Source organism: Planktothrix paucivesiculata PCC 9631, from assembly GCF_900009265.2.
GTDB classification, from domain to species: Bacteria; Cyanobacteriota; Cyanobacteriia; order Cyanobacteriales; family Microcoleaceae; genus Planktothrix; species Planktothrix paucivesiculata.
In genome coordinates this window covers 508,439-552,518 of the sequence record NZ_LR735018.1, presented here as the reverse complement: position 1 = coordinate 552,518, position 44,080 = coordinate 508,439, and the positions used below count along the sequence as shown (strand labels likewise).

Below are 44,080 nucleotides of genomic sequence, written 5' to 3'. Positions count from 1 at the left end.
TGTTCTCCCCGTTGAACAATCCCCGACTCTAATTTCGCTTGAGGTTCATCATCTTCTTCTGAGCGTTGAACAATACCCGACTCTAATTTAGCTTGAGGTTCTTCTTCTTCTTCTGAACGTTGAACAATACCCGACTCTAATTTAGCTTGAGGCTCATCTTCCTGTTCTTCCCGTTGGACAATACTTGATTCTAATTTAGCTTGAGGTTCTTCTTCTTCTTCTGAACGTTGAACAATACCCGACTCTAATTTAGCTTGAGGCTCATCTTCCTGTTCTTCCCGTTGGACAATACCCGATTCTAATTTAGCTTGAGGTTCATCATCTTCTTCTGAACGTTGGACAACACCTGATTCTAATTTAGCTTGAGGTTCTTCTTCCTGTTCTTCCCGTTGGACAATACCTGATTCTAATTTAGCTTGAGCGAAGGTAAATTTAGGTTGAACGGGTGCAGTAACTTGAGGTTGTGTTGGATAAAGGGGAATTTCGGCAAAGTTAAACCCTGGTTTAGAGTTTCCCGACTGTAAAGAGGAAGTATTTTCACTAACTGACTTCGTTTCTGCTTGCGGTTCTGCAAAGGGACGGGACTGAAATTGTGCCTGGACAGGCTGAATATCATGATGGGTGTTTTGAATATTCCGTTTTCGTTGAAATGCTTTCATAACCATGCCCCTGAATTAGACTGACCCTGAGAAACTTACCGTTGATGTTGCCGTTAGTATTACATGATTTCTGTACAAATCCTATTCTACTTTAGTCTAAATCAACCCAGATAAGTCCAGTTTTGGAAAGTAAGGAAACTCTATTTTTTCTTCGGATCAGCCCGAACAGAAATTTCAACGGTTGCAGGATCAATTCGCTTAACTTTAGTATTAACGTCAAGCGGGTTTTTGCCTAGCTTATTGCCTTGCTTAGATTGAGATTTAGCAGCTTCTTTTTCGTCTGCCAATTCTTCCTGAGCTTGATTAGATTTAGCGTCATCTTCTGCTTCTTTTTGGGTTTTTTCAGGATTAGTTTTTTGCTTTTCTTCTTGAGCTTTGGGAGTTTTTTCTGGTTGATCTTCTTTGGTTTTGCCGTCTTTGGTTTTGCTGTCTTTTTTAGACTTAGATACTTGACTTAACAACCCTCCCAATAAACTACCGCTTCTGGGTCTAGTTTCAGGTTCTTTAGGTGTGAGATTATCTAAATTTTTAGCGATCGCTGCGTTATTTTCATCCGTCGGTTCTTGGGGACAGCCTTTGACCTGAATATCGTAGCTGATGCTATTACCAATAGTGGCAGAACCCACGACTTTCAGCAAATCTAAGTCAAAATCAACACAGAGTTTATCCAGTTTTTTCTGAACAATATCGGGGTCTGGATATTGATTAACAATTTGTTGAATTAAGGTGACGATATCATCAACAATATCATCGGGTAAAGCCAAATTATTAGCAACGGATGAACCTTTTTTCTTGCGTTGATCTTTTTGCTCATCCTGACCTTGCTGTTTTGTAATCATCACCCGCATCGTCAGTTTATTACCCCGAATGCTTTGAGTGATATTAGCCTGTTCTTTTTGTTTACCGCCGCCACCTCCAAAACCCATGCTAAGACCTGATACTAACATACTGCCCCCAATCAGAAGTCCCGCACCGACAAGCGCTGACGTTTGGCTGTTTTTATCGGATTTTGGGGGATTTTCACTCTTGTCTAAAGCTTCTGAATCCCCTGAACTGTTTTCTGCTTCTCTCTGAACAAAGTAAGGCACTTCCTCACTGACTCGCTGCACCGTGCGAGACAACAGGGGGGATTCACCGGACTGTTGGACAACGTGGGTAAGTTCGTGAGCGAGGAGCCTTTTACCACTAGGACTTTCAGGTTCATAATTACCTTGGCGGAAGAAAACATCAGATCCGGTGGTAAAGGCGCGGGCGTCGAGGGAGCGACTAAGGCGATCGCCTTCGGTATCATGATGAACCCGTACCTGGGCAAAGTCAAAACCAAAGGCATTTTCCATCGGTTCCCGCACGGGGGTAGGTAGGGGTTGACCTTGACCAAGGGAACGCTGAATCGCTGTTTCTACGCCGGAATCAGCATCAAGCATTTGATCAGTTCCGGCAGCTTGGCGCTGGGCTTTTGTTGATTTATCGTCATCGGGAGCAACCCCAGTAATCACATATTTACTGCCATCGGGTTTCAGGATATTTAGACTTAAGGTTTTGAGTTTATATTGAGATTTCAAAGCCGGAAGTTGACTTTTTACTAATTTTGCTTTAGGTTTTTTCTTGATAATTGATTTAAGTTTTTTAGCAACTTTAGGCAAAATCTTTTTCTTATCCATTAATTTGGCCGTTAGTGTCAAACTAGCTTTCTTCTTATCCCCTTTAATTTTCTGTTTGACAACGAGTTCATTTTTCTTATCTTTCCAAGCAGATTCAGCCGACCGTTGAACTTTAGTAGCTTCCGCTTGACCGACAATTTGATATTTATTTTTACCTTTTTTAGTCAACTTCAACTGTTTCAGTTTATGTTTAGACTGAATTCCTGAGAGTTTTTGACCTACGGCATCAGGATCTCGGAGATTTCTCGCTATATTTTGAGTGTGATGACCCGCGCCTTTAATTTGTTTCTGGGCATCATTCTGAGGTTGTTTTTTATCTTTATTTTTCTTGTCTTTATTTTTCTTGTCTTTAGCCTTTGTGTTTTTAGCCTTTGTAGCTTGAGAATTTGTGCCTTTGCCTTTGCGGGCTGTTTTTCCTTTCTTGCTTTTCCCGCCACCAAAGAAAGCGGCTGCTCCTCCAAATATTCCCCCGATAGTTTTATCCACAGGTGCTTTTAATGTAGTCACAATTTTCTTAATTTTACTAGGAATTCCCCCAACACCAATTAGAGACGCTAAGAATCCTAATAAAACAGGAATCATTTTAGCCAAAGCCTGTTCAATCATCATCGCCATCACCGCCGGAGTCCCGTCACAAATGGCTTTTAAAGTATCTAAAATTGCTTGGACAAAGAGTTTAATATCTTCCCGTTTTTCCACAAAAAAGCAAATCACATCAAAAATCACTTTAGCAATTTTAGCAATTCCTGACGCTGGATTCATCATCCCAATCAGCCAACTAATCCCCCCCTTGACAATTTCCACAATTGCCATTTCCATCAAACCTTTGAGGAAGATTTTTTTCATATCATCCAAAGAGGATTTGATGAACTCCCAAACCCCTGATATACCATCTTTAATTAAGGTACTAAAGAAGGTGAAAATAAATTTTACGCCCGGTTGCAGGCCTGAAATAAAGTCAAGGGCGTCTTCTCCTAAAGACCCGATTAAATCCTTAGCAAATCCCAGAATACCGCCCAGGCCACCAGTAACACTTCCTAAGATGTTCTGTACAGCATCCGGGAAAGTTTCTACGGCTTCTACCCCTTCATTGATTAAGGTCATAATCACATCGGGGCCAGCTTCTACGACCAATTTAACTAAGTCCCAAAGATAGTTGAGACTATCCAGGCCTTTTTTGAGAACAACATCGAGAATAAACTGAATTAATTTCGTAGCTGGCCCACCTAATATATTTTCAACAATGCCAAAAATATATTCTTTTGTTAAACCTAAAACCTGTAAAATAATATCTAAAAATCCTTTCAAATCAAATTTTTCAGGAAGTTTTAAGTCTCCTAAATTACCAAATAACCAAGTAATTAAACCATTGAGTAAATGTTTCGCAATATTATTAGCAAAATTCTTAATTCCATCTCCAATCCCTTTAAAGAGATTCTTCATAAATAGCACCGGATCATCGATCAGGGCATCAATCACATCCTCGGCCAGAGATCCAATAAAAATACTTAACATTTTCTTAATCGGCCAGAGGAGAATTTTAATAATATTCTTAGCTAAATCCGCAATAAATTTTAAAGCTTTACTAATTAAGCTGGCATTTTCGGCTTTTAACTGTTCAATGCGTTTATCGAGTTCTTTTAAACTAGATTGATATTTTTTAGTTAAATCTTCCAGGAGTTGATTTTGTTTATCGCTAATACTCTGCTCAAGTTGATCAAATTTAGTTTGCACATCCGCCGCCGATTGAGCCCCAATTTCTTGCAGGTCTTTTGGTAAAGATTGTACATAAGCATTGACTTTTTCTCGCCCTTGGTTAACTTCTGTTTGGGCTGCGGTTAATCCTTTTTCAACAATTCCACCAATATTAGAGATACTTTTTTTAACTTCTTCAATATATAGTTTTTTTCCTTCTTCATAAAAAACATTAACTTCATCGGGTAAGCCAGCAAACTTATCTCTAATCCAGGTAATAAAGTCAAAAATGCGAAGTTCCCCGACTTTCACCATTCTGATCCCAAACCAGTAAGGCTTAGGTAATTTAATCGGAAATACCAAAGTATAGCGTCTATCCTTATACTCAGCCATTCTCCTTTTAACATGACCTTCAAAAGCATTTTTAGCCGCACTAATCCCGCGATTAAACTCAGTATTAACATCACTATCCATTTTCCCCAAAATACCCTTAACACTCCCCTGAGTTTTGTCAAAAATACTTTGGATATTGGTATTAATTTCAGTCCGTTTAATTTCGTCCTGAGTCTTGGTTGCCTCTTGGGAATCTCCGGTCTGCTCCATTGACTCTGTACGAGTTGCATACATATCCTGATTGGACTGTTTAGCCGATGCCTGGGCGTCAGTTTTGGCCGTCGTCAGGGTTTCCTGTTCTTCTTGACGGAATTTTTTGGGGCCTTCTGTGGTAGCATGGGTCTTGGCTTCTTTTAAGGCATCTAAGGCTTGCCCCCCGCCCTCATCTTTCCAGGTTTCTAAACGGTCTACATTCAGGGGAACTTCTGAATCCGGTTGGGCAACGGACTGGGGTTTAACTTCTTCTTTGCGTTGAATCAAGACTTCGGGAAGCAGTTGAATCGTTTCCGAGAGAGAGAGTTGAATTGATGATTCCTCTGGTTCTAGTTGTAGAGATTGGGGTTCGGGCGTCGCCATCACTTGTTCCGCCACTTGATCGGCTTGAACTTCATCAGGATCACTGCTAGAGCCAACTATTGACTTCGCCTGAATCTCACCAAACGCACCCTCTAAATTCTCGGTTGTTTTTGCTAAAGGTTCTTCAATTTCCTTGTCTGTTTTTGGCTTGGGAACGGCTTTTTCCGCTTCAATTTCCGGGGGTACAGCCCCCACAACTTCCTGAGTCGGTTCCAACTCATCAACATTTTTAGGTTGTTCGGCAGCCGGTTCTGGGGGTGCTTTACTTTCCTCTGGTAAACCCCCGCCCGATTCTTTTTTGGCTCCTTTAACTTCGGTATTTAAAGCATTTTTAATATCATCGGTTTTGCCACTACTAGCAAAATTATCAGCTTGATCCGCGTTTTTGGGTTTAACTAACTGTAATTTTTCTAATAAACTGTCTTCAAAAACTTTGCGGTCAAAGGGTTTCGGTTTTTTATCCTTTAGATCATCCATTTTTGTCGCTTGGGCTTCCCGCATTTGTTGGTCGGGATCTTGGGCGGCGGTTTGGGCTTCCTCGGCGGCGGATTTGGGTGACTGGTGACTGGACTGCTGATCGGCTTGTTGTTTGGACTGTTTAATCACTGCCTGAAAAGCGGGGTCTGCTTCGGGTGTCGTTGGCGCTTGATCACCTCTGACTTCGGGGACGGCGATCGGTGAAGTGTCGGCGATTTTCGCTTCCCCTTCCGGGATGGGTGGGACGGCTTCGGGCTGATCCGTTTGCTCAAGAGGGCCTTGAGGATTTTCTACAGCCCCGGGTTCGACTTTAAGCGGAAGCGGCACACTCTCTTTCGGGGGATTTTGACCGCTTGCATCTTGTTTGCCTTTTTCGTCGGCTTTATCTTTAACTTTTGTTTCAGCTTCTTGACTTTCTTGTTTAGTCTGAGATTCTATTTTTTCCCCACTTTCTTTCTCTAATTTTCCTAAATTCTCCCCAGTTTCACCGGATTTAACTTTATTTTTAACGGTATCTGTATCTTCCTTAACTTTAGCGGTTTGAGTTTCAACTTTTTTCAAAGATTCCGCCGCTAAATATTTTTTTAGTTCAGCGCCTTTATCATCATCACTGTACTTTTCCTCTGAGAGTTCTTTCTTCGCGTCTTCTTTTTCTTTGTCAACGGTCTTTTTCCGTTCCTCTGACTTAGTTTCGGCTGTTTCTTTCGTATCCCCTTTAGTAACTGATGCTTCCTCAGTCTTGGTTTCGGTGGTGGCTTCAGCTTTAGTATCGGTTGTCGTCGCTTTTTTCTCTTCGGTTTTTGAGGTAGCGGGTTGAGACTTATTTTTATCTTCTTTTTGTAGAGATTGTTCCGGTAATGTTTTTAAGCCGGAGAGATTCAAGGGCGGATTTTTTTTAACTCCATTTTTAACCGGAGAAGGTTGGATTTGACGCTGAATTTGGGATTTTTTTTGATTTTTCCGACTCAGAGATTTGGGTTTAATTTTAGGGCCGGTTTGTTGAATTGTGTGGGTGAGTTCATGGGCGAGAAGTTTCTTCCCTTCGTCGGTATGGGGTGAATATTTACCCGAATTAAAATAGACATCTTGCTCATGGGTAAACGCTTGAGCACCGAGATCTTTACTTAATTGAACCGCATCGGAACCCGTATGAACTTTGACCCCACTAAAGTCATTCCCAAATCTGTCTTCCATGAAACCACGGGTTTCGTCCGGTAGGGGGTTCCCGCCGCCTTTGCTACTTTTAACGCGAGTTTCAATATTCTCGCTGGCTGCAAATCCGCCGTTTCCTTGGCGGGAGATCAAGGTAGACTGTTTCAGGGTTTGGCTAATCCCTGATGGAATATGGTTATCTATGGCTTTGAGGTGAACGACCCCTTCTATTTCCTTTTGTTGAAGAATTCCGCTTAACCGTTTCAGGTGAAGGGTTGCTTCTTGTTCATATCGCTGAATTGTTTGGGCTAGGGGTTTGAGGTGAACGGTTCCATCTTCTTCGTGGCGCTGTTGAATACTTTCTGTTAAGGGTTTGAGGTGAATGGTTCCCTCTTCTTCCGGTGGAGGTTGAATGGTGTCCGTTGTCGGTTTGAGGCTGACCTCCCCCTGCTCCCCCTGCTCCTCTTCTCCCCCTGCTTCTCTTCTCCCCCTGCTCCCCTGCTCCTCCTGCTTCTGCACTGGAACCGTCATCGCCACGACTTTATCCGCCATTGCATCGGCTTCTTTCTCGTATTTATCCCCAGGCGCACCCACAACTAACTTGGCTTGCGGTGTGGCGGGAATATATTCACTAATCGAAATTTGACCAAAATTATAGCCGGAATTAATATTCTGATTCCGTTGTATTTCGGGTGGTGGAGGAGCCGCCCCTGCTAATTTTTGTTCGCTGGTACTGTCATCTTCTTTTAAAGCTAGTTGTTCATCCGCAAAGGGCCGCACACTGGTTAATCCCACCGTTGGTGATAGTTGGGGAATGGGAGTCGGCGTACTTTTTTTGACGGGTGTAACAACAGCTTTGGTATTCATGGTTGTTCCTCTTCTTTTTGTTCTGTATTTACATCGTTTTGTATTTTCTGATTCATGCTCTCATCCTCAATTTCTGAACTAGCCGAGTTGTTAGCATTTTCCGTGGATGGGGGTTGTTCTTCTGGTCTTTTTGATGGGCGATCGCCAAACAGCTTTTGTTCAACTTCTTTACTGGCTTTACCCACTAATTCTTTGGATGTTATTAGACCAGCTTGCACATTTTGTTCGGCTTGCTGTAACTGTTGTAACCAATTGGGGTCTGCGACTTCTTTACCCTTCCCATCTTTAGTATAGTCAACTATCCGACCTCCGATTTCAGCACCAATTCTTCCTTCTTTGCTAGTACCTGTAGAGGAAAATTCAGCACTGGTTCCCGTTGCATCATGATATTGACCATAAATATCGGCATGAGCCATTCTGGAGGTTTCTGCCCCGATGAGCAAGCCACCGGGTTTGTCCAGGGTTGGCGGTTCATAGAAAATGTACATATGACCATGACTACCATCGGGTAGAATCACTCCACCTGCTAGATCTTCTTGACCAAGCCCGCCCAGGGGTATATCCATACCATAATGTTCTTCGGATTGACCTTTGCTAAAATTATTTCCTTTTAACTCTTTAAATGTTCCTTTGTTATCTATGTTAATATCATGGGTCGAAGCTATACGAGTATCTACTTTGGCTTTGTGATATTCAGTGTTTTCTTTTTTGGCCTGGTTAGGTTTAAGTGTCGATCCTCTTTTATCTTTTTCTTGAGAGTCATTGCCTAAAAGCCAATTAATAAACTCGTTTCGATCTTTTGTATTATCAGCAAGTGGGGGTAATTTAACCATCACACGGCCTCCGTGAGACAGGGCAACGGCTGTTTGTGCTGGCCAATCCTTTTCAAAAGGCTCTTTCTCATCCTTACGATATTTTAAGCCATCGTGGAGAATAATAAAAATCCTTTGTAAAATATTTTTTGCTGATTCCGTTTGTTCTGAGTATTTTTTAGCCTGTTCCTGAAATTCAGGCTTTGCATTATCGGATTTTCCTTCTAGGGTTTTCTCCCACATATCGGTATCTTTTCCATAAATAGTTTCCTTGAATTGTTCTTTATTTTCTCCACTTTTAAGCTGTTGAGCTTCATAACGCAAATATCCAAGAGTTTGCTTGTATTGATCATCAGCTATCCCCAAATCTCTCTGGGCTGTAGCAATTTGAAGACGATAGATGTGGCTAAGGATATGACCCCCTGTTGCTAAAGGAACAATCCCAACATAATTACGATGCTTCTTCTGCCTATGCCAATCACCTGCGGTCTTCTTGTCTTTTGCTTTTTCTTCAACTTCTTGTTGTGTGAGAAAATCATATTGTTTAAGATATTTTTGCCCATTTTCACTTTGGCTTAAGGATTTTATAGCCTGGATATGTTTGTCCTCTAAAAATCCTTTTTCCATATCTAGTCTTTGAGCTTTTTCAGTTTTCTTGTTTTCTGTTTTTCCATGTTTTGTTAATTGCCATGTTTCTACAGATATCAAATCTTGTATAGCTTCTAAATCCTCTTTACTGACTTTTAAATCATTCCCCTTCTCTTGTTCTTGTTCTGATGCTTCTTTACTAGGTTCAAAATCCATCACCTTTTCTGCTCGAATATACTTAGGAGGGGTGCTATCTTTAATCTGATACCATTCTATTTTGCCTTTTGGATTTTTTTTATGATCATCATTATTATCACTGATTTCAACAATGTTACCTTTTTCATAAGGTTTATTATCTTTAATTTTCTTATCATCCTGAGTTCTTGCCTCAGTTTTTTCCTTCACCAAAACAGGTTTCATTTGTAGCTGGTATGAGATCTTGACATTAGAGAAAGATTCTCTTTTTGATTGAATTTTACTTGCCCCCTGCTGCACAACATGGGTTAATTCATGGGCAATTAATTCCTGTCCACTTCGACTTCCTGGATTATATTCTCCCCGTTTAAAAAACAAATTTGGCCCCGTTGCAAAGGCACGAGAACTTAGGGAACGATTCAATTTATCTGATTGACTATCAGTATGTACTTTCACTCCACTAAAATCAGCCCCCATTGCTTTTCCCATCTTGCGTTGCATTCCCGCATCTAGGGGACTTCCACCACTTTTAGCACTTTGAATTGTTGTTTCTATATCTGTTGAAACTGCACCCCCACCCAGGGATTTATTTTGGGGTTTAGCTTGAATTTCTTCTTCTTCTCCCTCTCGTTGAATATTAGAACTATCAGGTTTAGCCTGAATTTCTTCTTCTTCTTCCCCTTCTCGTTGAATATTAGAACTATCAGCTTTAGCTTGAACTTCTTCCTCTTCTTCCCCTTCTCGTTGAATAGCAGAACTATCAGCTTTAGCTTGAACTTCTTCCTCTTCTTCTCCTTCCCGTTGAATTGCAGAACTATCAGATTTAGCTTGAACTTCTTCCTCTTCTTCCCCTTGTCTTTGAAGGTCTGAAATATTAGGTTTAGCTTGAACTTCTTCCTCTGCTTCCTGACGTTGTACTCCTTTAGAAGATGTGGCTTTTTCTGTAGTAGGAGTATTAATTTGTTTGACCACTTTTTCAGCTACACTATCCGCTTCCTGTTCATATTTGTCCCCAGCTTGACCGACGGTTAATTTTTTTTGTAGGGATAAATTAAATTTAGGTTGTATTCTGGCTGCTGACCCCTCTGTCTTTCCTGAAATCGGGATTTCAGCAAAATTAAAGCCCTGTTTTTTCTGTATTTGCTGATGGTTTATTTCTTCGGTTTGGGGCTTCTGTGGGGCTGCGAAGGCACTGTCTATGGGGCGAATACCTGTTAGGGATTTCGCTTGAATTCCGGTTTGATTGACAGATTCTACTTCATGGCGATTCTGTTTTTTTAGTTGTATTTTCATCGTACAGACCCCATTGCTTGATTCCCAATACATTAGAAACGATCAATCCTTAGTTGATTCTATCAAAAAAAAGTTTGAAAATCAAATAGACTTCAGTATAATCAAAAACAGTTAAACCCCGATTGCCACAAGATTCCTTTCTTTTTAAAATTCTGATCCGGTCGTATTTTCGGTGTGGGACAAGGAGAACCTGCTAATTTTTGCTAGTTAGTGGTTTCCTCCCTCCTCCATTAAAGCTGTTGATTCATCCACAAACAGCCGCACACTGGTTAATCCCACCGTTGGTGACAGTTGGGGAATAGGAGTCGGCGTACTTTTTTTGATAGGTGTAACAACAGCTTTGGTATTCATGGTTGTTTCTGGGATTTTAACTAATGGGACTTAAACAAAAATTAAGACCAAACAAAGCCTAAACTAGCTTTATAGGCTGCAAATACATCCCTATTATCCTGGAGCCACTCCACAAATCGAAAAGAAATCGCTGTGCGAAAGGCTTCAAGGGCATCAACAAATGTGTTTAAGGGTTTGTTCGCCCATCGACGTCTTAACCCTCCAGTTAAACTATGCCAGAGAATAAAAGTATAGGCACAAAATACCAAAATCCAATGTCTGATTAGACTTCTTTTATCTCGGACTTGATATTCTTTTAGCCCTAACCAGCCCTTTGCTTCCCTGTAAAAAACTTCTATCCAATTTCTTTGTGAATAGGTCGTTACTATCCACTCTCCTGTAGCTTTTGAAGCTTCAACATTAGTCATTAAATAATCAATATCACTGGCTTGGTCGAAAGTAGCAGCATTCATGACGATGGCTATTACTTTCTTCCCTGCATACTTTGATAATTCAATTTCTTTTGTTGCTACCCACACAGTTTTGGGTTTTTCCAGTTGGAGTTGAATTTCACTAAAAGCTCCTTGGGGCAACGATTTAGCTAAATTATCTAATCGAGTTTCCTCGGTTTCATCTTCCCCTTTTTTGAGGATTACCTTTCGATTCTTGGCGACTCCCCCTATATATTTTAATCCTTTTTTCTCTAACTCTTGTAAAAAACTTGTGTTATTTCCATACCCGGCATCTGTTAGCACAATTCCCGGTCGATATCCTCTGTCTAAGCTCCTCTCTATTAATTCTAATGCTATTTCTGGTTTCTTTTTAAATTCGGGGTCGGCTTTTCCTAAGGGTAATGACTCGGCTTTTTGATATAATTCTATATCTAATGGTAAGCTTTTTTTGCCATCGTATAGATGGCTCGTTACTGCTACGATTCCATTGTCGGTTTTTCCGATTTCTCCGATGTATTGTCGTCCGACTCCATCGGTAAAATTTCCGCTTTTTCGATGTCCTGAATCATCAATAATTAGAGCAAATCCCCGACTAATCTGGGTTTGCTTACACTGATTCATCACCTCCAGCCGACGCTGATTTAGTTTCATTGCTGACCAAGGAGCTTCGGTTAAAAAGTGGTGTAATCGGTGGTAAGTTACTCCTACGGCGTTATTCGCCATTTGCGACAGGTTTTTTCGCTCACTTTCTCCCAATAATCCCCCTAAATAGTTCCTAAATTCCCGTTTTTGCGCTTGATGGCTGAAAATATCGTCAAATCGACCACACCATCTATCGAAGCAAGGGGGCATTGCTGCCGGGGTTGTCTCTTTCATTCGTTATTCTTGAATATTCTTGAATGTTATGTGCTTGCTATATAATCATTATCACCTATTTAGCTCCTTATTTTTGTTTAAGTCCCACTAAGAGAAAATGATTCTCTATCAACACCATATTTTGATTGTGTTTCAGATATCAGCCATTTTGTGACTTCAACTGCCCTGCTAATTTTTCAATAAACTGATTCAATTGCTCGTGGGTAATTTGATCACCCTTTAATTTCGTAGACATTGTTTCCGTGGTTAATGGTTTGTCTGTGTATCCCATGGGGTTTAATTTAACCAATAGTTCCAAAGCGGGTTGCTCCCCAAGCCTTGCCTTCTCAATGATCCTTTTAGCACTTTCCTCCCGATGAACGCCCTTCGTGCCTTTTAACAATTTGTAGAGTCCTTTCACCTTGGTGAAAGCCTCATGCACTAACGTTATTACCCCTCTTCCCAGGCTGATAATCACAGAACCCAAAGCACCAACACCCGTAACCAGTAAAAGATCACCGATAATGTCAATAATAGCTCCCACCACATTACCAACCGATCCCAAAAATCTTCTCCGGACTTTACCATAACCATGTTTTGTCGCTTCCTGTAACTCTTCTGATACAGCATTAGATTTTGCCGTATTCAGTGCTTCCATAGCGGCATAATTATCGCGGACACTATCAATTGATTTTAATAAATTCCCTATAGAACCCAGAAAAGGTATGTGGCCTATGGCTGAAGTCAAACCATCTGTGGCAAGAGAGCTAGCTTTTTCTTTTCCCGGGACAGTTTTCTGAAGGTCTTTAAGAAATCCCTCAGTTTCCTTGCCAACTGCCTCAGCTTTCTTCTTCGCATCATCTCCAAATTTTTCCTTAGCTTGCTCCTTAGCTTGCTCCCCAAAATATTTTTTAAGCTCTCCTTTTGTATCCTGTTGAGATTTCCCACCTTTCAATTGCCCGGATTCTCTTCTTTGTGTCTGAACTCGGTCCCATTCTTTATTCAGTTCATCCCTAGCTCTATCTAAATCGTTATATCTTTTTTTATTATTTTTGTCCGTCTCATTTTTAGGCTTGGCTCGGTTAAATTGTTGGTTATCTGCTAACCAACCTTTCACCAATTGGTTAAGATTCTTTAGATCTTCTTCTTGCTGCGAGTATTGCGTATCTTCGGCAGGAATTTTGTTGTATGTCGTAATCCCCTTTTGTATTTGTTCTGTTCTTGTTTGTCCTATTGTCTTCGTAGTAACTGTTGAGTCATCTAGTGGTCTGATATCGAGGACTTTACGTTGCAAAGGTTGGTAAGAATTTGAGTTTGCCCCAGTTGTTATTTCCATGACTTTTAGGGGTTTTCTTTGAACAGCTTTGACCTTACTCATAATTGTAGTTTCTTTGCGTTGAGGTCTATCTACTCTCCCCGCTCCCTGCTGCACAACATGGGTTAATTCATGGGCAATTAATTCTTGTCCACTTCGACTTCCTGGATTATATTCTCCCCGTTTAAAAAACAAATTTGGCCCCGTTGCAAAGGCACGAGAACTTAGGGAACGATTTAATTTATCTGATTGACTATCAGTATGTACTTTCACTCCACTAAAATCTGCCCCCATTGCTTTCCCCATCTTGCGTCGTAGTCCCGCATCTAGGGGACTTCCACCACTTTTAGCACTTTGAATTGTTGTTTCTATATCTGTTGAAACTGCACCCCCACCCAGGGCTTTATTTTGGGGTTTAGCCTGAATTTCTTCCTCTTCTTCCCCTTCTCGTTGAATTGCAGAACTATCAGCTTTAGCTTGAACTTCTTCCTCTTCTTCCCCTTCTCGTTGAATTGCAGAACTATCAGCTTTAGCTTGAACTTCTTCCTCTTCTTCTCCCTCTCGTTGAATTGCAGAACTATCAGATTTAGCTTGAACTTCTTCCTCTTCTTCTCCCTCTCGTTGAATCGCAGAACTATCAGCTTTAGCTTGAACTTCTTCCTCTTCTTCTCCCTCTCGTTGAATGGCAGAACTATCAGCTTTAGCTTGAACTTCTTCCTCTTCTTCTCCCTCTCGTTGAATCGCAGAACTATCAGATTTAGCTTGAACTTCTTCCTCTTCTTCCCCTTCTCGTTGAAGGTCAGAAATATTAGGTTTAGCTTGAACTTCTTCTTCTTCTTCTCCTTGTCTTTGAAGGTCAGAAATATTAGGTTTAGCTTGAACTTCTTCTTCTTCCTGACGTTGTACTCCTTTAGAAGATGTGGCTTTTTCTGTAGTAGGAGTATTAATTTGTTTGACCACTTTTTCCGCTACACTATCCGCTTCCTGTTCATATTTGTCCCCAGCTTGACCGACGGTTAATTTTTTTTGTAGGGATAAATTAAATTTAGGTTGTATTCTGGCTGCTGACCCCTCTGTCTTTCCTGAAATCGGGATTTCAGCAAAATTAAAGCCCTGTTTTTTCTGTACCTGCGGATTTTTGGCGTCTTCGGTTTGGGGTTTCTGTGGCGCTGCGAGGGCGTTGTCCATTGGGCGAATATCTGTCAGGGATTTCGCTTGAATAGCCGTTTGATTGGCAGTTTCTTCTTGATGGCGATTCTGTTTTTTCAGTTGCATTTTCATAGTCAGCCCCCATTCATTACTTGCAGCTTAATACATTGACCAAGGCGGGTTACATTTTTATTTATTAATTTTATCAATAAAATTGACAACCAAATCTATACTTAAGTCTAATTTTAGTTTTATCAGCAGAAAAAATTAGAGGATTTGATGCAATATGGCAAATAAAATAAGCTATTGGATATTTCTGAAATAGTCCTTAGATGTATTCCTACCAGGAGTCAATAGTTCGGTCATCTGACTACGAACCTTGACATTAAATTCTTGCGCCATTGTTAAAATTTTTACTTTTAAATCTGATGTAGTCTGCTTTACTATGATGTTCATGAACGAAAATCCGCTCTCATTTTACTTTTTGTAGGTATCGCTTTTTTAGGGTATTGAGGGGTCAATTTCATCACCTCTTTGTCCTTCTCCAGATAGTCCAAGACGAGTCTGTTCCTCGGATTGGGTTATTCTTTTCTTTAAGCCTAAAAGTTCCGCGTGCATTGCGTTCTTCTGCTGTCGTACTTTAGATCAGGATTTTGATTTTGCGTTACTTTTCCATTTGTTGCCCATATTCTTCAATTTCCCCGCAGATATACCCTTTGTGCCACCAGATCCCGTGACCGTTAGACCACTAATGGTAGAAGTTGTCCACGCTTCGGGTGATTTGAGGATCGTCTGCAATTCCATTTGATCAATCGTTTTGGCTTTTTCTTGGGCAACCGCACCTTTGCCAACGCCACTCAATTCGTGAATAAAGATGCCCGTGATGGAGGGATTTTTCCGTAATTCGGGTAACTCAGCCGTCCAAAACACAGACCCCGTCCCCGTCCCCGTAGGTACATACACATGTACCTCACCAGTAGCTTTAGCGGCAAAGTTGGCACTCACGGCTGCCCAGACGTTAAAAGATCCTCCCCACTGCATATACGAGTTGTTGTCGTTCAGTAAAAGATCGCCGTTGACGTTCTTCAAATCTGCATTGCCGCCTTCAAGTGCCCCAACAGCAAAGAGATCTAACAAAGCGCCCATACTTGTCCGATTCAGTGGTGTTCCACCACCTGATACGCCCATTTGCTCGTTTAACTCTTGGCTGTTAGCGGCGGGTCGACCGATGTTAATATTGCTCCATAAAGTGACATTATCAACCTGTAACTTTTCACCCTGACCAGTTTCTACGATTTTAGTCAGAAACTGTATGTCTTGTCTGAAGGCTTCTAATTTGGCTAACTGTATTTCAGTCACATCCACCGCTTTGGCTCTTTCAGAGTCCTCGCCCCAATTGGTCTCGTTCCAGCGCGGTAACAAGATCTCATGCCGTTTCATCGCCGACGAAAACCTTTGCCAGATGAGAGACATTTCACCTTCGGGGATTTCACGTTTCACCATTTTTTGGAGTTCTTGCGCAAATCTTTCCTTATATTTTTTGTTTCGGTTAATGGTCTCGAAAGCCTCTTCTTTAGGTGTTTTCGCCGATGCCAAGCCATCCTCGCCTTCTCGCTGGATGGCGTGTTGGCGCTGCACAGCACCCCCATTCTGCTGCACAACATGAGTTAACTCATGGGCAATTAACTCCTGTCCACTTCGGCTACTGGGCTCATAGGCTCCCTGCCGAAAGAAGAGATCTTGTCCTGTCGTAAAAGCTTTAGCCTGAATTGATTGATTTAATTGATCAGACTGAGCATCAGTATGAACTTTCACCCCACTAAAATCTGCCCCCATTGCTTGCCCCATCGACCGTTGCAGTCCCCCATCTAAGTGCTGTCCACCCCCTTTAGCAGTTTGAATTGATGTCTCTAATTCTGTTGATGCGTCTCCACCAGTCATAACTTGCTGATCAAGTTGGGTTGATTTAGCTTGAATTTCTTCTTCCTCTCCCTGACGTTGAATTGCAGAAATATCGGGTTTCATTTGCAGTTCTTCTTCTTCCTCCTGACGTTGAATTGAGGAAATATCAGGTTTCATTTGCAGGTCGTCTTCTTCCCCTTCCTGACGTTGGACTCCTTGACCCGATGTTGACTGTTCCCCAGAAGGAGTATTAATTTGTTGTACAACTTTTTCGGCTACCTGATCCGCTTCCTGTTCATATTTATCCCCAGCCTCGCCGACAGTTAATTTTTTTTGTAGGGATAAATTAAATTTAGGTTGTATTCTGGATGGTGACCCATCTGTGTTTCCTGTAATCGGGATTTCCGCAAAATTAAAACCCTGTTTTTTCTGTATTTGCTGATGGTTTATATCTTCGGTTTGGGGTTTCTGCGGTGTGGCGAGGGCGTTGTCCATCGAGCGAATATCTGTCAGGGATTTCGCTTGAATTCCGGTTTGATTTACAGATTCTACTTCATGGCGATTCTGTTTTTTCAGTTGTATTTTCATAGTCAGCCCCTATTAATTACTTGCAGGTTAATACATTGACCAAGGAGGGTTACAATTTTATTAATTGTATCAATAAAATTGACAACCAAATCTATACTTAAGTCTAATTTTAGTTTTATCAGCAGAAAAAATCAGAGGATTTGACGCGTACGATCGCCTGGGCGGTTGCTGTAATTGGTCTCGAACCTTATAGCAAATAAAATAAGCTATTGGATATTTGTGAAATAGTCCTTAGATGTATTTTCACCAGGAGTCGATAGTTCGGTTATCTGACTACGAACCTTGACATTAAATTCCTGCGCCATTGTTAAAATTTTGACTTTTAAATCTGATGCAGTCTGCACCCCAAGAATCTCCTTCATTGTATCAACGGCTGCTTGATTCTTTTCATCTTCACTGTCAAATTTTTTATTGCCTTTACGAATAGCTACCAATTGACTATCTATATCTTTAGCAATTTCATGGGCAGTCTTAGACTCTATTTGTAGGCTGGGGAAATCCTTAAATTTGTACTGGCGTAACTCCGCCACAGCCAAAAATAAACGATAGAGATATTTAGAAGAACGATAGAAAATTTTCCCATCATGGGCATTGGCATAATGACTCAAATCTTTGAGAAAATCTCCGAGTTGCTCGTTAAAAGATTGTAAGAAATGTTCGGGTTTGAGAGAGTTCATAACTGCTGCCTTTTGGTTTGGGTTTTTAGCTCCCTGTACACCCGCCACAATATGTTTAACTGCGCCTTCACTATGATAGGCTTCTGCGGCATAGAAGTACGCCTCTCCTAACATTTGTTGAACTTGAGCTTTGAGCGCTTCAACTTTTGTGGGTTCACCCGTCCCCAACTTGTGAATTGTTTGTTGAAGTTGACGAACTTTAGCCATCCGGTCGAGGTAAAGCTCATTACTTTTCTTCAGAACTAAGTCGGAATCTTCATGGGTAATTGCCTGTAATTCTTCTGCCCCTAATAATTGCTTGCGGATCTCATCCTTGTACTTGTTATTCGGCAATTGGCTGAGAACTTCTTCTTCTGCTTTACCCAATTTTGTGTGTTCTTGAATCCTTTGTTTTTTCTCGTCACTCATTCCGTCTTGATTGATTTCTTGCTTGACTTCACCTAGCAATTCAGAAGCGGCAATCTGATAAATAGAATCGGCTTCTTCATATTGATTACGAGTGAATTTTTGCTGCTCTGGATCTGTAATATTGTTAACAACTTGATTAACATAATTATCCCATTCAACTTGCTTCATGTAGCGCCGTTGTTTGACTAAAGCTGCCATATCATGGGAAAGACTAGCTATTTTACCAAATTCGCCCTCGACTTGCTCAAGGTTTTGATCGGGTTTTTGCTCCCCCATAGCAGCTTGATTGTCAATATTTTCTTCAACTTTCAGATAATTTTTGGCATATAAGTTAGTATCAAATACTGTGCCGGGTTCAACGCCAAATTCTTTACGAACTTGAGCATTAAACCATTTGATTGCTTCCACGTCTTTTCCTGAACCGGGTGTAGAAATTGTGATGTCGTAGTCTGAGGTGGGATCTGCGCTCCCGACAGATTGGGCAATTAAACCGGGATAGGTATCACGAAGGACGCTAATCAATGAATCAACATACCATTGGCGAAAGTCAAACAATTGCCACATGGTTTTCTGATCACTACTAAATTGTTCTTTAACTTTATCCCAGCTTTTCAATTCTTTAAAGGTTGATTTAATCCCTGAATAATCATGAACAACTTGGAAGTTAGATTCTGACCGTTTCGCATCGGATTGATGAGGTGTTTGGGTAGGTTGTTGATTAGCGACGGGTTGATTGGCAGCCGGGGCTGGCCCGGTGGCTTCTTCGACATTATTGAGTTGCTTTGCTGCCTCGATAGGAAGAAGATCGAGTCCTCTGGCTTTGCGAATCCGGTTGGCGTGTTTGATTTGGTCTGGGCTGAGTTTGCGTTGAATAATTGGAATACTGCTTTGCTGGGTTATATTTTCAGGGCGATCGAAAAATTTGGGCTGTATTTTCGGTGTTAACCCCTGCGCCCCACCTGCAAAAATTGATATTTCCGCAAAATTAAAGCCCTGGTTTTTCTGTATTTGCTGATGGTTTATATCTTCGGTTTGGGGTTTCTGTGGTGTGGTGAGGTGGTTGTCCATGGGGCGAATATCTGTCAGGGATTCTGCTTGAATTCCGGTCGGATTGACAGATCCTGCTTTCTGGCGATTCTGTTTTTTCAGTCGTACTTTCATCGTCAGACCCCATTGCTTGCAGTTTCAGACATTGACCAAGGTGGGCCATATTTTTATTGATTGTATCATTGACATCCTCCCGACACCAACGTTCCTTTTGGTGCGAGTCTTCTGGCTCCCCTTTTTGATAAAATTGATTAGGACTGGGAATCAACTAAATAGGCGATTTCCTGAACCCAACGCTGTCTTTCTCGGTGGTCTAAATTCAGAATTTCCTCCCGTGACCAGTGAAAGTGAAATGCAATAAAGGCTACCTCCCGATATAACTCCTCTTGGGGGTAGCCTACAACTCCCCCGTGGTAGAAATTGCCGATTCTGGGGGGTTAATAGCGTTGTAAACTTCCTGTAAATATTGCCAGTCGGTGAGAAACAGTCCTTCTAAATCTTCTGGGGTGACGGGTGATAATTCCCCTAACTGGAGAATAACCCGTGAAAGCAAGATCAGAGTGCCATAGGCCTGATTTTCCAAGCTGCGAGGGTCGGTCTGGTATAATTCATCTTGGCCTGTGGCTAAACGCATTTCCCCGTCCCGGTGTCGTCTGTCTTGGGTGTCCAGTAACCCGACGGGTAGGGAAAAACTAAAGGTGATCGGAGATTGGTTTTCCATCAAACATCGTTAATTCAGAGCTATTCAGGTTGATCATAAACTGGGGATGGGGTGGGAGAGTCAGGTTGGTCTTCCTCTAAGTCATTGATGTAGCGATAAAACTTCTGTAAATAGCTTAAATCGGAGGCAAATAGATTTTCAATTACCATGGGTGAAATTTCTTCTAAAGTGCCTAACTGAGTAATAACACGAGAGAGAATAATTACAGTCGCATAGGCTGGATTTGATTTAACTCTAGGATCGCGCATGGGAACAATTTCATCAATAGCCCGGGATAATCGCATTACACCCTGACGGTGACAATCCCCCTGTTCATCTAGGTATCCTTTGGGTAGGGTAAACTCAAATTCAGTTTGGATCATGACAAGGATTTTGGAAGGGTAGGAACTCGCTGAAAGCTTTCTACTGCTAATTCTAGTTCCTCAAAAGCAAGATCTGAACCAGAAACAATGTTGTCAGCAACGGTGTAGGAAACAGGCCAAGCCCCTTTAAAATTAAACCGAGCACCTTCTTCACTACTTTGGCGATAGATGACTAAAGAACCATCATAACTTTGAGTTGCCCATTGACCTGCTTGTACATTCTCAATCCATTTCCATAAGGTAGTTGATGCACTTAGACCGCGACGCAAATTAATATTATTAACTTTTTCATTTCCCGGCATTTTTGTTCTTAGGACTCGTCCCCGTTTAGCTTTGCCCCAAGGTTGGGGAAAAACTTCAGCTAATTCTATTAAACTTTGGGTATATTTAAACCCTTTGCATTCCATAAAATAGGCATCAACAGGATCGCTGCTTCCGTTCAGTTTTAGCTCAACATAAAAGCGAGCAATGGTAAGAATCTCTGATAAATTTTGTTTTAATTGGTCTTGATTAATTTGCATACCAAATAGGGAATAGGGAATAGGCAATAGGCAATGGGAGAAAGACAGGGAATGGGCAATAGGCAATAGCAATAGAGAATATCTTTACCCATTGCCCATTGCCCATTGCCCATTCCCTATTGCCTGTCGTTAGAGCTTACTTCCCCCAACAGGAACCCGGAGCATCCCGGCGTGAGCAACTTCAATGGTTTCTTTAAAAATATCGGCACTGTCAGCTTTTACCTGAGTGGTTTTGTATTTAGCGGGAATGGCATCTTTAATATTCCATCGGGCGCCTTCTGAACCATCTTGTTTGTAGAAAACCAGGGAAGCTTCGTAACGCCGAGCCATGGTTTGCCGACCGCCTTTCCCCATTGCTTGTGGGTGTGAATCCACATACCATTGCAACAGAATATCGTTGTCAATTGCTGTTACAAACTCTAGGGTAATATTTTGATAACTGACGGTGGCGGGGGTGGTTTGTGTATCCGTAGTCAGACCTTTGCGGGTTCCGATAGGCTTGCCCTCAGAAGCGGGATCAATGGTAATTGAAAGTCCACTAGCTTTGGAAATCAGTAGCCTTGTATTATTATTAATTTCTAAGTAAAAGCGAGAAACTGTCAGGTATTCCATTAGGCTTCTCTGAGTTGCTGCGGTCATTTTAAATATTCCTCCTAATTAATAGTTAGATTGATTTTGTTTTAACTTACTGTCGCTCATCTGGCCCGATTTATCGGGAGGTATGTTGGCAATTAACAATTACGAATTAATAAATTAATAAATTAGGAGTTAGCTAATTGTCTCGTAATTCGTAATTCGTAATTCGTAATTCGTAATATGTCACCGACCACCATAGGTAACGGCAGCACCACTGACGGATTTGACTTTATTAATTCGTTCAGCCACCAGTTCATAGGTTTCTACTGCTAGATCTTGACCTGTGACATCCGCATCGGCAATGGAGTATTTTTTCGGCCAAGCGCGTTCTAAATTCCACCGGAGGATTTCCTTACCGTTGGGGTCATAAACAACAACTGAGCCACTTTTACGGTTATTTGACCAGTTACCGTTACCGCCCTCACTAACGGGTAAGCATTCTTGAAACCATTTGTACATTTGGGCGCTGGCACCTTGGGGAGAATCGCACAGGTAAACTTCAACGGTCATGGCGGGGTTAGAATCGTAACCGCCCGAGGTGGTTTGTCGGTCATGAATTCCGCCTTTTGATGAACCTATGGGTTTAGCATTTCCTGTGACTTTGCCTTCATAGGAAATTTGAGCCATACTTTTGATTTGAGCCTGAGTAATTCCGTCAAACTCTACATAAAATCGAGAGGCAACAGTAGTAACAACTCCGACCATATTTTTATTCCTTTTGTAAGTTTTTAGTGGGGAAATTAGGAATGGGTAATGGGTAATGGGAATTACGAATTACGAATTACGAATTACGAATTACGAATGGGGAATGGGGAATGGGGAATGGGGAATGGGGGAAAATAATTACTATGCAGTAATGCTGTGGATTGACCCTAATACCTGAAACCCTAAACCCCAAACCGGGCTTGTATTTAACTGAATTCGCCACCTTCTTCTTCGTTTTCATCACCGGTGATCTGACTCATGCGGAAGATCACAAATTCAGCAGGACGAACGGGGGCTACACCGACTTCAACATACAAACGGCCTAATAGCATCGTTTGTGGGGTATTAATTTCTTCGTCACACTTGACGTAGTAGGCTTGAGCCGGACTACCGCCAACTAGGGCTCCTTCGCGCCAGAGGGAGTCAAGGAAATTACCGAGGGTGCGTTTAACCCGTTGCCACAGGTCTTCATCGTTGGGTTCAAAGACGACCCACTGGGTTCCCTGTTCAATGGATTTTTCAATGTAGCTCATCAAGCGACGGACGTTAATATAACGCCATTGAATATTATCCGCTTCCACCAGGGTTCGGGCGCCCCAAATCCTGAGACCTCGGTTGGGGAAACTGCGGATACAGTTAATTCCCAAGGGGTTTAATAATTCCTGTTCCCGGAAGTTGCAGTCATAACTCAAACCGACGAGACCCCGGGGGACTTCATTGGCGGGAGCCTTATGGACGCCTCTGGTTTCATCCACCCGTGACCAGACACCTGCAACATATCCACAGGGAGGAATGGAAATCGGACGCCCGGCATTCCGGGGGTTGGGAACTCTGATCCAAGGATAGTAGAGAGCCGCAAATTGAGAACGACGGTTAAAGTCTTCGGTGAGCCAACGGGCCACATCTTGGGGTTTAACTCGATCGGGAGGAGTATCGAGAATCACCATTCGGTTTGGTGGGTTGGGGATATCGCCCGCCGTCGCACCTTCACTGAGACTGAGCATCATATCCATGATCCCATGAAGCTGATCGAGGTTCATCAATCCGGCTTCGTACACGCGCATTAAGTCGGGACAGGCAACAATGGTCACGTCGTCGATTTCAAATAGACCCCTTACCCCTGTGCGATCATCCCGTCCACCTTCGACATATTGACTAAATAGTTCGGGCTGAACGTCCAGCGGCGGGGGACTGACTTCATAAAAGCCATTATTGGGGCGTTTTGCTAGGGGGCTACCTGTAAGGGAAATGTCTGTGATCCGAATATAGCTGGACTCTTGCAGGGCATTGAACACATAATCGGCCACGGCGACGTCGGCTTGGGCGTTCATGGTCAGGTGTTCGTAGCGTTCTAGTTCCTCGCCACCTTGGGTGATGACAACGGTGAAGTATTCCCCTGTGTTCGCGGGTATAGCAGTGATTGCCCTTGTCTGTGTTGCCTGATCTGCCTCTGTACCTGCCTCTGCTGAGGAGGTTGGGGGGAGGGCGGGTGCTGGGGTTTTGGGTTGCCCTTCGGTAATCCTAACGCGGATGGTTCTCTCGTTAGCTGATACTAAAGCGCCGTTAATGTTTTCGGTTGAGGCTATTCCGGGATCGTTCAGGGAAAACCGCAGGGCGGGACGTTTGGCGCGGTTCATTACCTCTGTGCCTAATTCCGTTGGTGCTGGAGCCGCAGAACCTGGTAATCTGGTGCCGATACTGGTTACCCAACAACGGCCGCCACCGTTTAAAAACCAGCCGTAAACTGAAAAGGGCAGGTAGGCGTTGAAGTCGGTGAAGCCGTCGGAATTGGGGCGGGCGAAATACTGGAGGTATTGGCTCCAAGTGGTGACTAACATGGGTTTGAACATTTCGGCACCACCGCGCACATCTTCGGTAAAACCGAGAAATCCGGCGATCGCGGTGGGGACTCCTGCTATCGGACGACTTCCTCTATCAACTTCTTCTACATAGACACCTGGAGCAAAATAGTCAAGTCTTGCCATATTTCTTTTCCTTATATCAATATTTAGCCTTCGAGTGCTGCTCAACAATTTGCTATGCAGCCCAGATCGGGTTTGTCCTGATTACTATTAGTTAATGTGCCTAGATTAAGGTGAAATAGACCCCAGGGGTTATAGACTTTGGTCGAAATTTTTTGGCTTTTTGAATAGGTTATTACAGGACTTACGCAAATTTGGGGATGTAACCCTAGATGTAGGGGGTAATTCATGAATTATATTTAACATTACTTTATTTTTCTTATTAATTTGTTAGGTTTCTATACAAATATATTGAGGATTGAGTCGCAAAAATTAAATTTATATCTGAAGATAGATGTTATATTGAAATATAGTGTTAATTACACAAACTTCCTTTTGGGGCATCAAATCATATTAGTTTTAATTAGACTTGATATGTGGGTACATCAACTTAATCACACTTCTAATCAAGGGCGTGCAAGTGTTTCTAGGCTTATGCCTAAGAGTATTTTACCAGAAACAATTGCAGTTATGCTTGTAACCTGTGAATTGCATTTTTGTAAGAGTTTGCAGGTATTACTTAGAGTTTATAACTTGAGTTCGTCATGGCAAATTCAGCTAGTTGGTAACGCGAGTTCAATTAAACCTGTCCTGAGTATGGCTGCCCAATGTAAACCCAGTTTAATTTTCCTAGACTGGGATTTATTTCAGGCACCTGATGAGGGTATTGAAATGATCAGAAGTTTAAGTCAAAAATCAGAACAGAATCAGAATGATAGCAAAATTTTGGTGTTGTCTTCTTTAGGAGAGGAAAGTAGTATTTTTGCGACAATGCAAGCCGGAGCTTGGGGATATCTGTTAAAGGAAAATTTACCGACGCAACTACCTATTGCGATTACGGCGGCGCTGAATAATCAAGTTTATTTATGTCCAGAAGTTGCAGCCCGATTCTTTCACGCTTTTCAGATAAACCAATATCAATCAATAGCCCCTCAACCCAATAAACTATGTGATCAACTAACGGAATTAAATAGCTATAATCCCTATAATTTAACAAACAGAGAACGGGAAGTCCTAAAATTATTGGTGGAGGGATACCGAAATCAAGAAATAGCTAGTTCCCTTTATATTACCGTAGCAACAGTCAAAGCCCACTTAACAACAATATTTGAAAAATTAGACGTAGATAGCCGTAGTCGAGCGATTGTTCGGTCGTTACATCTGGGTCTTGTTTAAGAAAAATTAAAGTATGAGTAATTATTTAGGTATTGCCACTGTGACGGCAACATTGCAGAGGATGTTACAACAATCTGTGCAGATGGATGTGGAGGGGGCAAGGGTGACAACAAACCGTCCAGAAAATACAGGGGGAACTCCAGAAACAGGAATTAGTATTTACCTCTACCATTTGAAGCGCAATACCTCTCTGGGAAATGCAGATATGCCACCCCGCCAACGGAAGGGAGAATTAACAAAGCGGAATCAATTACCTATAGATTTATACTATCTGTTAAGTTGTTATGGGAATGAGATAGAATTGGAGCCTCAGCGCTTATTAGGAAGTGCAATCCGAACACTCGAAGATCGAGCGGTTTTATCGTCTCAAATGATTCGAGAAACGGTAAATGATCCCAGTTATCCTTTTTTAGCAAATTCCGATCTATCAGAACAAATTGAGATGATTCGAGCGGAATTTGTTCCGGTTTCAACGGATGAATTATCGAAGGTTTGGTCGGTCTTTTTTCAGACCCCTTATGTTTTATCTGTGATCTATAAAATTACAGTTGTGGTGTTAGATGGTGAGGAACCTGCAATGGTAGCACTGCCGATCCGCGATCGCAGCCTGAACGCCTGGGCATTTAGCAAACAACCGACGATTGATTTTGTCATGTCAACCGAAGGTCGATATCAGCCTATTTTCACCCATAGTACCTTATTAATTCGAGGTAAAATGCTTGCCAATGCCAATGCCTCGATTAGAATTGGGGGTGTGGAAGTGGCACCGGGTACGGTGCAAGATCAGGAGATTACCTTAGCTTTAACCTTAGTGCCACCAGAGGCACTCCGACCCGGGGTTCAGGGGTTACAGGTAATTCACGGTCAAAGGTTAGAAAGGGGAAGCACCAATAGCCCCATGCAAGAGCGGGTTGAGTCCAATGTGGCTCCGTTTGTGTTGCGACCAGGTATCAAGGAGGTGAATCTGTTGGATGGGTCAGGAACAGACGACGAGCCTCGTGATGCTGAGGTAGAAGTGGTGACAGACGTGAGGGTCGGTCAAGATCAGCGAGTGATTCTGATTTTAAATGAACAGACAAGCCTACAGCCTGCCGCTTACATTTTTAACGCCCAGCCTCGGAATAATAATACTGTTCGGCTTATCTTCTCACTTAAAGCTATTAAAAATAGCAACTATTTAGTGAGGATTCAAGTGGATGGTGCGGAAAGTCTCTGTCAAATTGATAGCGATCGCCATAGTCCCACCTTTGATCAGTATATTAGTCCAACGATCACCATCCCCTAGTAGTAAGCCCTTCAGGGCTTCTTTAGGGCCTATATACAAATCTGGCTAAGAGTCCTAAAGGACTTACTACAATTGAGTTTTCACCCAAAATGAACGCTGTTTCTGTGCAAGACTGGCAAAAAGCAAACCAAGAATCCCTGATGGTGGCACTGGCTCAAGTGCGACTGGTACTGGAATGGAAAGCCAGTCAAGATAGTCAGACTCCAAAGCCGACGGCTACTTTGGAACTCTCGGATCATTCATCTCTACAACAGATCTGTCGGGTGTTTGGCTTGTCCACCTTTGAACGGGACTTATTGATGATCTGTGCAGGTATGGAATTAGACGCCAGTTTTGCCAGCTTGTGCGCCCTGGCTCAAGGGGACTCGCAAAAAGTTTATCCCACCTTCAGTTTAGCCCTCAGTAGCCTAGATAACCCCCATTGGAACGCCCTCACCCCTACGGCTCCCCTACGACACTGGCGATTAATTGAGATCGGTAGTGGATCGGCACTTACCCAGAGTCCCCTCCGTATTGACGAGCGCATCCTGCATTACTTGGTGGGAGTCCAGCACTTAGATGAGCGACTGATGGGAATAATTGAGCCACTAAAAGGAGAAAATCAATTAGTCCCCTCTCACCAACAGTTAGCCGAACAGTTGGCAGAAACCCTGTCTCAGAGTGCCGGAAATGACATTGTACCAGCAGTGCAACTCTGTGGAGAAGATACCAGTAGCAAACGGGCGATCGCCCTATCCGCCTGTAAAATATTGGGACTGGATGCCCATTTACTCAGTGCCGATCACTTACCCAGCAACCGAAACGAACTATCTCAACTGCTGCGGTTGTGGGATCGGGAAGCGGTTTTGTGTAATAGTGGATTAGTCTTAAACTGCGACGAGGTAGATGGTTCAGATCGGGACGGAAATGTTGTGGCCCAGATCATTGAACAAATTAATAGTCCTCTGATTATTACCACACGAGATCGGATTAGTCAGAGACAGCGCCCGTTAGTTAATTTTGAAGTTAGCAAACCTACCAACTCAGAACAATACCTATTATGGGAGGAGGCGCTGGTGATGGAGCGTGAGGAGTTGCCGGAGATTATAGAACACTTAGTCGGACAATTTAACCTGAATGCCCCCGCTATTGCTGCGGCTTGTGCCAGTACCCTCGGACAAATAAGTGTAAGTGAGGATTATGATCAGCTAAATAATACTTTATGGGAGGCTTGTCGCGCCCAAGCTCGTCCTCGGATGGAAGATTTAGCCCAACGAATTGAACCGAGTGCGAGTTGGGAGGATTTGGTATTACCTGAAATGCAGTCACAAACTCTAAAAGCGGTGATTGCCCATGTTCGCCAGCGCGTTAAAGTTTATGAGGGTTGGGGGTTTGCTAAAAAAGGCGGACGGGGTTTAGGAATTAGTGCGTTATTTGCTGGCCCTAGTGGGACGGGAAAAACTACGGCGGCGGAAGTGATGGCTCAGGAGTTAAATTTAGATTTATATCGGATTGATCTGAGTTCAGTGGTGAGTAAATATATTGGGGAAACGGAGAAGAATTTGCGACGGGTTTTTGATGCGGCGGAAACGGGTGGAGCGATTTTACTTTTTGATGAAGCGGATGCTTTATTTGGAAAACGTTCTGATGTGAAAGATTCCCATGACCGCCATGCAAATATTGAGGTTAGTTATTTATTACAACGGATGGAAGCTTATGGAGGGTTAGCAATTTTAACTACGAATTTAAAGGGGGCGTTAGATAGTGCATTTTTGCGAAGAATTCGGTTTGTGGTGCAGTTTCCGTTTCCCGATGTGACCCAACGGGCTGAAATTTGGCGTCGAATTTTTCCCAAGGAAATGCCATTAGAAGGGGTGGATGTGAATAAATTAGCTAAACTAAGTGTAGCCGGGGGGAATATTCGTAATATTGCTATGAATGCTGCTTTTTTGGCGGCGGATTCTAATGAAGCTGTGACGATGAAACATTTATTAAATGCGGCTCGTAGTGAAAGTATGAAGATGGAAAAACCTTTAACGGATACGGAGGTTAAAGGATGGGTTAGTCCTTGAAACAGTTTGGGTTAATCGTCGTCAAGGACAACCCGGAGGATGGATAAAAAAATCGTCACCGCCGAAGGAGACAGAGCTTCCGATTAGCATTCCAGACTTAAGAATAAGCTGTTTAGCATTTAAACTGCATATTTTAGAGGCTGAAACCCCTTACTAGCTTGGATCACCTCAAAAATTTAGATAATTAACAGCTTACTCTTGACGATTTTCCTGTAACAATGTTACTATGTAACAATATCACATAGTAATGGATTGAGAAATATGACTCAAGGTAAAGTTATTCGTATCTCCAAGCCTATTTTTACTCGTCTTCAAGCGATCGCAGAACCACTAACAGATACTTCAGCCAGCGTTATTGAAAAACTACTAGATTTTTATGAACAGCACCAGAACGAGGTTAAGCCTATTCGTAAATTAAATCCCGAAAATCCACCTAAATTAGCACATAGTAAAGTAACAAAAGTAATTTTAAATAATTTACATTTAACTAATCCTGGTTGGAATGAAATTATCGAAGAAATTCATATTATAGCAGTGAATAAAATTAATTCTCGTGAAAAATCCTATGATAAGTTGATATTAGTTACCAGTTTTAATATTACTGATGGAGAATATACAGAAAAGGGTTATAAGTTTGTAGAAAAACTCAATATATCCATTCAAAATGTTTCATCTGATCACGCTTGGAAGGGCATTTTAAAGATGGTTAAAAAATTAAATATTTCTGTAAAAATTTATTTAACTTGGAAGGATAAAGAAGGTGCTTCATTTCCTGGGGAAGAATGTTTATTAAGTTGGAGTCCCGACCAAATTATAAATAAAACATGAGGTAGTGCGAGCGTCCTCGCTCGGTATAATATATAAACTATTGATCAATTATTTGATAAAATATCGGAGGCAGAGCCTCCGGTTGGCATTCCAAGGTAGAACCTTGGAACGAGGGGAGGGGTTAGAGTTGACCGAAACCTTTTTTCTTCTTGTCTTTCTTTTTCTTGGCTTTCGCCGCCCCGGGATAACCTCCTCCCATTCCGGGCATTCCGGGCATTCCGGGCATACCTCCCATTCCGGGCATACCTCCCATTCCCGGCATCATTCCTTGACTCATTTGTTGCATCATTACCCGCATTTTTTGGAAATCACTAACTAACTTCATCACATCTTTTTCTAGCATTCCTGAACCCTTAGCAATACGTTTGCGACGGGAAGGAGAACTAGCTAATAAATCGGGGTTTTTGCGCTCATTAACGGTCATGGAATTAATCATCGCTTCCGACCGTTTTAATTGTGCTTCTCCCTGGTCTAATTGGTCTTGGGAAATCTTATTCATCCCCGGAATTAACTTAATTAATCCCCCCAAAGATCCCATATTTTTCATCATTCGAGTTTGACGCAGGAAGTCGGTAAAATCAAATTTTGCCGTCACAATTTTTTCCTGCATTCTCTCGGCATCCGCCAAGTCGAATTCCTCTTGGGCTTTTTCAACTAAGGTTAAAATATCCCCCATGCCTAAAATTCGAGAGGCAACTCGGTCAGGGTAAAAAGGTTGTAGCGCTTCAACTTTTTCCCCCACCCCGACAAATTTAATCGGAGCCCCCGATACCCGACGAATTGATAGCGCCGCCCCGCCACGACTATCCCCATCCATCTTAGTTAAAATCGCCCCAGTAATCCCAATTTGGTCGTTAAAGGTGCGGGTTAAATTAGCGGCTTCTTGACCCGTCATGGCATCCACCACTAACAGGGTTTCATGGGGTTCAATGGTTTCTTTAATTTGCGCTAATTCCGCCATCATATTTTCGTCTATTTGCAGACGTCCGGCGGTGTCAATAATGACGGTATCAATATCTTGATTTCGGGCATATTCGACCCCTTGACGGGCAATTTCTACGGGGTCGGTATCGGTTCCCATTTCAAACACAGGAACGTTAATTTGTTTGCCTAATGTGATTAATTGATTAATTGCCGCTGGGCGATAAATGTCCGTAGCAACTAACAAAGTAGTGCGATTTTCCTTTCTCAAATGTAGGGCTAATTTTGCCGTGGCGGTGGTTTTTCCTGTCCCTTGCAACCCGGCCATTAATATAATGGTTGGGGCGGTGTCCGCTTGGGCGAGGGGAACGTTACTTTCCCCCATGACGTTGACCAATTGATCATGGACGATTTTAACGAACTGTTCTCCGGGTCGCACACCGGACACGACTGCTGCTCCCTGGGCTTTTTCGCCCACTTCCGCCACAAATTCCTTAACCACTTGCAGGTTAACATCGGCTTCGAGCAGGGCGCGACGGACTTCTTTTAGGGCATCTTGAATATTAGACTCACTAATTTTATCTTGACCTCGGAGTTTCTTCCAAGTGGATTCAAACCGTTCACTTAAGGCATCAAACATAGCAATTTCTTTATCGAGTAGATTGTCATCACTCTCTATAATAATATTGAAAGGGTTGCAATTGTGCTAAAATTAGCCGATTTAAGAATTTACAATATTTTAAAAATCCTAGAAAAGTAACAAAAAATCATAATTTTTTACTCTGAATAAAAATCCTAAGTAGGTGGTCATAAATAAAGTCAATAATAGAAAAAGATTGTTTAGGATAATTCTTGAGAGTTACTCAGGGAATTAAATCGCAAGCGATCGCAGGTACAATCATTTCTTTCGTTTCTATCTTCAATGGCTTGAATCACAGCTTGGCTCAAATCATATTCATCTTCAAACATTCTTCCCGCCAGTTCATGAGTTTTTAATTGATGCCATTCTGGTTCGATTTCATTCAATTCAGGGCTATAAGCAGACAGGAAGAAAAATTCTAATTTTTTGTCTTGCCACTCCCTTTCTTTTTCTTGTATTTTTTGACTTTTATGGACACTGTAGTTATCTTGAATCAGTACGGTAATTTGTCGAGTATTTTGAAAATGCTTTTCAGCTTTTTCCGCTTGCCAATCTATAAATTTTATGTAATTCTCACTTGTAATTCCTGACAAACTTAAACCGTACTCAAAACTTTTTCCTTTTTCTAATACTCCAATTACATTCAATCTTTTTCCTCGCTTTTTCGTCTGGTTTATTTGTTTCTGCTTCCCCTTTTTTACATAGGTGTAACTCACAGGACTCCATAAACAAAAACCTGCCTCATCTAAATATTTTAATCTGACCAAACCCTCTTCTTCATAACGCTTTAACGTCTCCAAATCTCTTTTCTTGCTCGCTGTTTTTTCGGGATTCTGTTTTTTCTTTAAACTGGCTTTTGTTCTTTTCCAGCGCCAGTCTTTTTTTTTTAAGATTTTTCTAATTCTTTCTGCGCTTAGTGCGATCGCTCTCTCTCGCAGAAGTTTTTCCGACAGTTGACGGCTATTATAAGTTCTTTCATCTGACTCTATACAAGTTTCTAAATATTCTATATCTTCTTCTTTCCACCTCCGTTTTCTTCCCGAACGAGGAGCATCAAATAATCCTTCTTTTTCTTGATTTATCCATCGAGTTATTGTTTTTCTTACCATGGCTTCTGAACACCTTAAAGTCTGGGCTATTTTTGAGACCATCCATCCTCCATCACTAAACATTAATATATCTATTCTCTGCCTTGTTCTTTTCGGAACTTTCTCTTGCTGATACAGAGTTAGTAGCTCTTGTTTTTCTTCTTCTGTTAGTTGAATTCTTAACCTCAGTGGCATGACTATTCCTCTGATATTTCTTCATTTCTTATTTTAACTCTATTTATGACCACCTACTTACTACAGGTGTGAGGGTCTAATCTGTAACATTTTCGAGGGGTTTGGAGGTTCATCAGCCTAGCAGGGGTGTTATCTCCAAACTCCTATCCCAGTGCAATATCACCCCCATTAAAAATTTCTCTTTTTTTACCCTGCTACTCAAATCCTCAAAGAAATATTTCTCCTAACGACGATAAGGATCAAAGCCTCAACATATTGTTGAGGTTTTTTATCCTAAAAGAAGCGATATGCCTACGGCACGTTCGCGCGATCGCTCTGTTTAAAGCCTGATATGCCTACGGCACACGGGAGCGATCGCTTTTTTTTATTTATTCTGAAATTTCATCAAAAATTGCACCCCGATGGATTAAATTCTCTTTCAATTCTTCAGATAATCCGGCATCATGCCAGAGTCGAGCTTCTTTAACATTTGCTCCGGTAAAATCTACCCCAGCTAAATTGGTTAAAGCTAATCCAGCTTGACGTAAATCAGCATTTTTTAAACAAGCTCCCGTTAAATTGGCATCGCTTAAATTACAATTACTTAAATTAGCATCTTCCAAATTAACATTGCTTAAATTAGCTCCACTTAAATTCGCTAAAGCTAAACTCACCCGGTGCAAATCTGCGCCACTTAAATCCGTATCACTTAATAGGGCTCCACTTAAATCCGCCCCCCCTAAATTCACGTTTCTTAAATCAGCATTCGTTAAGTTAATATCGCTTAAATCCGCGCCTCGTAAGTAGGCATTACTTAATTTTGCCCCACTTAAATCCAATCCACTTAACTTAGCTCCTAATAGTTTCGCTTGGGCAAAATCTTCTAAGGGATTTAAACCAGCAATTTCCGCTAACTCTAAAAAATCATCGGTTTTTGCCGATATAATGGCTTGTACTGTTGTTTGTAAATCAGAAAAATGACACCCTTGGGCCGCGGCTTTTTGAGTTAACAATTGTAGGTCTTCATGGGTTTTATAATGGAGTGCTATTTCGTGAATATCAGCAGGTAAAGGTTGTTTTTGTAACCAAAGTACCAATTTACGTTCCAACACCGCCAAGCGGTTGGGGCTAAGATTATGGGGCCAAAGTCCTTCTACACCAGTCATAATAGTTTTAATGGTTTTGTTTATTAATATCATTAAACATCACCGAGGGTTAACCACTAACACCTAGGATGTTCTACTAACCTAATCTTTATTTTCCCTAAAAATTGCCCCTTGTTTGACTAACTCGGATTTAATTCGCTGGGAAATTCCCACTACCTCGGTAAAATCAACGTTTGTGACCTGGGCATTTTTAGTCTCGGCTTGGCTAAAATTAGCGCCTGTTAGGTTCACACCTTGAAATTTTACCCCGGTTAGGTCGGCAAAGTTCAAATTGGCTTGACTGAGGTTGGCTTGGGTCAAGTTGGCGTAGGGTAAATAGGCACTGATCAAGTTAGCATGGGTTAAGTTGGCATGACTCAGATTCGCCCTGGGCATTTTTGTCCTGACATCGGCTTCGCTGAGGTTAGCACCGCTTAAATCGGCGTCGCGTAAATTAGCGTTTGTTAAAATAGCATAACTGAGATTAGCTTCTTTTAAAATAGCTCCGCTCAAATCCGCCAAGGTTAAATTAGCATAACTGAGGTTGGTTTTTTCTAAATTTGCCCCTTTTAAATCGGCGTAATTAAAATCAAGATGACTTAAATCCATTCCGGCAAAGTCAAACAAAGGATCTAAGCCTATATTTTGGGCTTGCTGTAGAATATTTCCGGGATTTTCTATTAAAAAGTCTCGAAAAATAGCTTGATGCTGTTGATAATAATATTCAACTTGTTCCCATTGTTCTAACTGCTCATAGATGAGTTTTAAATGGTTAAAAACCTGACCTTGACTGGGATAATTGTGGTGAGCTTGGGCGAGGGTTAATTGTTGTTTATAAGCCTCACTTGCCAATTCAAATTGTTCTTGGACGAGATAGATTTTTCCTAATACGGATAATGCCTGTTCTTCCGTGCGGGGATCTAAAAACTGACGGGCGAGGGCTAACCGTTGATTTTGGTATTCTAGGGCTTTAAAATAGTCTGCTAAATTATAGTAAATATTGCTAAGATTAATTAAAGCATTCATTTCTCCCTTGGGATCTTGAATTTCCTGGGCGATCTCTAAATGTTGTTGATAGCAATTGATCGCTAATTCCGGGCTTAATAGGGCTTCATGTACAACCCCTAGATTCCCCCAAGCTGCCCCTTCCCGTTTGCGATCCTGTAGGTTTCGGTAGGTGTGGAGAGCTTCTTGCCAAGATGCTAAAGCGGCTTGATATTCTGCATTTTGATAGTGTAAAATCCCTTGCTGGAATAACTCGTTGGCTTGATCTAACATCTAAATCGTTTATTTGATGAATTCTTTGATCCAGATTAATATAAATCTGCTAATTATGCAAGAGGGAATCGATCCGCCCTCACCCCATTTTTAAGGCAGGGCTGTTTTATTTTACTAAATTGTTGCTCAAACATTTCGGGGGATTTTTTAGGATTATCAACCAATATACTGATGAGTCAGAGCGCACTGATCACTGATTATTGACTGATATCTGTCTAATTATAGATAATATTTTAATCAAAACTGTTCCAAGCGATAGATGATACTTAAAGATTTTAATTTAATATATAAAAAGGACTTCATATTATGCTTGACTATTTGATTGACCAAGAAGAAGACAGGATAGGGGGTGATTTGAATTTTTGTACTTACTATCATAGTCAAAAGGAAATAACTGAACGGCTTGTTTACTTTCTCAAAAAGGCTGATCAAGCTGTTTCTCAGTTACCGCATAAACAGTTTCATCACATGATAAATCGAGCTTTACTCGGTGTTTATCTAGCTGATCAAAAAGTGAATCAACAGATAGACGTGAGAAAAATTGCTGAAAAAATTCTTCGCTCTGGTGGTGGAGAATCACTGTTTTTTCTTTGGAATAGTCTAATTATGGCGCGAATTCGGTATCAACAAATATTTGTGTAGGCCAAATAAAAAATGACCTAGCCTTTACAAAATATCAGGATTCCTCACCGGAACTTGATGTTTTGCTAAATAGGTCTTAATTTCTGCCACACTTAATTGACCATAATGCAATAGGGAGGCTAATAAAGCGGCTTCAGCTTTCCCTTGGGTTAGGGCTTGATAAATATGCTCACAAGTCCCGGCACCTCCCGATGCAATCACCGGAATTTCCACGGATTCGGCAATAGTTCGAGTTAATTCTAAATCATAGCCCGCTTGGGTTCCATCGGCATCCATACTGGTAACTAGAAGTTCTCCCGCACCTCTTTTTGTAACTTCTTTCGCCCATTTTAGAGCATCAATTCCGGTATTTTCCCGACCGCCTCGCACATAAACATCCCAACCAGGATTATCGGGATTTGTGCGCCGACGGGCATCAATTGCTACTACAATACATTGCACCCCAAAGCGATCGCTGGCTCGATTAATTAAGTCAGGATCACGCACGGCGGCGGAATTAATACTAACTTTATCTGCTCCGGCTCTTAATAAGTTTTTAATCATTTCTAAGTTTTGAATCCCACCTCCCACCGTTAAGGGAATAAATACCTGTTCGGCGGTGCGATAAACCACATCAAAAATAATATCTCGGTCTTCATGGGTGGCGGTGATATCCAAAAATACTAATTCATCGGCTCCAGCATCATTATAAGCCGCCGCCAATTCCACGGGATCACCAGCATCTTTTAAATCAACAAAATTAACCCCCTTTACCACTCGACCTGCTTTCACATCCAAACAAGGTAAAATTCGTTTTGCCAGCATAATAAATGTTAAAGATTACGATACTTAAATTAAGGGTAACAATCCCTTTTTTAAGTTGATATTAATTATATAGCAGGGAATACCAAAATAGGGAATAGTTAATTGATCAGTTATTGAAACCGGATCAATAAAAAACCGATGGAAGAAAGAAGGAGTTATAAGTCAGAACAAATTAGGAGGGGAAAATGAGCTTTCGATTCATCCGTTATCGGTTTTTTAAAATTGGCTTATCTATTATATTCGGTCTGATATTAACTTTGGGTTTAAATCCTAAAGTCATGGGATTAACCACCGAGGAGATCAACCGCATCAGTCAGTCGATTACTGTGTTAATTGATGGGTTAAATCCGGGGTCGGGAGTAATTATTGCTAAAAATCAAAATACTTATTATGTATTAACAGCAAATCACGTTGTTAAAAGTCCCGATGAATATACCGTAATTACTGTTGATGGTGAACAATATCCCATTGACTACAATCAGGTGATTAAATTACCGGGAATTGATTTAGCTCTTATCCCTTTTAGCAGCGACAAAACTTATTCTATTGCTCGTCTGGCTGATTATAATTATGATAGCCAATCGGAATATATTTTTATTTCAGGCTGGCCCGATTCTAAGTTACCCATTGCTGACCGCAGACGAGTATTTACGACGGGTTTATTAATTAGTGAAGCCGAAAAAAACTCCTTAATTAAAGAACCTTTTACCCGAGGATATGATTTATTCTATACTAATAGGACGCAGGTGGGAATGAGCGGATCTCCGATTTTAGATCGGGAGGGTCGAGTTATTGGCATTCATGGTCAATCGGAGGGGCAAATTTTTAGTAATCCAGAATTGGGATCGGTTTCTCGGGTGACATTAGGATATAGTGCCGGTATTCCCCTACAAAAGTTTTTACAATGACGATTATCAGATTTGGTATTCTAGGGGAAATTTATTGATGAAGCAGTTAAAACAGCATCAAGAGGCGATTGAATCCTATAACCGGGCGATTAATTTAAAACCTGATTTTGTTCCGGCTTTGATTAATCGAGGAATTGCTTATTATCAAATCCAGGATTATCAAGAGGCGATTCTATCTTTAGATCAAGGGTTAAAACTGGATAATCAACAGGAAACTATTTGGCAATTACGCGGAGAAATATTAATGAAGTTACAACTCTATTCTCAAGCGTTAAGTTCTGTGGAAAGGGCTTTAAGTTTAGATGATCAAAATCCTCAACTCTGGATGTTAAAAGCTCAAATTTTAGCGAGGATGAAGCAATATCAAAATGCTAGGGTTTCGGCATTAATGGCGTTAAAATTTAAACCAAGCGATCAAGAAATCATGGGTTTTATTCGTTCTTTAAATTCATCTCGTCGTCAGTAGAGAAAGTGGTTATTTATCTAAATTACAGAGTTGTTTTGGTAATTGTTGAATCACCCGTTGAAAGGCAGAGGGATTATCTAAACCTTGGGATAAAATTAATCCTCCTTGAATTGCGATCGCGGCATCTTCTCCCCTTTCTTGGGCTAATTTTTCATCCATTCCGGCTTCGATTAAGACTTGAGCGATCGCATCAATCCAAGTGACAAATAACCCTTTAACTTGATCATGAAAAACATCCCTGGCTGAACCCGATAGCAAAATGACAAATACACAGGGTTGCTGTCCCCCTTGATACAGTTGATTCAGGCGATCGCACATTCTTCGGAGTCGAGACTCTGCATCCCCCTCCCCCCGCAAAGTGGACAACAGATTTTCCTCCGACCATTGTTCCAAATAATCCAGCACCGCCTTAACCATCTCATTCTTTCCCCCTGGAAAGTGGTGGTACAGACTGGCTTTCCCTAATCCCGTGGCTTGCGAAATCTTGGATAGGGTAGCTCCATCATAGCCGTACTGTCGAAACAGTTGCAGAAGGCAGGGAACATAGGTTTCTTTGGGCATTTTTAGACCGGGATAAAAATTATGGGTTCCATCTCTTGACATTGTACCGAACAATTGGTACAGTCCAAATATACCGAACGCACGGTACAATTCTTACCGAGAACCGACATGATTAAGCTTTATGGTCATGAACTGTCTGGAAACAGCTACAAAGTCAAATTAATGCTGTCTCTGTTAGCCTTAGATTACGAGTGGATTAAGGTTGACTTAATGGCTGGAGAACACAAACAGCCAGAATTTCTTGCCCTCAATCCCTTTGGACAAGTTCCCCTACTGGTGCATGATGATATCATTTTGGCGGATGCTCAGGCGATTTTAGTGTATTTGGCACGGCGATATGGGGGGGATAAATGGTTGCCAATGGAGGCAGAACCCCTAAGTCGGGTGATTCGTTGGCTATCAACAACGGCTGGAGAAATTCGCCAAGGGCCAGAGTCAGCGCGATTGTATTATCGCTTCAACGTCACTAGCATTAATTTAGAACGGGCGAATCAAACAGCCGAATTCATTTTAACCCAACTTAATACTCATTTATCAAACAAAGAATGGTTGGAGTTAGGACATCCAACTCTTGCTGATATTGCCGTGTTTCCCTACGTTGCCCTCGCTCCCGATGGTCAGATTGCTCTGGATAATTATCCCCATATTTTGGCTTGGTGCGATCGCCTGCAACATCTTCCGGGCTTTGTGAGTATGATCGGGATTCCACAACCTGTGACGGTGTAGGAGGTGAGTATGCCCCGCAAATTTGGAGAAATTGCCTTTACCCCAGAAGTTGAAGCCGCCCAGGAATTACGCGGATCGAGGCAAACCTATCAACGCTATATTGCGAATGGGGATGCTAATGATACGATCACTCCCAAAATTCAGGACTTGATTGATCAATTAGACGGGTTTTATTTAGGAACTGTTGGTTCTAATGGCTATCCCTATATTCAATTTCGGGGGGGGAAGCCGGGTTTTTTAAAGGTGATGAATGAGAAGACATTAGGCTTTGCTGATTTTTCGGGGAATGTGCAGTACATTAGCGTTGGGAATCTATCAGGAAACAATAAAGCCTTTTTGTTTTTAATGGATTATCGTCACCGCCAACGGATTAAAATTTGGGGAAAAGCTGAATATATTGAAGGAGATCCGGTATTAATTGCACAATTAAAAATGCCTAACGATCCTTCAGAAATTGAACGGGCGATTATTTTTCATGTTGAAGCTATTAGTGAGAATTGTCCCCAACATATCCCCATCCGATATTCTGAGGCGGAAGTGGAAGCAATGATCACACCCCTACAAACTCGAATTGTAGAGTTAGAGCAATTAAGCAACCCTCCCAACAACCCATAACAACAACCCATAAACTTAATCATCATCATCAAGGAGAATCTCTCATGGAAACTAGACCCCCCTTACCACCCTTTACCCTGGAAACCGCTAAAGCCAAAGTACAAGCCGCTGAGGATGCTTGGAATACCTGTGATCCCGAACGAGTTGCATTAGCTTATACAGAGGATTCCGTTTGGCGAAATCGGGCGGAATTTTTTACGGGACGGGACAAAATTCGAGAATTTCTGACTCGCAAGTGGAATACAGAACTAGATTATCGTTTGAAAAAAAAGTTATGGAGTTTCACTGATAACCGAATTTCTGTCGCATTTGAGTATGAATATCGCACGGATTCGGGTCAGTGGTATCGCGCCTATGGTAACGAACAATGGGAATTTGCCCCCAATGGGTTAATGCAGCGACGGGAAGCCAGTATTAACGATTTACCAATTGACGAATCCGAACGTAAATTCCGTTAAAAAGTTATGTGATTCAGAATCTCTGTAGAGACGCGCCATGGGAGAGACGCGCCATGGCACGTCTCTACAGCCCGGAAACAAATTTCGGGCTTCGGAGACTTAAGATAATTCGGATAATTTATGGATTTAATGCGGCTAAAACCGTATCATGAATAATCCCATTACTCACAATAATTCCCCGATTTTCTAACATCTTAGGATTAGAAGCAAAATCCAACGGTTTACCCACCATATCAGTCACCCGTCCCCCCGCTTCTTCTACTACAATTGCACCCGCCGCATGATCCCAAATATTCTCCCGATAATTAGGGGTTTTAGGAGAAGGAAGTCGCAAATATAACGCCGCTTTTCCAGACGCCACCGCCCCATATTTTGCCTGCGAATCCATCTTAACTGCTGACGCCACAATTCCCACCGCTTTTGCCACAGCATCTTGACGATCAATATCACCATGACTGGCTTCAATACTGCCCACAAATCGCAGATTTTCCATATCATTTTCAGCGACAACTTGAATCGGAATTTCTTCCCCCGTTGCCGGAATTAACATCGTTGATCCCTGTCCCCTAACTGCTACAAATAACGCCCCAGGTTGATGATTTTCCACCGGATAGGCTGGGCATCCCATCACCCCAACTTTCACCTCTCCATCCTCAATTAAAGCCAAGGCGATCGCATATTGATCCTGTCTTAAAAAGCCTTTTGTCCCATCAATTGGGTCTAATGTCCAAAACCTTTTTTTAACCTTGCCATTCCCTTGATTAATCCAGTTTATAATCTGTTCTGAAGTAGCATCGGGAATAATTTCTTGGACATATTGAGTGATTTTTGCTAGGTTTTCCGCCATTTCTGGGGTTTGTAATTCCGTGGCGTCTTCTTCCCCAACTACCGGATCATTCGGAAATGCTTCTGCTAAAGCTTTACAAATAATTGCTTGAGATCCATAATCAGCTACCGTCACCGGACTTTTATCAATTTTTTCCATCGCTTGCGGAATATTTTCCCGCACTCTTTCGCACAGTTTCCAGGCGCTTAATGTGGCTGCAATGGCAATTTCTTTTTCTTTTTCGTAGGACATAAAAACTCCGTTAATGGGTAATACTTCGACTTCGCTCAGTAACAGGGTAATACTTCGACTTCGCTCAGTAACAGGGTAATAGTCAACAATTATCGGACTGATAAATTCTTGTAGGGGCGGGTTTATCCAGATTTAGGTGATTCACAAAAATCGAACATAACCCGCCCCTACAAATGATTACGGAATTACCCTTTATTATTTTAAACTATAAAATGTTAAAGCACAATTGCCATAGGTTTTTTCTCGACAAATTTCTAACTCTGTAATGGGTTGAATTTGCCAACGATGGGGATGATGTTCTACGGCAATTTCTCCATGATCGGATAGGAGTTGATATTGAGATATGGCTTCTAATACGGGTTGATAAAGATTGCTATTATAGGGCGGATCAAAATAAATACAATCAAATTTTTGCCCGGATAAAGTCTTTAATTTCCCTAAAATATCCCCTCGAATTACTTGAATTTGTTGGGAAGAATCCGCCATTGTTTGCCAATTTTCTTGGATAAGTTTACAGGCTTTCCCGTGTTGTTCAATCCCGATCACAACCGCCGCCCCCCGACATAATGCCTCAGCCCCCATTGAACCACTACCCGTACATAAATCCAACCAGCGACAGCCTTTTATTTTACCTTGCCAAATATTAAAAACCGCTTCCCTGACCCTAGCTAATGTTGGTCTAGTTTCTTCTCCGGGTAAGGTTTTTAATAGGCGGTTTCCATAGATTCTTAAACTCAAAAATTTATTCCTCCAATTAATCAGAAACCGAGTTTCTCAATCTGAAATTTTGATTTTATCCCCAAAATTTATACAGAAACCTGGTTTATCATCTCAAAGTTTTTATTTTTACCTTCAACTAATTCCACAAAATTATCCAGAATTTTTAGTCCAGCGTTAGAGGATTTTTCCGGGTGAAATTGTACCGCCATGACGTTATCTTTGGCGATCGCAGCCGTAATAATTTGACTTCCGTGTTGAATAGTCGCGGCGGTTAAATTCCTATCAGTTGGATCAACATAATAGGAATGGACAAAATAAACCCAAGGTTGGGAACCAATGGTTTTCCATAAGGGAATATTTGGTTGAGTTAAAGATAGTTGATTCCAACCAATATGGGGTATAGTTAACCCAGGTTCGGACTGGAAACGGCGCACAGTTCCCGGGAATATTCCTAAGCCTTTTTCTTGACCTTCTTCTGAAGATTCAAACAGAATTTGTAACCCTAAACAAATGCCTAAAAAGGGAACATCGGAAGCAATTACATCTTGAATTGGTTCGACTAAATTGCGCGATCGCAAATGTTGCATAGCGGGGTCAAAGGAACCCACCCCAGGTAATACAACCGCATCGGCATTTTTAATAATTGTGGCTGAGTCAGTCACTTGAGGTTTTACCCCGGCTTTTTCTAAGCCTTTGCAAACCGAGTGTAAATTCCCCATATCGTAGTCAATTACCGCGATCACAGACATTGATTTGCTTCCTTATCCTGTGGGTTAAAACTATTCTGATTTTAGCATTTTTTCTGCTTTATTATATTAAATCTGTAAATGTTTTCTACACATTTGCCCCTGTAGAGACGTTCCATGGAACCTCTCTACAGGAGGAAACCGATTTCAAAGTCCCCATTAACAGGACTTACGCAAAACAACCATATCTAGTAGGGGCGAACGGCCGTTCGCCCCTACAGATGGTGTATAATTGGGTATTCTGCGTAAGTCCTAATTAATAACGGGGATTTAGGGGGATCATAACTAAGGTTTAGAAACTAATAAAGTTGTCGATGCACTGCGACCAAATTGTTCGGGAGTATGTTGTAATTTCGCTTCTGCACCCGGCCATAAATATTCCCCAGGAGTAACAGAACGAACCAAATAATGCAGTTGATAAATCCCTGGTTCTAAGCGATCGCTATAGGCTGTAATTCGGTCATTGTGAACCGTTTGATAATTAATTTGCCAACTACTTTCTTGCGCTTCTACTGCTAAATTACTGGTTTTAAAACTAGCATCAATCGCTTCAAATCCGGCGGGAAGGGGGTCAGTAATCATGACTTGATCAATAGGATGATCGGTAATAATATCTAAACCGATATCAAACACTTGTCCCGGTGATACCTTGAGCAGATCTTTAGGATTATTCAAGTCAATTGTTTGTAAAATTTTATCCTCATTAGCTGGGCGAATTGTGCGGGTAATTCTTAACCCATTTAAACGTCCGGGTTGATTTCCTTCTAAACGATAACGATAGGCGACCCAATAATTTAGTTTGCCTTGATTTGACGGTTCTAAAATTAAATCATTTTTGCCTTTGGGTAATTCTGACATAGGTATATTTAAACTAAAATTAGAATCTTTATACCCTTTGAATTGAGTTTCTCCTAAAGTTTGATCTGCTAAAGTAATCGCCACCTTAAAGTTAGGGGGTGTCGCCTCAGTTTGACTATATGCAGTTAAAGCTGTTAACGCCTGGGCGTTATCATAACTGCCTCCCCAAGTTCCATCTCGACGCAGATTTAATAAACTTTCCACCAGCTTATCAACGGTGGCAGATTGGGGATTTTTTGTTAACAATAAACCCAAGCCTTGGGATTGAATTGCTGTATCAGAATTCAACCAACTATAGCCTTGAGGTAAGTTCAGAGTTGCCGTTCTTCCGGTGACGTAAATCTGTTTTTGCACTTGCTCAAATAGAGTATCATACTCCTGTTTCCATTGAGGAAATTGAGATAAATAGCGTACCAGTTTAATCTGGGTGAGGGGATCAAATTGATCGAAATTTTGCAGAATATCATCTAAGAAATCACTGCGTTTTTCTCCGAGTTTATCTAAAGCAATTAAAGCATTTAATCGGATTTGATTTTTGCACACTTCATCCGTACAAAAATCATATTTTAGGGGATCATTTACACCTTGAGTTAAATAGGTTTTTAGAGAATTAATCAACTCAGAATTAACCGAAAATCCCGCGTTTTGAGCTTGAGCTAAGGCGTCTCCTGTATAAGCGGAAAGGAAAGGACTAGAGACTCTTGAACCCGGATAGGTTGCAATTCCACCATCTTCCTGTTGCAATTCTTCAATATTAGCTAAAGCGGTTTTAGCCCGTTCGGATAACTGCAAATTACTGAAATTTTGACCGTATTTTTTACCCAAAATCTGCATATTAGCAGCAATGATTAATTC

35 protein-coding genes and 1 pseudogene are annotated in these 44,080 nt (G+C 41.6%); 11 read left to right on the top strand and 25 right to left on the bottom strand.

From position 1 onward, the window contains the following. From PL9631_RS26200 to PL9631_RS16565, 14 genes and pseudogenes are all read right to left on the bottom strand, one after another. Positions 1–659 (bottom strand): annotated as a pseudogene (locus PL9631_RS26200) (hypothetical protein); the annotation flags it as partial. Between the two features lie 140 nt (positions 660–799). Beyond that, positions 800–7,480, bottom strand: a complete 6,681-nt coding sequence (locus PL9631_RS16620) for an eCIS core domain-containing protein (protein WP_083621990.1) — start codon at positions 7,478–7,480, stop codon at positions 800–802. Then, entirely contained in the window at positions 7,477–10,368 is a 2,892-nt protein-coding gene (locus PL9631_RS16615; protein ID WP_083621988.1) for an eCIS core domain-containing protein, read from the bottom strand. The genes PL9631_RS16620 and PL9631_RS16615 overlap by 4 nt, the downstream gene beginning before the upstream one ends. A 207-nt stretch (positions 10,369–10,575) precedes the next feature. Beyond that, positions 10,576–10,719 carry a hypothetical protein gene (locus PL9631_RS16610; RefSeq protein ID WP_156090595.1) on the bottom strand — a complete coding sequence of 48 codons (144 nt, stop codon included), beginning with the start codon at positions 10,717–10,719 and terminating at the stop codon, positions 10,576–10,578. 41 nt (positions 10,720–10,760) lie between these two features. Then, entirely contained in the window at positions 10,761–12,026 is a 1,266-nt protein-coding gene (locus PL9631_RS16605) for an IS701 family transposase (RefSeq protein WP_083621987.1), read from the bottom strand. A 139-nt stretch (positions 12,027–12,165) separates the two neighbouring features. Then, positions 12,166–14,601, bottom strand: a complete 2,436-nt coding sequence (locus PL9631_RS16600; RefSeq protein WP_083621985.1) for an eCIS core domain-containing protein — start codon at positions 14,599–14,601, stop codon at positions 12,166–12,168. A 513-nt stretch (positions 14,602–15,114) separates the two neighbouring features. Then, a complete protein-coding gene (locus PL9631_RS16595; protein ID WP_197046390.1) occupies positions 15,115–16,959 on the bottom strand; it encodes an eCIS core domain-containing protein in 1,845 nt (614 codons plus the stop codon). Between the two features lie 206 nt (positions 16,960–17,165). Then, positions 17,166–19,205: a hypothetical protein gene (locus tag PL9631_RS16590; protein WP_083621983.1), complete on the bottom strand. Its 2,040-nt coding sequence runs from the start codon at positions 19,203–19,205 to the stop codon at positions 17,166–17,168. A 137-nt stretch (positions 19,206–19,342) separates the two neighbouring features. Then, positions 19,343–19,519: a DUF6760 family protein gene (locus PL9631_RS27205; protein ID WP_331281270.1), complete on the bottom strand. Its 177-nt coding sequence runs from the start codon at positions 19,517–19,519 to the stop codon at positions 19,343–19,345. After that, entirely contained in the window at positions 19,489–19,812 is a 324-nt protein-coding gene (locus tag PL9631_RS16585) for a hypothetical protein (RefSeq protein WP_083621981.1), read from the bottom strand. Before PL9631_RS16585 ends, PL9631_RS27205 begins: the two co-directional genes overlap by 31 nt. A gap of 20 nt (positions 19,813–19,832) precedes the next feature. Continuing rightward, on the bottom strand, positions 19,833–20,174 hold the full coding sequence (locus PL9631_RS16580; protein WP_083621979.1) for a hypothetical protein: 342 nt from the start codon (positions 20,172–20,174) through the stop codon (positions 19,833–19,835). Beyond that, the gene (locus PL9631_RS16575; RefSeq protein WP_042155423.1) at positions 20,171–20,695 is read right to left on the bottom strand and encodes a phage tail protein; all 525 of its coding nucleotides are present in this window, start codon (positions 20,693–20,695) and stop codon (positions 20,171–20,173) included. Before PL9631_RS16575 ends, PL9631_RS16580 begins: the two co-directional genes overlap by 4 nt. A gap of 129 nt (positions 20,696–20,824) precedes the next feature. Then, a complete protein-coding gene (locus PL9631_RS16570; RefSeq protein ID WP_231516754.1) occupies positions 20,825–21,334 on the bottom strand; it encodes a phage tail protein in 510 nt (169 codons plus the stop codon). A 180-nt stretch (positions 21,335–21,514) separates the two neighbouring features. Beyond that, positions 21,515–22,036, bottom strand: a complete 522-nt coding sequence (locus PL9631_RS16565) for a phage tail protein (protein ID WP_083621977.1) — start codon at positions 22,034–22,036, stop codon at positions 21,515–21,517. Positions 22,037–22,091: 55 nt separating this feature from the next. Between PL9631_RS16565 and PL9631_RS27060 the strand changes: the two genes are divergently transcribed. Then, positions 22,092–22,214, top strand: coding sequence for a hypothetical protein (locus PL9631_RS27060; RefSeq protein WP_269321705.1), 123 nt, complete (start codon positions 22,092–22,094; stop codon positions 22,212–22,214). Between the two features lie 28 nt (positions 22,215–22,242). Here PL9631_RS27060 and PL9631_RS16560 read toward each other — a convergent pair whose 3' ends face one another. Further along, a complete protein-coding gene (locus PL9631_RS16560) occupies positions 22,243–24,021 on the bottom strand; it encodes a phage tail sheath family protein (RefSeq protein WP_083621975.1) in 1,779 nt (592 codons plus the stop codon). Between the two features lie 471 nt (positions 24,022–24,492). Here PL9631_RS16560 and PL9631_RS16555 point away from each other — a divergent pair, with 471 nt between their 5' ends. The 4 genes from PL9631_RS16555 to PL9631_RS16540 all read left to right on the top strand — a co-directional run bounded on the left by PL9631_RS16555 (position 24,493) and on the right by PL9631_RS16540 (position 29,397). Continuing rightward, the gene (locus PL9631_RS16555) at positions 24,493–25,233 is read left to right on the top strand and encodes a LuxR C-terminal-related transcriptional regulator (RefSeq protein WP_083621973.1); all 741 of its coding nucleotides are present in this window, start codon (positions 24,493–24,495) and stop codon (positions 25,231–25,233) included. A 13-nt stretch (positions 25,234–25,246) separates the two neighbouring features. Continuing rightward, positions 25,247–26,518 (top strand): DUF4255 domain-containing protein, encoded by a 1,272-nt coding sequence (locus PL9631_RS16550; protein WP_083621971.1) that lies wholly within the window; start codon positions 25,247–25,249, stop codon positions 26,516–26,518. Positions 26,519–26,607: 89 nt separating this feature from the next. Then, positions 26,608–28,569 (top strand): ATP-binding protein, encoded by a 1,962-nt coding sequence (locus tag PL9631_RS16545; protein WP_083621969.1) that lies wholly within the window; start codon positions 26,608–26,610, stop codon positions 28,567–28,569. 261 nt (positions 28,570–28,830) lie between these two features. Further along, positions 28,831–29,397: a T4SS efffector SepA family protein gene (locus tag PL9631_RS16540; protein ID WP_083621967.1), complete on the top strand. Its 567-nt coding sequence runs from the start codon at positions 28,831–28,833 to the stop codon at positions 29,395–29,397. Between the two features lie 121 nt (positions 29,398–29,518). Here the strand turns inward: PL9631_RS16540 and ffh are convergent, their stop codons facing one another. The 4 genes from ffh to PL9631_RS16520 form a co-directional block, all read right to left on the bottom strand. Continuing rightward, positions 29,519–30,958, bottom strand: coding sequence for a signal recognition particle protein (ffh, locus tag PL9631_RS16535; protein WP_083621965.1), 1,440 nt, complete (start codon positions 30,956–30,958; stop codon positions 29,519–29,521). A gap of 200 nt (positions 30,959–31,158) precedes the next feature. Continuing rightward, a complete protein-coding gene (locus tag PL9631_RS16530) occupies positions 31,159–32,241 on the bottom strand; it encodes an IS630 family transposase (RefSeq protein WP_083616166.1) in 1,083 nt (360 codons plus the stop codon). A 368-nt stretch (positions 32,242–32,609) separates the two neighbouring features. Next, positions 32,610–33,386, bottom strand: a complete 777-nt coding sequence (locus tag PL9631_RS16525; RefSeq protein ID WP_083622141.1) for a pentapeptide repeat-containing protein — start codon at positions 33,384–33,386, stop codon at positions 32,610–32,612. A gap of 81 nt (positions 33,387–33,467) precedes the next feature. Beyond that, a complete protein-coding gene (locus PL9631_RS16520; protein ID WP_083621963.1) occupies positions 33,468–34,643 on the bottom strand; it encodes a pentapeptide repeat-containing protein in 1,176 nt (391 codons plus the stop codon). Positions 34,644–34,949: 306 nt separating this feature from the next. Between PL9631_RS16520 and PL9631_RS16515 the strand changes: the two genes are divergently transcribed. Then, complete coding sequence (locus PL9631_RS16515) at positions 34,950–35,285, top strand: DUF2600 family protein (protein WP_156090594.1); 336 nt, start codon at positions 34,950–34,952, stop codon at positions 35,283–35,285. 24 nt (positions 35,286–35,309) lie between these two features. On the opposite strand, the gene hisF is transcribed toward PL9631_RS16515, so the two are convergent. Further along, entirely contained in the window at positions 35,310–36,089 is a 780-nt protein-coding gene (gene hisF / locus PL9631_RS16510) for an imidazole glycerol phosphate synthase subunit HisF (protein WP_083621962.1), read from the bottom strand. Between the two features lie 185 nt (positions 36,090–36,274). Between hisF and PL9631_RS16505 the strand changes: the two genes are divergently transcribed. Both PL9631_RS16505 and PL9631_RS16500 read left to right on the top strand, forming a co-directional pair. Continuing rightward, positions 36,275–36,997, top strand: a complete 723-nt coding sequence (locus PL9631_RS16505) for a S1 family peptidase (protein ID WP_156090593.1) — start codon at positions 36,275–36,277, stop codon at positions 36,995–36,997. A gap of 37 nt (positions 36,998–37,034) precedes the next feature. Next, the gene (locus PL9631_RS16500) at positions 37,035–37,463 is read left to right on the top strand and encodes a tetratricopeptide repeat protein (protein ID WP_156090592.1); all 429 of its coding nucleotides are present in this window, start codon (positions 37,035–37,037) and stop codon (positions 37,461–37,463) included. Between the two features lie 9 nt (positions 37,464–37,472). On the opposite strand, the gene PL9631_RS16495 is transcribed toward PL9631_RS16500, so the two are convergent. Continuing rightward, positions 37,473–38,066, bottom strand: a complete 594-nt coding sequence (locus tag PL9631_RS16495) for a TetR/AcrR family transcriptional regulator (protein ID WP_197046389.1) — start codon at positions 38,064–38,066, stop codon at positions 37,473–37,475. 66 nt (positions 38,067–38,132) lie between these two features. Between PL9631_RS16495 and PL9631_RS16490 the strand changes: the two genes are divergently transcribed. From PL9631_RS16490 to PL9631_RS16480, 3 genes are read left to right on the top strand one after another with little or no spacing between them, the layout of a single operon-like run. After that, positions 38,133–38,750, top strand: a complete 618-nt coding sequence (locus PL9631_RS16490; RefSeq protein WP_083621961.1) for a glutathione S-transferase family protein — start codon at positions 38,133–38,135, stop codon at positions 38,748–38,750. A 9-nt stretch (positions 38,751–38,759) separates the two neighbouring features. After that, the gene (locus PL9631_RS16485; protein WP_083621959.1) at positions 38,760–39,365 is read left to right on the top strand and encodes a pyridoxamine 5'-phosphate oxidase family protein; all 606 of its coding nucleotides are present in this window, start codon (positions 38,760–38,762) and stop codon (positions 39,363–39,365) included. 44 nt (positions 39,366–39,409) lie between these two features. Continuing rightward, complete coding sequence (locus PL9631_RS16480; protein ID WP_083621958.1) at positions 39,410–39,823, top strand: nuclear transport factor 2 family protein; 414 nt, start codon at positions 39,410–39,412, stop codon at positions 39,821–39,823. A gap of 118 nt (positions 39,824–39,941) precedes the next feature. Here PL9631_RS16480 and PL9631_RS16475 read toward each other — a convergent pair whose 3' ends face one another. The 4 genes from PL9631_RS16475 to PL9631_RS16460 form a co-directional block, all read right to left on the bottom strand. After that, positions 39,942–40,901: a 3'(2'),5'-bisphosphate nucleotidase gene (locus PL9631_RS16475; RefSeq protein WP_083621957.1), complete on the bottom strand. Its 960-nt coding sequence runs from the start codon at positions 40,899–40,901 to the stop codon at positions 39,942–39,944. A gap of 195 nt (positions 40,902–41,096) precedes the next feature. Continuing rightward, the gene (rsmD, locus tag PL9631_RS16470; RefSeq protein ID WP_083621955.1) at positions 41,097–41,639 is read right to left on the bottom strand and encodes a 16S rRNA (guanine(966)-N(2))-methyltransferase RsmD; all 543 of its coding nucleotides are present in this window, start codon (positions 41,637–41,639) and stop codon (positions 41,097–41,099) included. Positions 41,640–41,707: 68 nt separating this feature from the next. Beyond that, positions 41,708–42,370, bottom strand: coding sequence for an imidazole glycerol phosphate synthase subunit HisH (gene hisH, locus PL9631_RS16465; RefSeq protein ID WP_083621953.1), 663 nt, complete (start codon positions 42,368–42,370; stop codon positions 41,708–41,710). Positions 42,371–42,652: 282 nt separating this feature from the next. After that, positions 42,653–44,080 (bottom strand): alpha-2-macroglobulin family protein (locus PL9631_RS16460; protein ID WP_456238470.1); only part of this gene is annotated, 1,428 nt, incomplete at its 5' end.

Bases quoted from the DNA above. Each gene is read 5' to 3' on its own strand.
- PL9631_RS16575 (WP_042155423.1), bottom strand. From the start codon at position 20,695: ATGCAAATTAATCAAGACCAATTAAAACAAAATTTATCAGAGATTCTT.
- PL9631_RS16565 (WP_083621977.1), bottom strand. From the start codon at position 22,036: ATGGTCGGAGTTGTTACTACTGTTGCCTCTCGATTTTATGTAGAGTTT.
- PL9631_RS16600 (WP_083621985.1), bottom strand. From the start codon at position 14,601: ATGAAAATGCAACTGAAAAAACAGAATCGCCATCAAGAAGAAACTGCC.
- hisF (WP_083621962.1), bottom strand. From the start codon at position 36,089: ATGCTGGCAAAACGAATTTTACCTTGTTTGGATGTGAAAGCAGGTCGA.
- PL9631_RS16540 (WP_083621967.1), top strand. From the start codon at position 28,831: ATGACTCAAGGTAAAGTTATTCGTATCTCCAAGCCTATTTTTACTCGT.
- PL9631_RS16525 (WP_083622141.1), bottom strand. From the start codon at position 33,386: ATGACTGGTGTAGAAGGACTTTGGCCCCATAATCTTAGCCCCAACCGC.
- PL9631_RS16485 (WP_083621959.1), top strand. From the start codon at position 38,760: ATGCCCCGCAAATTTGGAGAAATTGCCTTTACCCCAGAAGTTGAAGCC.
- PL9631_RS16520 (WP_083621963.1), bottom strand. From the start codon at position 34,643: ATGTTAGATCAAGCCAACGAGTTATTCCAGCAAGGGATTTTACACTAT.
- ffh (WP_083621965.1), bottom strand. From the start codon at position 30,958: ATGTTTGATGCCTTAAGTGAACGGTTTGAATCCACTTGGAAGAAACTC.
- PL9631_RS16505 (WP_156090593.1), top strand. From the start codon at position 36,275: ATGAGCTTTCGATTCATCCGTTATCGGTTTTTTAAAATTGGCTTATCT.
- PL9631_RS16500 (WP_156090592.1), top strand. From the start codon at position 37,035: ATGAAGCAGTTAAAACAGCATCAAGAGGCGATTGAATCCTATAACCGG.
- PL9631_RS16610 (WP_156090595.1), bottom strand. From the start codon at position 10,719: ATGAATACCAAAGCTGTTGTTACACCTATCAAAAAAAGTACGCCGACT.
- PL9631_RS16580 (WP_083621979.1), bottom strand. From the start codon at position 20,174: ATGATCCAAACTGAATTTGAGTTTACCCTACCCAAAGGATACCTAGAT.
- PL9631_RS16560 (WP_083621975.1), bottom strand. From the start codon at position 24,021: ATGGCAAGACTTGACTATTTTGCTCCAGGTGTCTATGTAGAAGAAGTT.
- PL9631_RS16590 (WP_083621983.1), bottom strand. From the start codon at position 19,205: ATGAAAGTACGACTGAAAAAACAGAATCGCCAGAAAGCAGGATCTGTC.
- PL9631_RS16530 (WP_083616166.1), bottom strand. From the start codon at position 32,241: ATGCCACTGAGGTTAAGAATTCAACTAACAGAAGAAGAAAAACAAGAG.
- PL9631_RS16480 (WP_083621958.1), top strand. From the start codon at position 39,410: ATGGAAACTAGACCCCCCTTACCACCCTTTACCCTGGAAACCGCTAAA.
- PL9631_RS16585 (WP_083621981.1), bottom strand. From the start codon at position 19,812: ATGGAAAACCAATCTCCGATCACCTTTAGTTTTTCCCTACCCGTCGGG.
- PL9631_RS16550 (WP_083621971.1), top strand. From the start codon at position 25,247: ATGAGTAATTATTTAGGTATTGCCACTGTGACGGCAACATTGCAGAGG.
- PL9631_RS16615 (WP_083621988.1), bottom strand. From the start codon at position 10,368: ATGAAAATACAACTAAAAAAACAGAATCGCCATGAAGTAGAATCTGTC.
- PL9631_RS16620 (WP_083621990.1), bottom strand. From the start codon at position 7,480: ATGAATACCAAAGCTGTTGTTACACCCGTCAAAAAAAGTACGCCGACT.
- PL9631_RS16475 (WP_083621957.1), bottom strand. From the start codon at position 40,901: ATGTCCTACGAAAAAGAAAAAGAAATTGCCATTGCAGCCACATTAAGC.
- PL9631_RS16495 (WP_197046389.1), bottom strand. From the start codon at position 38,066: ATGTCAAGAGATGGAACCCATAATTTTTATCCCGGTCTAAAAATGCCC.
- PL9631_RS16515 (WP_156090594.1), top strand. From the start codon at position 34,950: ATGCTTGACTATTTGATTGACCAAGAAGAAGACAGGATAGGGGGTGAT.
- PL9631_RS16595 (WP_197046390.1), bottom strand. From the start codon at position 16,959: ATGAAAATACAACTGAAAAAACAGAATCGCCATGAAGTAGAATCTGTA.
- PL9631_RS27060 (WP_269321705.1), top strand. From the start codon at position 22,092: ATGGGAATTACGAATTACGAATTACGAATTACGAATTACGAATGGGGA.
- PL9631_RS16570 (WP_231516754.1), bottom strand. From the start codon at position 21,334: ATGACCGCAGCAACTCAGAGAAGCCTAATGGAATACCTGACAGTTTCT.
- PL9631_RS16545 (WP_083621969.1), top strand. From the start codon at position 26,608: ATGAACGCTGTTTCTGTGCAAGACTGGCAAAAAGCAAACCAAGAATCC.
- PL9631_RS16605 (WP_083621987.1), bottom strand. From the start codon at position 12,026: ATGAAAGAGACAACCCCGGCAGCAATGCCCCCTTGCTTCGATAGATGG.
- hisH (WP_083621953.1), bottom strand. From the start codon at position 42,370: ATGTCTGTGATCGCGGTAATTGACTACGATATGGGGAATTTACACTCG.
- PL9631_RS16555 (WP_083621973.1), top strand. From the start codon at position 24,493: ATGCCTAAGAGTATTTTACCAGAAACAATTGCAGTTATGCTTGTAACC.
- PL9631_RS16490 (WP_083621961.1), top strand. From the start codon at position 38,133: ATGATTAAGCTTTATGGTCATGAACTGTCTGGAAACAGCTACAAAGTC.